Below are 57671 nucleotides of genomic sequence, written 5' to 3' on the forward strand. Positions count from 1 at the left end.
GATGGAAGCCGGCACTGAACGCCTTCGCCATCACCTTCGAAGGCAGAATCACATAACGCCAACACCCGAATCCACCGTTAAACGGACACTCCCCCCCGGCCAGCTAGGTGACCGGGCGTCCGGCCACAAGCCGTCATACCTGACCGGGCGTCCGGCCAAAAGCCGTCATACCTGACCGGGCGTCCGGCCAAAACCCGCACGATGTGACCGGGCGTCCGGCCAAAAGCCGACAAATGTGACCGGGCGTCCGGCCAAAAGCCGTCATACCTGCGCGAGGGTTCACTTCCGAAGACTCGGCGAATACGCTGAAGCAAGCTGTCCCATTCCCCGTCCCTAGCTATGGAGACCCTTGATGACAGGTTGGAATGCCGAGAACCTTGCAGGTTCGCCCGGCGCAGGTGCCGTGACGTTGTTGGCAGGAACATCGTTTTGCGTTTCTGCGGCCAACGGCGATATGGACCAATTGCGCCCACACGGGATGTTCTTCCGTGACACGCGGTTCATTTCGAACTGGGCGCTCGCGGTGAACGGCCAACCCATCGAGGCTTTGGGTTCTCCTGTCCCGGTGCCCTTCCGCGCTGATTTTGTCGGCCGCGCGGCACGCACCGATGGTTTGGCAGACAGCCACCTGCTGGTTGAACGCAGACGGAGCCTGTTCGGCGGGGTCCGCGAAGAGATCACTGTCAGGAATTTCTCCAACAAGCCCGCCCGCACCACGGTTTCACTCACCCTCAACGCGGACTTTGCCGACATCTTCGAAGTCAAGGAGGGTCGGGCACGCCACGAGAGTGTGCATTTGGCGCGGGATGGCGACGGTTCGTTGGTTCTTGAGTCCCGGAGGCAGGGGCGGCACGTCCTGGTCACCATTGATGCCCCGAATGGCGTGGTTGATGGAGATGTCATCAGCTATGACATCTCCATTGCGCCCCAAGGGCACTGGTCCACGGGTGTGACTGCCACGCCCCGCATCGACGGAGTCGGACCAGAGGCGGACGCCCGGGTTTGGGGAGACCAAGATCCCCATGACGTCCCGGAGGAAAGGCAGCAGGAATGGCAAGGCAAGGTGCCAACAACGGAACTTGCCAACAAGGCCTTCGAAAAGGCGCTGGCCCAGAGCAGGGCAGACCTCGGCTCCCTCAGGATCTTCGACCCCGCCCATCCCGGGCGGACGGTGGTGGCTGCGGGCTCGCCTTGGTTCATGGCTCTTTTCGGCCGGGACTCGCTCCTGACTTCCTTCATGACTCTTCCGCTGGATCCTTCGCTGGCCCTGGGAACGCTCAAAACCTTGGCAGACCACCAGGGCCGGACCGTTAACCCGCTCAGCGAGGAGGAGCCCGGCCGGATCCTGCACGAGGTGCGTCTCGGCGCCAGCACAGGCCTTGCGCTCGGGGGCGGCAGCGCCTACTACGGTTCAGTCGACGCAACGCCGCTGTTCGTCACCCTCGCCGGGGAGCTCACACGTTGGGGGTTCCATTCCGAAGTCGCGGAATCACTTCTGCCCGCCGTGGACCGGGCCTTGGACTGGATCCGCGACTATGGGGACGCCGACGGCGACGGCTTCGTCGAGTACGAACGGGCCACCGACCATGGCCTCCTCAATCAGGGTTGGAAGGATTCGGGGGACGGCATCAATTTCGCCGACGGCACGCTGGCAGAGGCGCCGATCGCCTTGTGCGAAGTCCAAGGCTATGTGTACACCGCGTATCTCAGCAGGGCCTTGATGGCCCAGGAAGAAGGCGATCTGAAGCGGGCCGCGGTGTGGGGCGCCCGGGCAGCCGAGCTCAAGCGAATTTTCAATGAGCAATTCTGGCTCCCTGACCGCGGGTATTTCGCGATCGCCCTCGATCGCGACAAGCGCCCGGTGGATGCATGCGCGTCCAATATGGGCCACTGCCTATGGAGCGGAATCATCGACGACGACAAGGCCCCGTTGGTCGCGGAGCGGCTGATGTCGGACAGCATGTTCACGGGCTGGGGCGTCCGGACCCTGGCTTCGGACATGGCGGCGTACAACCCGGCGAGCTACCACAACGGCTCGGTGTGGCCGCACGACAACGCCCTCATCGCCGCCGGATTGATGCGCTATGGCTTCATTGAGGAAGCCCAGCGCCTCGTCACGGGTGTCCTCGAAGCTGCCGACGCTTTTGGCGGACGGCTACCGGAGTTGTTTTGCGGTTTGGACAGGCAGACCTACGGGATGCCGGTTCCGTACCCCTCATCGTGCTCGCCGCAAGCGTGGGCTGCCGCCACACCGGTCCATCTGCTGCGGGTTCTCCTCCGTTTCGATCCGTGCCTCACCCACGGGGGCCTCTGGCTGGCACCCGTGGTCCCCCCGGGCTTCGGTGAGATCAAAATGCGGAACATCCCCCTCGCCGGCTCCAGGATCTCCGTGAAGGTAGTCGACGGCGAAACGCGGGTCAGGAACCTGCCCGAGGATGTGGTGCTGCACAGCGAAGCCCGCAAGCCGCTTGCCGATCTCTTGGACGTCCACCATGTCACCGCAGGACGGGGGCGCTAGGTGCGCATCGGCCTGGTTGCCCCGCCGTGGATTACGGTCCCGCCGCCCGCATACGGAGGCACTGAATCGATCATCGATATCCTTGCTCGCGGCTTGGCTGGCGCGGGCCACGACGTGCTTCTCGCGGCGGCATCGGGAAGCACATGTCCAGTGGCCAAAGTCCCCGGCACGCCGCCTGCCGACGGCTCGAGGATAGGGAACGGGACGGACGAGCTCCGGCACAGCGTCTACGCGTTCGCGGCCATGGAGGACGTGGACCTCATCCACGACAACACGCTGGCGGGGCCGCTATACCGGCATCGGCCGGAGGGAACGCCCCTCGTCGCAACGGCCCATCTCCCTTTTTCGGCCGAAAACCATGACATCTACCGGGCGATGGCCACCGACACCGCGATCATTGCCATCTCACAGCATCAAGCTGACTCAGCACCCGGGATCAGGGTGCGGCGCGTCATCCACCACGGGATAGATACGCAATCCGTCCCCTTCGGAGCCGGTGACGGCGGCTACGCCAGTTTCCTTGGCCGGATGCACCCGGGCAAGGGACTGCCGGAAGCGATAGAGACGGCCCGCCTGGCACAGGTACCGCTGCGAATCGCGGCCAAAATGTACAGCGCGGAAGAGCATGAGTATTACGCCTCGGTCATCGCACCGCTTTTGGGGCCCGACGTCGAATACCTCGGCGAACTGAACGCCACGGACAAGTTCGTCCTCCTGGGCGGCTCCATGGCGCTGTTGAATCCGCTTCAATGGGACGAGCCCTTCGGGATGGCCATGATCGAGGCCCTCGCCGCCGGGACGCCGGTGGTAGCCACGTTCCGCGGGTCCGCCCCGGAGATCGTCTCGGAGGGCGTCACCGGCCATCTCCGTTCCAGTCCACCGGAGCTGGCCGAAGCCCTCATCGCCGCCGCCACGTTGGACCGGAAAGAGTGCCGCGCGGCCGCGGAGAACTACTTCAGCGCCGAAAGGATGGTGGCCGAACACCTCGCGCTCTATGAGGAACTCATCGCCGAACAAAAGTGATCCTCCCAGCCAGATATGGCACCCTGAAAGTAATGAGTTTTCCTAAGACGAGCCGGCTGCCGGCCATACGTTGGGCCGCTACCAAGCGCTGGGCGGGCGCTGGAGCGGGTTTCCTTTTTGTGCTCGCAACCTTGGCGTGCGTGGTCGCATTCATTGCCACCTTCTATTTTTTCGTGCGCACCACAACGGGGCAGTACATCGACGAATCCGCCTTGGTGGAAGCCGCGACCATCAACGGTCCCACCGAGCGTGCAACCACCCAGTTCCTCGATTGGTTGCCGGTCACCTCGGTGGCGATCGCCGCCGTCGTCGTCCTTTTCGTCACGATCAAGCGCCGCCGCTGGAAGTCCGCCGGGATCGCGCTGGCCGCCTGTGTCGCGGCAAACCTGGCAACCCAGCTCCTGAAGGACTGGTTTCCGAACAGGCCGTTCCGAGGCGTCCAGACCATTGAACTGAACTCGCTGCCCTCCGGTCACACCACATTGGCGGCTTCGGCCGCTGCGGCGGTGTTCTTGGTGGTATCCCCGCGGTGGCGGCCCTTGGCCGGGTTCCTCGGTGGCACTTTCGCGGTTGCGGCCGGAGTTTCCACGCTGATCAACCAGTGGCACCGGCCCGCCGACGTCGTCGCCGGGTTCCTCGTGGTTGGAGCCGTAATGCTGCCGGCTGGCTGGTTGGTATTGCGCACGGGAAAGCGCTGGAACGTCGAGGACAGCCGCGGTGAGCACTGGGCGTCGTCGCGCTTATGGCTTTTACTGTCGGTGCTTGCAGGGGTTGCCGCTGCGGCGGTTGCGGTCTATTCGCTGATCAAGATCGCACCTGGTTTCGGCCAGGAAAGCAGCACCACGAACTACTTCTGGGCCGGTGTCTCCCTGATCGTCATCACCGGTTATCTTGCAACGGTCGCTGCCACTTGGCTTTTCGACGTGAGTGCCCGACGGCGGCAGTCACCTTAACGGCGTTCGTCGCCGACCGTCCTAGCGCACCGACCTAGCGCACCGTCGGAAGCACCTTCCTCAACCGCACCAGCTGGGGAGAAACCCGGGAACGCTTTTGAGGACGCTGCCTGATTTCATGTCCACCAGGTCGGTCCGGATGGGGGTCGGTTCGGCGCGGACGGGGTATTGGTCTCCCGTGTACTGCGGTGCTGCCGTCTCGACGGCGAGGTAGTCGTTGTCTGGGGAGAGGCACGTGTCCAGGATCCGGGACCAGGCGGCGGCCGGCTGGTAGAGCTGGCGCGAGCCGTTCTTGTCGGCGAGGTTGACCACGGACGCTTCCTTTCCGGCGTCGTACTTTCGCACTACCTGGACGTACTGGCCGGAAGCGGCGAGGACGATCGGTTGGCCAGCGGTGCTGGTGACCCCGTTGGCTGCATCGGGTACGAACGCGCCGGGGAGGGTGAGCGGCGTGGAGGTTCCGGTGGTGAGGTTGATGGTCGAATAGCGGGGCGGGTCTATGCCTTTTTTCAGCCCTTGGTCGGCGACGGCGAGTTCGTTGGTGCCGGGGACGAACCCCAGGAAGCCCGCATGCGCGCCCAAGGGCGATACCTTGCCGGTGTCCAGCGCATCGATGAGGAACATGGATTGGTCATCCGTCTGTGCCACCAAGGTTGCCGCCTCGGGGACAAAGCGCCAGTCCGCGGCCGAGACCGGTCCGTTGACCCCCTGGACGGCCCGGGGCGCGGAGGACGGGTTGTCGACGTCGTACACGAAGAGCGATTTCCAGTACTGGCCGGTGCCTGAAGAAGCGGTGAAGGTGAAGCCTATGAGGTGCTTGGATCCTGCCGCGTGAAGGTTGGCCACTGTCCCCAGGCTCGGCAATGGAACAAGTGTTGGCGGGCCGCCGGTGAGGGGGACGATCTCGAGCGAGCTGGTGTTGTCGTCGTTAAGCGTGACGACGGCGAGCGCGGAGGGAAGGGCCGCATACTCCTGGATGCGGGGGGCGCTGACGATGACGGTGCCCTGATCGTTGCCCGAGAGGCTTGTGCCGAGGATGGTGTCGGGCTTCTTCTGACCGCTGCTGTCCTTGCCGGTGTCCCTTTGCAGGCTGTACAGGGCGAACGCTGCAGGTGCGGCGGAGCGGGCCAGGGCCGAAGTGGAGTTGAGATGGGGCAGCTTCGAAAGGTTCGCGGCGGTCAGGGCGCCGGCAAGAAGGGCGAGGATCGCGATGGTGCCGTAGAGGCGCCGCGCGAAGCGGCGCCCGGCCAGAAGCTCGGCCGCGGCCGCAATGGCTGCAGCCCGTTTGGCCGAGACGGGACGGCGCTTAGTAGACATAGGGCTGCGCCGGCTGTGTGGTGGACTGGATGGTGTCCGGGATCAGGACGATCGCCTCGCGGCTGGCCGAGTTCGGGTTGGCGCGAAAGCCGCTGGTGACCGTGACCCAGCTATCGGTTTTGTATTCGTTTTGCCAGCCTGGGTGATATACGGGAACGCCAATCGGCTGGGCATCAACAGCGCAGCAGGTCACTACGAAACGGGTCACGAAGAATACGTTCGGATCTGTCTTGTCCGCACTAATGAACCCGGTGACGGTGGCAGTCTTGTCGGCAAAAAAGTCCTGCCCTGCGCCGGAGCGAAGCAACGATGCCCAGTCCCGCACTGTGAACGCGGAGTAGTCTCCCTTGCCGGACAGCGCGGGTGCTTTCAGCGTGAGGGCCGACGCCGAGCCGTTGAGGTCCCGCTGGGCAACGGTTGCGGTGGTAAGGGTCGACGGCGGCAGGACCAGGAGGCCGACGACGGCGGCGACCATGGTCAGTACGCTTCCGAGAGGCCACAGCCAGCCCCACCGCGAACGGTGGACGCCGCTGTGGTCGTGGGCGTCGCCGCGGGCGGCGCCGTGGGCGTCGCTGTGGTCGTGGGCGTCGTGCTCCGTGGGAGCAAAGGCAAAGGCCGCCAAGGCGAGCACTCCTGCGATCACGGCCATGACAACCGTGAACACGAAATACCGCGGGTGGATATACAAGGCAAGCTGGCCCGTGATGCCCAGCCAGATGGTCGCGACGAGGCCGATCAGGCTGAGAAGCACGCCCTGCCAGCGGCCCACGAGCCGTCTAATGACCATAGTTGACCGCCAATCCGAGGACCGCAGCGCAAAGTGCCACCAGCAGGCTTAACTGAAGGAGGGTCTTTGCGGTAAACGTAGTGCGCATCAGGGCAAGCATCTTCACGTCGATCATGGGCCCGAAAACGAGGAAAGCCACGATGCTTCCCGGCAGGAAGGTTGCGCCGAACGACAGGATGAAGAAGGCATCCACGTTTGAGCAGATCGCGACGACGAAAGCCAACAACATCAATGCCAGCACCGACCAGACGGGATTGCTGCCCAACGCAACCAGCACCTCGCGGGAAACGGCGACCTGGATCAGCCCCGCCATGCCCGCACCAATGAACAAAGCAGGCATCATTGCCCGCGTCTCCTGGGAGAACATCTGCACGCTGCGCCTGACCCTGCCGCCAGGGCCGCCGTCGTGGTCTGCTACGTTGCACGTTTCCTGGAACCGGGAGGTCAGCAGCTCCCCGGGCCGCGGATGCCGGCTGTAGATCCAGCCAACAAGGTTGGCGATGAAGAAACCGCCCAGGACGCGGGAGGCCAGGATGCCGTTGCTCCAGCCGAATGCCTGCGCGGTGGTGACGATGGTTACGGGGTTCAGGATGGGCGCCGCGAACAGGAAAGTCATGGATTCCGCAACCGTGAGGCCTTTGACCACCAGACCGCGCGCCAGGGGAACATTCCCGCACTCGCAGACCGGCAGCAGCATCCCCAGCAGCGAAAGGAGCAGCCTCCGCAGGATAGGGCTCCGTGGCAGGCGACGGAGCAGCATGCCCTCCGGCAGCCAGACCTGGACGGCGATCGAGAGCACAATCCCGAGGAAAACGAAGGGCAGGGACTCGACGACGACGCTGATCGACAACGTGGCAAAGTCGCGGGCGGCGTTGGGAAGTCCAAAAGCCTCCGTCGTGGAGGGTGCCAGCATTCGAACCGCCGCGAACAGTGCCATGAGTGCGAGTCCGATGGCCAGCCCGGCAGCAGACCTCGACGTGAAAGCGCGGACCGGGCTTCTGTGCTCGCGTTCCGGCTGTTTACGTTTGTCGACTGCAGGCAGCGTCACGGGCACTCCTTCCTCCACGGAGCCGGCCGGCCAAGCCTGGCCGGAAGGGGCTGGCGAAGTCGACTGTACACGCGGGGTACTTGCGCGGCTAGCCCTGGATAGAGCCCGGACACCGTTCCGAGTAGACGTTTGAGCAAGTACCTAGGCACATCAGAAGCTCCACCTAAGGAAGCGTAAGGACGAGCAGGAAGAACAGGTATTGACCACTCGTTTCAACGGTTGCTTGCGGTCGTAGCCTCGCAAGTACGTGAGTGTTAAATAGACAAGCGGCACCGAGTGCCACCGCTGGAAAACCAGATCGGACTCCTCTTTCGAGCGGCGCCTTCTTGGCCCACCAACGAGGGTCACCCGGCCGCCAGTGCACTACCCCGCTGGGGAGGAGTTGGCCATGAGAACCACGAATGAGCGGCACGAGGCGACCGAATCGCCATACGAGACGCGTCCGCGGCCCAATGTGAAAAGAAAATGGGCCGGTACGAACTTCCGTAAGAGCTGGACGGCTTTTGGCAGTACGGCACTTCTGTTTGCCGGCCTGCTGGCCGGGGTGGGATTCGCCGCCCCGGCGCATGCCGCCCCGAACACGGTGGTGTCGCTGACATTCGATGACGGCAATGCGGACCAGCTGACGGCCGAAGCCACGATGAAGAACTTGGGCTTGGTCGGCACGTTCTTCATCACCACCGGGTGGGTTGACCAGCCCAGCTACCTAACCAGTGCCAACCTGCAGCAGATCGCCGCCGACGGCAATGAGATCGGCGGCCACACCGTGACCCACCCGGATCTGGTGTCCCTAACCTCCGCTGAGTCGACGCGGCAGATCTGTAACGGGCGCGTGGCGTTGATGAACATGGGCTTCAAGGTCACCAGTTTCGCCTACCCGTTCGCTTCCGAGGACCCTGCCACCGAGGCATTGGTGAAAGGGTGTGGTTTCAACAGTGCCCGCGGCTTGGGCGACGCTGCCAGCAAGGATCCCGCCTCGGCGACCCTTCCCGCGGCTGACACCATTCCGCCGGCCAACGCCTATGACACCAAGGCGCCGGACGAGGTAGACAGCACCTGGACCTTGCAGGACCTGCAGAACCAGGTGACGCACGCCCAAACAACCGGCGGCGGCTGGGTCCAACTGACCTTCCACCACATCGCCACCAACACGGACCCGACGCTGACGATCACCCCGACCCTGTTCACTCAGTTCGCCACCTGGCTGGCACAGCAGAAGACGGCCGGTACGGTCGCTGTGAAGACCGTGGACCAGGTTGTCGGCGGCGCCCAGCAGCCCGCAGTGCCGGGCCCGGCCGTTCCTCCGCCACCCACTCCGGGGACCAACATGATCCAAAACCCCAGTTTGGAGACCCTGGTCAACACGGTCCCGCAGTGCTGGGCCGCCGGCGGGTACGGCACCAATACCCCGGCTTTCTCCATCGTCACACCCGGCCACACAGGAAACAACGCCGAACAGCTAACCATGACAGGCTGGGTCTCCGGGGACGCGAAACTCCTGCCCGCCTTGGACTTGGGCGGCTGCTCGCCGACAGGAATACCTGGACATACGTATCAGCTGAAAGCCTGGTATAAATCCACGGTCGATACCCAGTTCGAAGTCTATTACCGGACCGGCAGCGGATTCTGGCAGTACTGGACCGCAAGTCCCCTCGTCGTACCGGCAGCAAACTGGACTCAAATCACCTGGAACACCCCGCCCCTGCCGGCTGGCGCGTCAGGCATCAGTTGGGGCCTGAACATCCAGGCTAATGGCACCATCACTACCGACGATTATGAGATGTACGACAACGGCGTCTCCTTCGCGGACATCCCCCCAACGTATCCGTTCTACAACGAGATCACTTGGCTCGCTGCCAACGGAATCACCACCGGATTCCCGCAGTCCAACGGCACCACCCTGTTTGAACCGCTGCAGTCGGTGAGCCGGGAAGCGATGGCCGCGTTCATCTACCGGTACAAGGGCAGTCCGGCGTTCAACGCCCCGGCGGTGTCTCCGTTCACGGATGTTCCCACCTCCGACATCTTCTACAAGGAGATCACCTGGTTGGCGAACACTGGCATTACCACTGGATACCCGGGACCCAACAACACGAAATCCTTCCATCCGCTGGATGCAGTGAACCGGGATGCGATGGCCGCATTCATCTACCGCATGACCGGAAGCCCGGCTGTGACCGTGACGAAGACATTCCTCGATGTTCCTCCGAGCTACCCGTTCTACAAAGAGATCAGCTGGCTTGCCGCCGAGGGAATCACCACCGGCTGGGCGGTACCCGGAGGAGCGATATTCCAGCCCCTCCAGCCAGTACACCGCGACGCGACCGCCGCGTTCCTGTACCGCCTCAACGCTAAATTCCCACGGCCCTGACAGGCCTTTGGAGAACCCGGGGTTCCTTAAAGGGACCCCGGGTTCTCTTGCGTTTGATAAAGGTTCTCGATGATGGCGTCGGCCAGCGCCGGGCCCATCTTGGGGTACATCGTACGGAGTTCCTTCACGGCTGCCTCGTGTCCACGGCTAACGTGGATGACGCGCAGCCAATTGATCTGCAGCCCCGAAAGGCGCACTCCGACCTTGGAAAATTGCCGGTGCTCAATGATGAACCAAACGCTCACCGTCGCTTGGGCGAGTGCCAGCACGATGATTAGCGGCGCGAAGGCACCGGATCTGCGTAGATCGAAAAAGAACGTCGCGGTAAACAAAATCGAAAGCCACAGCGTGCCGGCTCCGAAATTCTGCCATCTGAGCCAATCAAGGAAGCGTCCCGGACGAAGTGGCGGGACCTCCGAGAGCGCCGCTTTCTCTGGAGAAGCCACTGAAATGGCCCCGGAACCCAACAACAGGCCGCCCATCCACAGGTATGGACGGGCGGGATCTGCGATCTCGGGCACGGAGAGAAACCCGGACACAAGCACCGCGATGGGCAAGATGAGGGGAAAGACATCGGCTGCCTGTGCCCGCACCAGCACCATAGGCTTGGGCCAGAGACGCCAGGTCAGCATCACCACACCCCAGATCATGGCACCGACGGCAGCGCCGAAGGAAAGAAGAACAATCCTGACGTTCCCTGGTCCAGGCGGCGCCGTGGTGGCCAGCCACAACCAGGCACAGCCCTCCAGCACCAAGGTGGCGCCAGCGACGGTGGATACAGCTTTGGCATGCCGGATGACCCGCATGTTCACTCCCCACGAGGCTGCTCCCCTGGGATCATCGAACGCCGATGCTTCGCAGGTGTCAACTGTTCGGCGTCGGCATCGCTGTCCCAGCACCCGCCCTCGGCACCATCGCGCGCAGCCGGAGCCGGGCCGGTTCCTCAACGTACTTGAACAGCAAGTGGGTGGCCAGGGCAGTCCCAAGCAGGCACGCCGCAGCGAGCAGGTTCTCCTCCAGTTGTCCGGCACCATGCGGCCAGTCCCTGATGATCCAGTAGAAAAGGTAGATGAAGAACATGTGGACCAGATACAGGCTGTAGGAGCTGTGCCCGCCGTACTGCAGCCACCTCGCGGACAACGCCGAGCGGAGCCAGCCGCGCGTCAGGCCAAGCAGGGCGATGAGCAATGGGAAGGCAAGCACAGCCAGCCGCCCCGGGCCAGGTTTTCCGGCCGTAGCCAGGAACACGACGACGGCGGTTCCGGTCAGCAGGGCGCCGGGCCCGGCCAGGGCAGTGTTGAACTTCATGCGGTCTGCATTGCGTGCGGCGATGCATGCGAAAGCGCCGGCGATGAAGCAGCAGGCGATCCGAAGCAGCCACTCATACGGCTGATGCTCAACCGTGGGGACTGGCAGGTCCGGACCCCAGACGGCTGTCGGCAGGAGGACCAGCACGGATGCCGCCAGCGCCGCCAACGGATGCAGCCGGCGCAGCCGGAACAGGACCAGCGCCAGCACCGGGAACGCCAAGTAGGCCAGCCACTCGGCACTGACCGTCCAGCCCGGGCCGAACCAGCTGGCGCCGTCCGTACCCGGCTGGAACCAGAGATGCATCATCAGCAGCTGCTTGGCCAGCCCCCAAGGCGAAAGGTCCGGAGCTTTGGTCTGGAGGGACCACTCCCGGACGGATTCCTGTGCGGTCCCGTACACGAACCAGAGGCCCAACACCCCTACAACCAGTGCGAACGCGGGCCACATCCGGGCGAACCGGGCCCAGACGAAGTCACCGGCGGCTCGCCAACGGAACCGTGGGCCCAGCCGGTCCAGGTACGTGTAGGTGATGATGAAGCCGCTGAGCACAAAGAACACGTCCACGCCGAGGTCCCCGTTGGCGATGACCGGACGGAACAGCTCATAGACAGGGGCGAGGAAGGTTTGCTGCATGGCTTGAAGATGGAAGAGCACTACCCACAAGGCGGCAACAAAACGCAGTGCGGTCAGAGTCGCGAGATCGGCCCGGGACTGCTTTGCTTCGCCCTTCGGCAGGCGATTCTCCGCCCCGGTACCAAGCGGCGGGGCGCTGTCCGTGGCGGGGTTCCCAGCGGTCGGATTCGCAGTGGGGGCACGATGCGGAGGCGAGATGACTGAGGACATCCAATTCACCATACCGGACGTACCTGACCGGAGTCTGGGAGCGAACGGCAGGCGGCCCGGCCATCCTCAGGCGCCTAGTAATTCCTGCGGTGCTTGAGTTTCGGGAGCGCGACGGCGAATACCGCCGCGGCTGCCACGCCGAGGACGCCCGTGGCCCAGACGCCCGCCGCGAGCGATATCGATGCAGCGAGGGCCGAGAGCAGCACGGGCCCGCCCGTGGCACCGGCGTCGGAGATGAACCGCCACAAGCCGAGGAATTGCCCGCGGCCCTTGTCCGGGGAAAAGTCTGCGCCGAGGGTCATGATGAGTCCCGAGCTGATGCCGTTGCCGAAACCGATCAGGAGCGAGGCCAGCAGCAGCCCCACGAACTCCGTGGACGACGGCATCAGGAACAATGCCGCGCCCATGATGAGGGTGGACGGCACTGCGACCCACATCCGTCCCTTGCGGTCCATGAGCTTGCCGGCCGGATAGAACACCAGCATGTCGATCGCTCCGGACAACCCATAGATCAGCGAGGCGTGTGTGGCGTCCAACCCCAAGTGGTCCGCCCACAATGGGATGACCACTTGCCGGGAGGCGCGGATCGCGCTGAGCAGCAGGATTCCGGTCCCGACCGCCAGGAACACGCCCGCGTGGGAAACCGCGACGCCCCGGAGCGTGGGTTCGGGACCCTTGCGTCCGCCGTCGACGTCCTCCGGCAACACAAGATCCGGGATGGTGAGGGACAGCACCGCGGCGGCTGCCATGCCCACCACGCCAACCCAGTACGCGCCGCTGATCCCGGCGAACTGCATCACGGCCGCGCCGACGAATGGACCAATGAACACACCGATCCGGGTGACTCCGCCCAGCGTCGAGAGTGCGCGTGCCCGGTAAATGACCGGCACGGCTTCCGTGAGGTACTTCTGGCGCGCGAGGTTGAAGACGCTCGTTGACATCCCGACGACGGTCATCGCCGCGGCGAGCAGCCAGATGCCGTTGTGCGCAAGGAGAGGCGCGAATCCCGCGGCCAGCAGGGCTAATGCTCCGGCGGCGCCTGCGGCGACGATGGCCCATCGTTCGCCGAACTTGATGGTGATGAGCGAAGCGGGCAGGTTGAAAAACCACGACCCGAGCCCGATCAAGGTGACCACCAGCGCGGACACGGCGACGGAGGCGCCAAGGTCGCGGGCGGACAATGCCACCACTGGAAGCACCGCGCCTTCGCCGATACAGAACAGCAGGGCGGGCCCAAAGGCAGGCACCGCGATGCTGCGGAGGTTGAACGGCTGAACGGTGCTGGTGGTGGTCATCCCTTTCATCCTAGGACGCTGCCATCTTTGCGACGCGCCAAATACCTGTCGCGCACGGAATTCCCTGGCGCACACGGAATTCCGCCTGCGTCAGGCATTCAGCGCCGCGCGAGGAATGTTGAGCCGCGTTAGACGGCACCCCGCGGACGACGCCGGGGCACGCCTGCCGCCGCCAGCTTCCGTTCCAATACGCCTGGTGCCATGAGTTCCGCCCACACCCACCGCACGACCCCGCTACCGGTGGCGCGGATCCGGTCCTCGCGCAGCTTTTCGTCGATGACGGCCTGGGCGGCGGTCCGTCCCTTGAGGAATTCCGGTTTCAGGTACTTGTCGATGCCGTCGAACTCCCCGGCCACCCGCGCACCCTTCCAATAGAAGTCCGAGTAGCCCACCAGGCCCGTTTCGTCGCGGAATTCGCGTTGCAGAACCGGGGGCTCGAATCCGGCGGCATGCATCAAGGCACGGCTGTAGGATTCCCCCGAGGATCCGGACAGGGGATCTGCGAAATCGACTGCCGCTTGGATTCTTCTGATGGCCGCCGCCGTGTAGATTCCATCCGCTTCTGCAAGGAGTGTTTCCTTGGTGATGGCTGGCAATCCCCGTCTCCGATCGGCTTTGAGCACGTGATCCAAAGGAGCAATCGCTTCGACGAACGGGGTGAAAGCGGCCAGATCCAATACCGTGCGAACCCTGCCAGTCACCAGGACTCCCTCGCACCGATATACCTTGAGGCTGGTGGGGTCCGCATAGTGGCGGGTAATCCCGGCCCGCGAGCGGCCGCCGTCGTTCTTCAGGGTGACGGCCTGCACTGGGTGATGCAGGCCGATGGTGGGGATCCCCCACACTGACGCCGCCGAGTGCCTGGCGAATATGGTCCGCGCACTGGACGTTTCGGCCGCGGCGCTGATCCGGACACGGTATTGTTCCCACGATTTCAGCGCGGCCCACGCCGGGCCGTCGACGTAGATTCCTTGGCGCACTCGGAACAGCGTTCCCGTCTTGGCGCGCCGGGCGAGTTCCTTGAGAGTCGTTCCCTGAACGAGGTGATCTCTGCTGAGGATCAGGCGGGGTAAGTGAGTCATGGCTAAGAACCTGCCACGTGCGTTCCGGCCCACGACAGCACCGAATTCCTCCATGTGGACAACTCCAGGGAAATGACGCGTCCCTTACCCACCGACGCAGTATTTTCCCTGCGCACCCGGAATTCCCTCTGCGTCAGGAATTTAGCGCCGCGCCTACTTCAGGAAGCTGGCGTTGAAGGAGTTCAGATCGACGTTGATGCCGTTCAGGGTATGCTCGAATTTCTGCTGGATACCCACGCGCATGGTGCCCGCGGTGTTCCAGCCTCCGTACTGCACCGGGGCAGGCGCCAGGTAGTTTGCGGTCCAGCGGGCGTAGTTGAGGTTGCTCGTGTCCGTATCCCAGAGCGGCACGTCCGAGAATGCGGTGCTGTTGCCCATCAACCCCGGCCACATGCCACTGCCGCTGTAGATCACTGGCCGCACGCCCAGGCTCCGCACGCCGTCCACCATGGCCCGCGTTACCAAAGATCCGCCTGGTTCGATGTCCAGGGCGAAGAACTGCAGCTGGGAGATGTACGGTCCAGCGGCTTTAATGCCGTTCTCCCAGCACGACGCGTCTCGCGTATAGACCGCGATCTTGAGGCCGGCATCGAGCGCCATCTTCAATTGGGCCTGTGTCTGCTGCCAGGGGGTGCACGTGCCCCAAGCCGTGGAGTGCATGACATAGAGCCGGAAGCCCTCGGCGTAGGCCTGGCGGAACCAGTTCGGGTCGGTGATGGCCGCGGTTGTGTCGAGCACCTTCACGGAGTTGCCGTGGGCTTGGGGTGCGGCGGCGGGCGCGGGTGCGGCTGCAGCTTGGGGCGCGGCGGCAGGCTGCGGAACGGCGGCAGGCGCTGGGGTTGGCGTGACGAGCGGGGCCACCTCAGCGGCGGGTGCGGCGTTCTCGATGGGTGAGGGGCCGGCGTCGGGCGCTGTGTTTGTGGAGGGGCGAGCGCCAGTGGCGCCCGTCAGGCCGAGGAGAAGCACGGCGGCGAACACGAAGGCTAGGTGTTTGGGAATCAAAGGAGGCTCCTGGGTGCTGGCCTCGCGTTCAGAAACGGGCGCAGCGGGGTGTCATGAAGGCACGGGATTCGGTGCACCATGCCCGGGCCCAGTTCCCGGTCATGGCGAGGACGCCCCGCAAGACGAATGACGTCCGAATCCAACTTTAGGGAAGTCCAGGCGGAACCGATAATTTGCAATCCAAGTAGTGGTCGAGTATGAACCCGCGCACTCCCTCGAAATCCAAGTAGTAACTAGAGTGCCGCCCGTGAAGGCGAGTCGCTACACGTACCCGTCCACGATCGCGGCCGCGATCTCCTTGTATGCGCGGCGGGTGTCGGGGCGCAGGACGTCAAGGGTGACCAGGTCTCCGTCGGCCACTCCCCTGTCATGCGGCACGGCGATCAACTGGCGGCAGATCCCGGAGAGGTGTTCCTCGATGGCGTTCTTGTCCACGCGGGAGGAGACCTCGTCCTTGTCCGTGATGACCACGATCGCGTTGCGGGCAAGTTCCTCGTAGCCGTGGCCCGCAAGCCACTGGAGGGTGCTGCGCGCGCGCTTGGCACCGCTCACTGCGTAGCCCGCGGCGATGATGAGGTTGTCGGCCGATTGCAGGATGCCGCTCATCGCATTGTGCGTAACGCCTGTGCCACAGTCGGTCAGCGCAATGGAGTAGTAGCCCGAGATCAACTCCCGGATGCGCAGGTATTCTTCGGCCGTCAGTGAGTCCGAAACTTCGGGGTCCTGTTCGCCGGCGATCAGGTGCAGCCGGCCGGCGTGGTGCATGTACCGGGCCAGCGCCGTGAGCGAATCGACATTGTCGACGTTCTTGAGCAGATCCGTAATGGTGCGCGGCGTGGCCTTCTGGTAGATGCCCTCGCCCAAGGCGCGCTCCACGAGGTCGCCGGAATCGGGGTTGGCGTCGATGGCGCAGGGCGGGTCGCCGCGGAATTCCGCCAAGGTGAGCCCCACGCCAACCGTGGTGGACGTCTTGCCGATTCCGCCCTTGAGGCTCAAAACGGCCGTGTTGTAGCTGCCTTGGAGCTGCCGGGAAATGCGCCGCGCCAGGTCGTCTTCTTCGCGCTGCTTGGCGCTCGGTCCGAGGTTCCAGGCTCCGCCCGTCAACTTGTAGAGCATGCCGCGGAAGCCACCGATGGGACGCGGCTTCTGTTCCCTCACGAAGGAACCCGGGGAAGAGATGAAGTCTGAAATCGGAGCATTGGCGGCTGCGGCGCGTCCGGCCCGTGAGGCAGCCGGGGTGACGTCGGCCGCGGCCGGTGCTGCCGCCGTCGGGATCCGGCGTGGTTCCTCGCGGCTCGCGTCACCGACGGCCGAGTCTCCGCGGGCCGAGTCTCCGCCGGCCGAATCTTCGCGGGCTGCGTCTTCGCTGCCCGCTACCATCGCGGCGGACGCGTCGGCGGCGGCTGCCGCTTCGGCCCAGGATCTGCTTTGGAGCGGGGCAGAAGTGGATGCGGGTGCGTCGGAGTCGTTCGGCGTAATGATCGGCATAGTTCCTGTCCAGGCGTCACCCTCTGAGCGGCGGCGATCGCGGCGTCGACGAAGCTCGGGCTGCCCTTCGTTAGATGCAGCGGCGCTGGCTTCGTTGTCCACAGAATCCGGCATGGTCTTGTCCCCTAGGACTCGCAGCGTTGTGCGCCGCGGCTCTCGTTTAGATTGCTTCAACCAGCAATTCTAGGTGGCGACGGCCTCAAACCTGACATATGGGTCATGCCGGGCAGTTTGGACGGCGGTTTTGGGCCCGTGTCCGAGCCTCGAACGGGGGTATGCGCACATTCTGCTGGATCATCCGTAACCGCTCACGGCACGCGCCCCGGAAACACGCGGATATTCCTCCCATACCCCGGCGATGATCCAGCAGAATGTACGCGCATCGGGGGCGTCAGGCCGCCCGCGCCGCATCCATGTGTTCCTAGTTCTCAGCTGCGGCGAGCTGGGACTCTCCGCTCGTGCAGCAGGTCAAAAGGACACTCTGCGTTGCATTCGCGGGTGCGTCGCAACTGTCGCCGGCGTCCGTGGAGCACACACCTGTTTCGGGCAGTTCCAGGTGGACGGTGTCGGCTGCGGCCTGATCCCCGGCCAGGGCTGCGGCCACCGAGCGGACTTGTTCGTACCCGGTGGCCAGGAGGAAGGTTGGCGCCCGGCCGTAGGATTTCATGCCGACAATGTAGAAGTCCTTCTCCGGGTGCGCCAGAACACGGGCCCCATGTGGGGGAACGGTGCCGCAGGAGTGGAATTCGGGATCGATCAGTGGGCCGATCCCGGCCGGTGCTTCGACCGCGGGGTCCAGGTTGAGGCGGAGTTCGCGGAGGATGTCCAAGTCCGGGCGGAAGCCGGTGCAGGGAACGACGACGTCGGACTCCAGGGTGCGTCCGTCGAGGGCTTCGACGCTCACATGGGAGTCCAGGGATTTCAAGGCGCTGATGCCGAATCCAATGTGCAGCTCGATCTTTCCCGTCTCGACCAGGCGGCGCAGCCGGCCACCGAGCTGGCCCCGGGCCGGCAGCCCATCGGCGTCCCCGCCGCCGTAGGCCTTCTCCGCAGAGGCACCGCGGACGGCCCACAGAATTGTGGTTCCCGGCTCGTCCTTGGCAAGTTCCGCCAGGGTGATAAGGGTGTTCGCTGCCGAGTGTCCGGCCCCGACCACAAGGACCCGGCGGCCCGCGAACGATGCCCGGTCCCGGCCCTTGACATCCGGCAGGGGCGAAGAGACCCGGTGGGCGGCCCTGCTCTCGCCGATGGCCGGCAAGCCCGAGGTGCCGAGCGGGTTGCGGATGGACCACGTCCCGGAGGCATCAATGACGGCGGCCACGGTGTGGTCGCGGATTTCGCCGTCCCAGTGTTCAACCCGAACAAGGAACGGCGTGATGTCGCGCTCCCGGACGTGGGTCTTGTCCAGGCCGGCACGGGTGACCGCTATGACGCGCGCATCGGTCTGCAGACGGGAGCCGATGGCCGGGAGTGCGGCCAAAGGTGCAAGGTATTGGTCAATCAGTTCCCCGCCATACGGGAGCGCCGTGGGGCGGGGTGATTCCCAACCGGATGGCTCGAGCCGGCGGACGGCTGCGGCGTCGAGGTTGAACCGCCACGGTGAGAACAGACGGATGTGCCGCCATTGTTCGATAGCGGCACCCGCCGTCGGCCCCGCTTCGAAGATGACAGGTTCCAAGCCGCGTTCAAGAAGGTGCGCGGCGGCGGCCAGGCCGACGGGTCCGGCACCGATAACGGCGATGGGAAGGGTGTGCTTTGTATCCATCCTGTCCTCCTCCAGCAGCGGGCGTGGCACTACTTGGCGGCGGGGGTGAGGGACTCGATCAGGCCCTCGATGCGGCTCTTGATCTCGTCCCGGATGGGACGCACGGCTTCGATCCCTTGGCCTGCCGGGTCGTCGAGGACCCAATCCTCGTAGCGCTTGCCCGGGAAGTAGGGGCATTCGTCGCCGCAGCCCATGGTGATGACGACGTCGGATTCCTTGACGGCTTCGGTGGTGAGGATCTTGGGGATTTCGGCGGACATGTCGATGCCAAGTTCGGCCATGGCTTCGACGGCGGCCGGGTTGACCTTGTCTGCGGGCTGGGAACCCGCGGAGCGGACCTCGATCCGGCCCTCGCCAAGCGTCGTGAGGAAGGCAGCCGCCATCTGGGATCGGCCGGCGTTGTGGACACAGACGAAAAGAACGGAGGGTTTCTTGGTGGTTTCGGTGCTCATGAGAGGACCTTTCGATCGGGCACGGGTGCGGGTGCGGGTGCCGGCAAAGGAGAGGGCAGTGCGGGAACAAGTGGGTACAGGGTCCGGACCAGGAAGAGCCCGACGGCGCCGCCCAGCAACTGCGCGAGGATGAAGCCCGGGGCGGATTCCGGGGCAATCCCGGCGAAGGTGTCGGTGATGGTCCGGGCCAAGGTCACGGCGGGGTTTGCGAAGCTGGTGGAGCTGGTGAACCAGTAGGCGGCCGCGATGTACCCGCCGACGGCAAACGCAACCTTGTCCGGCCGGCCGGAGCGGATGGTGCCGAAGATGACCAGGAGCAGCCCGATCGTGGCCATCACTTCGCCGAGCCACAGCCCTGTCCCCGCACGTTCATGCGTGGAGAGCGTCACTGCGTTGAGGCCGAACATCAGGTTGGCGAGCACGGTCCCGGCAAGGCCCCCGGCGAATTGGGCGGCGATCAGGGCCAGAGTCGTGGGCGTATCCAGGAGCCCCAGGGCGCGTTCCACTAAAGTGACCACAGGGTTGAAGGATGCCGAGACCGGCTGCAGTGCCAGGATCAACGCCACGAGCGCGGCGCCCGTGGCGAAGCTGTTCTGGAGGAGCTGCAGTCCGACGTCGTTCGGGGACAGGCGAGAGGCCATGACGCCGGACCCCACCACGGCCATGACCAGGAAGGCGGTTCCCACGAACTCCGCCATGGCCCGCCGAGTCAGCACGCTCACTGGCCCTGTCCCCCGATCAAGGCCGCCAGGCCGGACAATGCATCGGTGCGGGCGCGGTAGTAGACCCAGACGCCGCGCTTTTCGCGCTCCAGGAGGCCCGCTTCGTGCAGGACCTTCAGGTGGTGGCTGATGGTCGGCTGTGACAGCTCAAAGGCGTCGTTCAGATCGCAAACGCAGGCTTCGCCGCCTTCGTGGGATGCGACCAGTGACATCAGCCGCAGCCGTACCGGATCGGCCAGCGCTTTCAGCAGCGGAACGATCCCTTCGGCCTCGGATTCAGAAAGGGGCTCCCTGGACAGCGGCGAGCAACACGCCACCGTTTCGACGGGCGTTAACTCCAATGACATAGACACACATAAATATTTACACTCGTCGATGTTTAAGGCAAGGCCGGATCGTCGTCCGCCATCGACGCCGCGGCGGCCGTGATGCGGTTGGCCATCCCTTTGAAGATGGCGCCGTGGAAGGGCAGCACCGCGAGCCAATACAACCGTCCGCCCAGTCCCTTGGGGAAGAACACCGCCCTCTGCCGGTAAAGAGCCCCGCCTTCGGCTTCTTCAGCCCGCATTTCCAGCCATGCGCGCCCCGGTACCTTCATTTCCGCGCGGAGGCGCAACAAGGAGCCGCGGTCGATCTGTTCCACGCGCCAGAAGTCCAGCGCGTCGCCTGTGTTCAGCCGGGTCGGATTGAGCCGGCCGCGTCGGAGCCCGACTCCGCCGGCGATCTTGTCCAGCCAGCCGCGCACGGACCAGGCCAAAGGAAACGAGTACCAGCCGTTGTCGCCGCCAATGCCTTCTATGACTTGCCAGAGTTGTTGCGGCGTGGCCGTCGTAACCTGTTCCTGGTTGTCCTGGTACACCAAATGGCCCGCCCATTGCGGGTCGCTGGGAAGCGGATCACTCGGGGCACCACGAACGGAGGCATTCTGCCAGCTTGTTTCCACTTCGCCGGCGGCTTCCCGGGCCAGTGCCAGGCGAACAGATTCGCGGTAGCCAAGCAGCCCGGCTTCGGGCGGATCGATGTAGCGGTGGATGTCCTGCTCCCCGACCACGCAGTTCTGCTGCAGGGAGCCAATAAGCGGCACGGCCAAAGAACGGGGTATGGGGGTGACAAGGTTGACCCACTGGGATGCCAGCCATGGAGTCAGGACCGGCAGTGAAATCACGGGCCGGCGCCGCAGGCCCGCTTCCGCGGCGTAGCCATTCATCATCTCGTCGTAGCGGAGGACGTCCGGACCGCCCAGGTCGAAGGTGCGGTTGAGCGAAGCCGGGAGCCCGGCCGCGGCGACCAGGTAATACAGGACGTCGCGGATCGCGATCGGCTGGACTTTGTTCCGCACCCATCGCGGAGCCACCATCAGGGGCAGCACCTCGGTCAGTTGCCGGATCATCTCGAAGGAGGCCGAACCGGAACCGATCACGACGCCGGCCTGAAGCACTATCGCAGGCACCTGCGCTTCCGCGAGGAAAATGTCGCCCACTTCCTTGCGGGACCGGAGGTGCCGGCTGAGCTGTGTTCCTTCCGGGTGCAGTCCGCCCAGGTAAATGATCCGTCCAGCGCCGGCGTCGGCCGCCGCCCGTGCAACATTGCCTGCGCAGAGCCTTTCGGTCTGTTCAAATGACCGCTGGCCGGAGGGGCCCATCGAGTGGACCAGGTAGTAGATGACATCAGCCCCGGCAAAGGCCTTCCGCAGCGAGTCCACATCTTCGAGGTCGCCGACCATGACGTCGACGCGCGCCGCCCAAGGCACGTCGCTGAGCTTACTCGCGTGGCGTACCAGGACGCGGACGTCGTATCCGGCGTCGAGCAACCGCGGGACGAGCCGTCCCCCGATATAGCCGGTGGATCCCAATACCACTGCAAGCGGGTTCATCGTGGCCCTTTCCGATGCCTTGTGCAGCCCGAACACCGAGGTTCAGGGACAGCGTAGCCAGCCTAACGCCGATCCGGCCCGGTCCGGCATCAAGCTTGGTCTATCGGGTCATGGAGTCAGGTGGCAAGGGGAAGGGGTTACCGGTGTATTTGGGGGCCGCGGCGTCCATTAGGCGTCCCCACTGGCCTCCGGCGATGTCGGCTCCGTCAACGCCGGCATAGTATTTTCCGTTGATGGTGATGTCCTGGTTTACCCATTGGGGCCCGATGCCTTTGTAGCTGCCGAACCAGGAAGCCGTCGAGATCCCCGTGGTTGCACCGACGGTCCAGGTCATGGTGTTTCCGTCAGTGGTACCGGTCTTGGCGAAAATGTCGTGGTCCTTGTTGACGGGAATGTTGTAGCCGGACCCTTTCGTCAGGACGTTCTTGAGCGCATAGGTCACTCCCGCAGCCACATCCGGGTTGATGGCTTGTTTGCAGTCCGAGCTGGGGACCGGGTAGTTGTGGCCGTGGGCGTCGGTGACTGACTCCAGGGCCACCGGGTTGCAGTGGACACCGTGGGCCGCAAAGGTCGCGTAGGCATTGGCCATGTCCAACGGCGCGACGTCCTGGGTACCGATCAAGCTGGCGATGCTGGATAGATCGTAGGGCTGGTTTGTGTGGCCGTTGGCGATCCCGGCCGCCGTCGCCATCTTCTGGATATTGCAGAAATCCAGTTGGGTTGCGGACTGGAAGGTGATCGTGTTGATGGATTGATAGAGGCCTTGGAGCACGCTCATCCTGAAGTAATGGTTGGCGTCATCGTTGGGCAACGGCGTCTGCCCCAGGGCCGGATCGTAGGAACCTGTGGTCTTCCCGCACGAGTTCTTCCAGGGGTAGCCGGCCTTGTAGACGCGGACTGATCCGTCCAGTTTGGTGGCCATGGACCGGCCCGAATTCAGCCACTCGGCAAAGACGAACGGTTTCATGGTGGAGCCGATCTGGAACCCGCCGGCCCCGTCCAGCGGCAGGCCGTTGGCGTCTTTCTCGGGCAGCGCGAAGTTCCCGGTGTAGTTGCCCGGTGCTGTTGCTGGGTCATACACAGTGTTCTGTGCCATGGTCAGGATCTTGCCGGTGCCCGGCTGGACGCTGACAAGCGATGCCCCTCGCTGCAGCGGATCGGCCGCGGGCATTGAAGCGTTGACCTGGTCCTGTGCCACCTTCTCAAGCCCGGCGTCGAGGGTAGTGCGGATGGTCAGTCCTCCCAGGTACAGGAGGTTTTTCCGGGCTGTCTCGTCCGCACCGAACGCAGGGTCGTTGAGGATCAATCTCTGCACGTAGTCGCAGAAATACGGTGCGGAGGCCGCCGCCGCGCAGCCTTGGGCGCTCTGATGGACGTTGAGTCCAAGCGGGGCCTTCACCGCTGCATCGTGCTGCGCGGCCGTGATGTGCCCTTGTTGGAGCATCTTGTCCAGGACTTCGTTCCGGCGGGCCACCACGTGATCCGGTTCCGTGAGGGGATCATAGTAAACGGGGCTATTGACGACGCCGGCCAGGGCCGCGGCCTCCGGCAGGGTCAGCTCGCTGGCTGGAACATTGAAGTACTCCTTCGCGGCGGCTTGGATGCCGTAGGCGCCATTGCCGAAATAGACGATATTCAGGTAGCCGGCAAGGATCTGTTCCTTCGTGTATTTCTGTTCCAGTGCTATCGCGAGTTTCATTTCCCGGAGCTTGTCGCCCACAGTTTTGGCCGCTCCCAGCTTGACCTGGTCTCCCTTTCCCTCCGCCACGAGCGATTCGATGATCATGTTGTTCACGTACTGCTGCGTAATGGTCGAAGCACCTTGCCGCCCACCTTGGGCCGTCACCATCAGGGCCCGGAGGATGCCGGTGGCATCGACTCCGCCATGCTGGTAAAAACGTGCGTCTTCGATGGAAACGATTCCGTCCCGGATGAAGGGCGACATCTGTCCCAGCTCCACGGGTGTGCGGTTTTCCGAATAGAAGCTGGCGATCACCGACCCGTCACTGGCCAGCACCTTCGAGGCCTGGGCGGGTGCGTTGACATCCATGTTGGCGGGCAGCTGATTGAAGAGGTCGATGGAACCACCCGCTACGGTTGCACCCACCGCCGACGCCGGAATCCACAACCCTGCCACCAGGACACCACAGACTACGCTGGCCGCAACGAAGGCAAGGATCTTCCCCCAGAAAGTGTCTTTCATGAGCATCGCGGTATTCCTTCAGTGAACGCTGCCCGCACGTGGGGCACCTGGGCTGGGTGGGGTCTGGACCGGCTCCGCGGCGTCGTGCCGGCATGGCCGGTACGACGACGGGTTGCCTGCGGTCGGTCAGCCGCCGACGGGTTGCCTGCGGCCCGTCAGCCGTCGGCCGTCAGCTGTTCGGATGAGTGCGGGGCGGAGCCTCCGGGCACGGCAACCGAGCGTCCGCGCCGGAACAGCAAGACAAACGCGACGGCGCCCGCCAGGAAGATCAAGGCGGCAACCCAAGTGTTCACCCGGAGCCCCAGAATCAAGTTGGCATAGTCGGAGCGCATCAGTTCAAAGGCGAAGCGCCCCGCCGTGTAACCGGCGACGTACAAGGAGAACACGCTTCCCGCGCCGAGAGTGAAGCGCCGGTCCACGTACAAAAGGAGCAGCCCGACGACGACGCACCACAGCGATTCGTAGAGGAACGTGGGCTGGAAATAGCCCAGAACCACCGCGGCGCCCGAGGCATCGGTCACCGCTGACCCGGCGGCCGGGTCCATCTGATGGATCTGGAGTTTCCACGGCAGGTTCGTCGGATCCCCGTAGAGCTCGTTGTTGAACCAGTTGCCCCACCGGCCCAGGGCTTGGGCAAAAATCACCCCCGGCGCAACCGCGTCCAGGAACGCAACCAAAGATACCTTCGTCCGGCGGCAGCCAATCCATGCGCCCACGACCCCCAAAGCCACGGCACCCCAGATGCCCAGGCCGCCATCCCAGATGGCAAAGGCATTCCACGGATTCTTCCCCGGTAAGAAGTAAAGCTCAGGGTCGGTGATGACGTGGTAGATCCGGCCCCCGATGATTCCTGCGGGGACCGCCCAAAGGCAAATGTCCAGCACCTGCCCGGCCTCACCGCCCCGCGCGGTCCAACGCCGGGAAGTGAGCCAGACGGCCACCGCGATCCCGGCCAGGATGCACAGGGCATAGAAGTGGATGGTCAGAGGACCGACGTGAAACGCACTCACGGTTGGCGACGGAAGGAATGAATCAGTGGCGGTCATGGAGGCCATGGACTCTCATGCTCTCGAAGAAAGTTGTTCGGACACAGAACTATTCTATAAGGGGACTACCGGGATAGGCTAATGCCATGAAAACCGTCAACGCATCCGACCCCGCGGTCCGCGACTACACGGGTTCCGATGCTTGGTCACTGACCGGCGTGATCGCGCGCCTCCGACGGGTTTTGCGCTCCAGTGTGCGGCAGGAGTTCCCTTGGGAATCCCTTCCCATGGCCCAAGTAGAGGTACTGCAAAGCCTCGCCGAGGAGCCAGGCATGGGCGTCAGTGGCCTCGCTGACCGTCAACGGCTCGCCACCAACACGGTCAGCAACTTGGTCCAGCAAATGGTGACTGCAGGCTTGGTTGAACGGACCCCTCGGCCAGGGGACCGCAGGGCCGCGAACCTGAGCCTTACCCAGAGCGGCACGGAGATATTGGCAGCGTGGCAGGCCGCGAACGACAGGCGGCTTGGGCACGCCTTGGATCGGCTCCCGGAGGCCTACCAGAACGCAATAGAAAACGCAGTCCCTGCCTTGGCCGCCCTCGCGGCCCTGCTGGAAACCGACGACCAGACCCAGAACCGGGACCAGGCCAGGCAAAGCGGGACCCAGCCGTAACGGACCTCCGCCCGCTCTGCGGCTGCTTCTTGAAGTTAGCGGCGGTCCGGAGAGTGGGGCGTCCGATGCGCACGAACCACCGCCAAGACGATCCCTCCCGCCAAGGCAAATAGTGAGCCGACGACGGAGCACGAAATGACCGCAAATGGCCAAGCCGGCCCTTGGGCGGGGTCGAGCCGTGAAGTGTTGAGGCCAAACACCTGCGAACCGATCCAGATATAGCCACCAACCAGAATGGCAGTAGCTCCAAGCACGACGGCGACTATGAAGAATAGGCTCTCCGCTTTATACATGTCCCCACTCCCAACTATGAGGGCGATAAGGCCTCCAAACCTACAAGAAAAATAGTCGCCTCAGTGGCCAATGAGTGCCCAATGGTAGGAAATTGAGTGCTCGGTCAGCGAAATTAGGTGCTGGAACGCACATGCACGGAACTATACTGACATCTGAATAATTGTTCATATGTTGGAGGAATGCGTGGCTGCCCGTGAAGCCGTCGATGAATGCGGCGTAAAACTTGTCGACCCGGACAAGGTCGACGTCGTCCGTGCGGCGCTGCCCTCGGATCATGACATCGCCGAACTGGCGGATGTCTTCTCGCTGCTCGGGGACCCGGGGCGCTTGCGGCTGTTGACGTCCCTGCTGGAAGGCGGGGAGCTGTGCGTTTGCGACCTCGCGGCGACGACGGCGATGAGCGAGAGTGCGGTCAGCCATGCGTTGCGGCTGTTGCGCGCCCACCGGGTGGTTTCCGTCTCGAGGCGCGGCCGGATGGCTTACTACCGGCTGGACGATGCGCACGTGCGGATGCTGCTGGACCTGGGTTTGACCCACACCGGACACACCATCGCTGTGCACCCCGAACGCACCGCCCACGCCCAGAAGGACCAATGAGCACCCGCCACCATGCCCACGCGCCAGGGAACGCAGCCAATCACCATGGCCATAGCCACGCGATAGCAGCCAACGCGGACCGGCGCTATCTGGTTGTCGCGTTGGCCCTGATCGTGGGGTTCATGATCGTCGAAGTGATTGTCGCCGTCGTCTCCGGATCGCTGGCCCTGCTTTCCGACGCCGGCCACATGCTCACCGACGCCGGGGCGATCGCCGCCTCGCTTTGGGCGATCAGGCTGGCGGCCCGTCCGGCGACGGGAATCTGGACCTTCGGATTCAAGCGCGCGGAAATCCTCTCCGCGGCCGCCAACGGAATCACCTTGCTGGTCATCAGCGCCCTCGTGGCGGTGGAGGCCATCCACCGGCTCCTTGAGCCGCCGCCGGTTGAGGGCGGCCCCGTCCTGGTGGTCGCGATCCTCGGGGTCATCGTGAACCTCGTGGCGGTGTGGGTGCTGGCTAAGGCCAACCGGTCAAGCCTGAACGTGGAAGGATCCTTCCAACACCTCCTGACCGACCTCTACGGGTTCATTGCGACAGCGGTCGCCGGCCTCGTCGTCCTGACCACCGGTTTCAGCCGCGCGGACGCGATCGCTTCCCTCATCGTGGTGGGCCTTATGCTGCACGCCGCGTGGGGTCTGTTACGGGACTCGGGGCGGATCCTCCTCGAAGGCGCGCCGGAAGGTGTTGACCTGGACCAGGTCAGGGAACACCTCCTCGAAACCGCCCACGTGCACGACGTCCACGATCTGCACGTCTGGACCGTCACCTCGGACCTTCCGGCTCTCTCCGCACACATCGTCCTGGACGAGAGCTGCTTCCACGACGGGCACGCCCCGCTCATCCTTGACCAACTGCAGAACTGCTTGACCGGGCATTTCGACGTCGAACACTCCACCTTCCAGCTCGAACCCGCCGGCCACGCCGTCCACGAAACCGGGACCCACTGATGACCACTCCCCTGCCCCGGCCATGGACGAAGGACCGCGTGCTTTTGTTGCGCCGCGGGTTGCGGCTGGAATACGCGACACTGGGCTGGAACGTGGTGGGCCTTGGCGTCCTGGCAGCCGCCGCCATTCAAGCCGGTTCCCCGGCCCTTGCCGGTTTCGGTCTGGATTCCCTGATCGAAATCTTCGCTTCGATTGTGGTGGTGTGGCAGCTCAAAGGCGCCCACAAGGAACGCGAAGCCCCAGCGATGCGCCTGATAGGCACGGCCTTCGCCGTCCTCGGCGCTTACCTTCTCACCCAGGTTGCCGTTGTGTTTGCCACGGGGGTCCATCCCGCCACGTCAAGTCCGGGCATCGCTTGGACGGCCCTGACCTTCGGGGTCATGCTCGCGCTGGCGTGGGGCAAGATCCACACGGGACACCTCATGGGCAACCCGGTGCTCCGAGCGGAAGGAAAGGTGACCCTGGTGGACGCCTACCTGGCTGGCGCAGTGCTGGCCGGGCTCGCCCTCAACGCCTTGTTCAGCTGGTGGTGGGCCGATCCCCTGGCGGGCGCCGTGATCGTCTATTACGCAATCCGCGAAGCCCGCCACGCCTTCAATCACACCCCTTAGTGGTGCGCTTGCGTCTCCTGGAGCCGCTTGATGAACCAGCGTGATTGTTCGGGTCCGTAGGGAAGCACCGGGATCGCTTTTGTAGCGTCCGACGGCGTGTCCCGGATCGACTGCCTCGCTTGCCTTACCGCTGTGGACATGGTGTTGGCCATGGTCTTCACGAACTGGTCGCTGCAGGGCTTGCCGTGGCCGGGGATGAGGAACTCGTAGCGGTGGCGCAGGGCCGAGATGTGCCGAAGGACGTCTGCCCAGTCCTCGGGGTAGGAGTCCTCGAACGAGGGATGCGCGCCTTGTTCCACGAGGTCCCCCGCGAAAAGGGTGCTGGGGGTGCCGACCAAGAGGTCGCCGTCGGTGTGGCCGCGGCCCAAGTAGAACAGCGTGGCGGTGAGCCCGCCGAGGTCCACGAGCACGGGCTGGTCCTTGACGATCGCGTTGGGGATGACGATTTCGACGGCGTCGCCCTGGCCGGCGGCCATCTCCGGTTCGGTGGCGGCGACGAAGCGGCGCTGGTGGTCGCCGTCGTCGTCGATTGTCGCCGCACAGTTGACGTGCCCCCAGAACTCCGTGACGCCGTCGTCCGCAAAAACGGCGTTTCCGAAGTAGTGGTCGTAGTGGGCGTGGGTGTTCACGACGACGAGCGGGAGCTGGGTCTTTTCGCGGACTGCTGCGAGGATCTGCCTGCCTTGCCGGGGGCCGCAGCCGGTGTCAATCACCATGGCTCGTTCCGTTCCTACAACGAGGCCCGTGTTGAGCAGGCACCCTTCGGTCTCCAACACGTAGTTGTTAGGGCCGACCTCGAGCCATGCTGACATTGTTTCTCCGTTTTCAAATGCGTTCCGGCAGTGTTCAGGCCTCGATTCTACCCACGCGGACCTGGGAGGACCGGGAGCGCCTTCCATCCCATACCGATTTCATTTCTATGCGGGCGGGGCGCTTCGCTCGGTTATAGTATTCCCTTAGTTTGCAAGTCCCGGGCTCAGCCGGAGCTTTAGGCAAAGGAATAGTTTTTATGTCGACGCGGAAACCGCCTTTTCGTGCATTGACCAGCGCCGAGACACGGGCCAGCCCGGAGACTGCGGAGCCGCCCCTCGAGCAGTTGCGTGGGCTGCGCCGGCAGGTCCTGGAAATCATCGATGAGGTCCTGTCGGACTCTTCGCAGGCAACGGATGCGGTACGCGAGCAACTTCGCCAGCACCTGGCTGCCCACCCCGGGCGTCCGGAAGAGGCGCTGCTGGAACACTTGACCTCGCTCAGATCGGAACAGCAGGACCAGCAAGGCGACCGCGACTTGGATTCGCCACAGCCGGCCGGCCCGCAAGCTGACATCCCACAGCCGGCCGGCCCGCAGCCGGTTAGCTCACGGCTCGAGGAGGTACTCAGGGACCGGATGCTGATGACCGCCTTCCAGCCCGTTTTCGACCTCACCACGTCCAGCGTCGTCGGCGCCGAGGCTTTGACCCGCTTCGTCAGCGACAGCGGAGACCCTGCCGATTACTGGTTCGCGGAAGCCGAGGACACCGGGCTCCGAACGGATCTTGAATTCGCGGCATTGGAATCGGGGCTCGAGGCCGCACGCAAGCTGCCGCCACACCTTGTCGTGGCGCTGAAGCTTTCAGATGTGGTTGGCCTGGATCCGCGTCTTCCCGTGCTTTTCGAGGAAATTCCTATTGCGCCTGCCCGGGTGATCCTTGAGGTGTCCGGAAAGTTTTCCTCGAAGCGGGCGGCTTCACTCGCCGCTGCGCTGGCTCCGCTGCGGCGTGCAGGCGTCCGCTTGTCCATCGAAAACATGGGTTCTTTTTTCGCCGGGGCCAGCCCTGTCCTTCAGCTCAAGCCCGAGATGATCAAGCTGGAGCAGAGCCTGACTGCCGGTCTCAACCAGGACTCCCTCCGGCAGGAACTCGTCGAGGCTGAGGTCAAGTTCGCGCGGGAGATCGGGGCCGTGTTGATTGCCCAGCGCATCGAGACCAAGGACGAACTCGCAACCCTTAGGGACTTGGGCGTCACCTTTGGACAGGGGTACCACCTTGGGCGGCCGTCGGTCCAGCCCACCGAATGGGCCAAGTGGCGCGGCCGAGCCGGCCATCTCACCTTCCCTGGCGGTCGCGCTTTGCCTGGCACTCGCGGCAAGACCCTGCGAGGCTGACAGACCCTGCGGACCGGGAAGACTGGACCCCTCAGAAGACTGGGCGCTACGGCAGACGGAGCCTCGGGATGCTATGGGCAGATCCGGGCTCGATGGTGTTCTATCAGCCAGGCCGCCATCTGCTGGGCGCGCTTGGATGCCAGGACGTCACCTTCCGTGGCCGAGATGATGGATCCCTTCATCAGGATGTGCCAGGACCGCGCGAAGTCCTCCGTGCGCTCAAGGCCGGCTTCCTCTGCCAACTCCTGGATGTGCCCCCTGATTCTGGCGAGGTAGCCGATGCTGGCTTTCCCCAGCGGATGTTCGCGCCCCATTTCAAGCAGGACGTTGATGAACGAGCACGCCTCAAAATCCTCACGCTGGAACCAGTCCCCGAACACGTCGAAGATGGCGAGCAACTGCTCCTCGGCGGTGTTTCCCCGGCTCCGGGCGTCGGAGATAATCAAGTCCACGGTCCAGATCTGGTCGCGAAGAGCAAGGAAGGCAAGAACCAGATCGTCCTTGGACGGAAAATGGCGGTAGAAGGTGGACTTCGCCACTCCTGAATGCTCGATCAGCAGATCGACGCCCACAGCGCGGATCCCACGGCGGGAGAACAGTTCGTAGGCGGCGTCCAAGATGCGGTCCACCGCGTCATCACGGGTGGTCATTTGTCCGGTTGGCATGGAAGACGGACCGGTGAAATCCGAAGCATCTTGCGAACTCATGGTGCTAGTAATCCTACTCTCACCCGGGCAAGGCAGACCTGCCTGTCACGGCTCTTTGCGTGAACCCAACACCGGGTAAGGCGCGACGTCGGAGCTCCCCTCTTGCTTCTCCTGCTGCGTTCTGCTTCTCTGGCACTACCGGGCCGCCGCCGCGCTATTTCCGGTGTGGACCGCCCCCGGTTGAAGGGATGTGGGACCGCTATGACTTCTCTGTGGCTAGACGCGCGCGAGGCTTCCGCAGCTGTAAGCCCCGATGAATTTACGCCCGGGAACAGGTATGACGCCGTTGTTGTGGGCGCTGGTATCACGGGCTTGGCAACGGCCCTCATGCTGGCACAGACGGGGAGCAGCGTGCTGGTCCTCGAGGCCCGGCACATAGGCGCGGTCAACACCGGCAACACCACCGCCAAGCTGAGCCTTCTGCAGGGCACCACCTTGTCCAAGCTCCGGAACCAGTATTCGGTGAACGTGGTCCGTGCCTACGTTGACGCGAACAGGGCAGCCCAGAAGTGGCTGCTCGCCTACCTTGAGGGCAGGGGTGTGCCGTTCCAGTACCGGGATGCTTACACCTTCGCCACCACCCCGACCGGCGCGGAAAATCTGGTCGCCGAAGCCAACGTTTGCAGGGCTGCCGGGCTCAACGTCAAGTCCACCCGGGAGACGGGGTTGCCGTTCGACGTCGACGCCGCCTTGCGGCTTCCGAAACAGGCCCAATTCAACCCCATGGACGTCTTGGACGCACTGGCAGCGGATGTTCGGGCGGCAGGCGGCAGCATCGTGGAGGGTATCCGGGTCATGGACGTGCGGAACGGCGATCCCCTGTCGGTGGTCACCAGGAAAGGCGAGGTCCGGGCCCGCAACGTGGTGCTCGCTACCGGGACACCCATCCTTAACCGCGGGCTCTATTTCGCAAAGCTGCGGCCGAATCGCTCGTACGCTGCCGCGTTGCGGCTGCCGGAGGGCATGAGCCCACCGCCGGGAATGTATCTTTCCGCCGAGCCGCCCACCCGCTCGCTGAGGGACTATCCAATGCCCGACGGCGGGTCGCTGCTTCTGGTGGGCGGGTTCGGGCACGCGGGTGGCCGGGCGCCGTCGACCCAGTTCCACGTGGATGAGCTGCTCGGCTGGGCCCAACAGCACTATCCGGGCTCCGAGGTCACGCACACGTGGTCGGCCCAGGATTACCAGGCCGCTAATCTCATGCCGTTCTTTGGCCGGTTTCCCCGGGGCCGCGGGAAGATCTTCTTCGGCACCGGCTACAACAAGTGGGGCATGACAAACGGTGTTGCCGCGGCCCTGGATGCCACCGCCGATATCCGTGGCGAAAAGCTGGAGTGGGCCCGCACCATCCACCACCGGGTCACGGGTCCGCGCGGTGCAGCATCGACGATCTCGTTCAACGTGGAAACACAGCAGCAGAATTTCCGGGACAAGGCCGCCCTGAAAGAGAAGCCCGCCATCACTGAGGAAACCCGACCCGCCGAGGGCACGGGCGTCACCGGGCTTTTCCACGGGAAGCCGGCAGCTATTTGCACGGTGGATGGCGTGGTGTGCAGGGTGTCCGCAGAATGCGCCCACCTGGGTGGGATCCTGCACTGGAACGACGCCGAGAAGTCTTGGGACTGCCCCCTGCACGGCTCACGTTTCTCGGCCGCCGGAAAACTGCTGGAAGGGCCGGCAACGCACAATTTGTTCAAGCTGCAGTAGGGCTACGCGCCCGGACCCAGGGGTTCGCCTCTCGTCAACTCTGCGCTCAAACTTCGGTTAGCGTCGCGACAAACATCGCAGAGGCCTACAAATTGATGCGGGCAGTCGGGCTGGCCATCGCCCTCCCCGCGGAGCAATGTAACTTTCATTCCGGCATCATAGTTCCCCGAGGGAGCCCGGGAAAGCACACCCAAAAATTCAGGTAGTAGTTAGGCAACCTCACTTCCGCCCCTCTCGAAAGACAAGTAGCCGGCACTCGCATCCCGCGCAGGGGCGCCGTCGTAGGCTGACGCTGGTTGTTGGCCCCGCCTCTGGGTGCACGGGGCAACGCGCCTACCAGTTAGCGAATCAAGCACTCTACAGGGGGATAGACATGCATGCGACGGTCGCCGCGTTCAAATTTCTTAGACCTATCGTGCGGAATGCCTAGGCAATCCTCGACAACTCGACGATCCGGCATTTCTAAATTCCGGCTGCGCTCAGCATAACGGTTTCTGCCGACTCGACGATCGCAGTGCATGCCGCCTGAACTGCAGGCCAACCGGGGATGAATCACCCCATTTTTATGCGCCGCGGCCTGCACGCGCCGCCGCGCTTTTCTCTTTCGTCATCAATTTCCCAATGGCCTTGTGCCCAATTCAGGGAGGAAATACGCCCATGCTCATCAATTACGTCGCCAACGCGGAATCAGAGGCTGTTGGTCTGCTCGACTGGATTATTTTGACAGGTTTCTCTTTATCCGTAGGCGGCGCAGTGACCTACCGACTGCTGGCCGCATGGAAAGGCTGGTGGACGGACAAATGAGTAACATATTCGGCAGATCCGCAGTCTCGGCACTTGTAGTAGCCACACTTGGCGCCGTTTCCTGGGTGGTCCATCACCAGACTCACGACGTGGTTCTGCTCTCCTATTGGTACCTGGGCGCCGGCGTCATCGCGGCATGCCTCATCACGTTTGTCATCGGGCGACGCTACACGAAGAACCCGATTGCGCCCGGTCGGGTCCTGTGCATCGTACCCTCATACAACGAGGATCCGCAGGCCCTCAAAGAGACCGTCATGGCCATCCTCGCGCAGACCGTCCCTGTGGATATTGTCGTCATTGATGACGGCTCCCGGACGCCGGTGATTCCATCCGTTGATCATCCTCGCGTTACCTGGCTTCGACAGGAAAACAAAGGCAAGCGGGGCGCGCAGGTGACAGTGCTGCGGCGCTTCGATAGATCCGAGTACCAATTCATCATGACTGTGGATTCCGACTCCGCGCCTTACCCTGACGCTTGCGAGCACTTGCTCCGGGCCATGTCGAACCCCCGCATCCAAGCCGCGACGGGCATGATCTATATTCGCAACCACGGAGCCGGCTGGGTGACTCTGGCGGCGGACATTGACATCGGTACCTCATGCGTGATGATGCGGGCCTCCCGGTCCATGCTGGGTGCACTGGAAACAACATCCGGCGCCTTGGCCCTCTATCGCAGCGATCTGCTCTACGACCACCTGAATGCATATGAGGTGGAATGCGGCACTGGGGATGACCGCTGGCTGGCCCTCCGGGCGTTGCGGCGTGGCGAAGTCGTCGCCGTCGCCGAAGCCATAGTGGAGACTGACATGCCCACCACGCTCAATGGCACTTACCGGCAAAGGTTGCGCTGGGCAAGGTCCTGGTGGTGGATGCTGCCTTACGTATTCCGGCACATGACTCCCAAGAAGCTTCTGAGCCCTCTTTATGGGCTGATGCAGCTTCTCATCACCCCTGCGATTGCCCTGTACATATTGACTGAAACTGTGCTTTCGCTGGGTGGCCGTTATGCCGGTCACGGCTACGTTCTGGCAATTTACATTGGAGCGTATGTAATCGTTCGCTACGCCGGTTCTGCCCTCTACCTCATTGGACGGCCCAACTTGTCAATGCGCCAAAAGCTATTGTGCTGGTTCGTTGGAACACCGGGCGCGATAATCCTCAACGTATTTCTTCTGACTCCAATCCGCTACATTGCGCTGGCAAAACTCTTCGATAATCGCTGGCAGACACGCGAACTCGACGCTACCGCGCTCTCTCCGCAGCAGATCTAGAACGAGTCACTCCGCAGACTCAAGAGAGGGAGAACCTATGTGGAAGCAGCAATCGAGTCCGGCCGGCCGTTATTCGTTAGCCCGGACTTCGGGCAACGGACGCGCGAATCGAGCCGCCCGGATCCTGACGCGGGGCGTTCTATGCGCCGCGCTTGTGGTGGTGATGTCCCCGTTTCACGCAACGGCCGCACCTCCGGTCGCTCCCCTCGCGGAGACGATAGCGCCGAACAATACCGTGGTCTCGCTGACGTTCGACGACGGATTCGCCTCCGTCGAGGCCGCCGGCACCGCCTTGGCTCGACACAACATGCACGGCACTTTCTATATCCCGACCGGCCTCGTGGACCAGCCGGGCAGACTTACCTGGACACAAATAGACGCACTTCAGGCCGCCGGGAACGAAATCGGCGGCCACACGGTCAACCATTGGCACCTCGATAAGCTTGACCAGCCCGAACAGGCACGCCAGATCTGCGATGACCGCGTCGCCCTCGCCGCCCACGGACTTAGAGTGACATCGTTTGCATATCCTTTCGACGGTTTCAAGGCTGAAACTGAAACGATCGTCAAGAACTGTGGATATAACAGTGCCCGGTCCGAAGGCGGCTTCGTCGGCAGCTGCGAGTCCGTATGTCCTTACGCGGAGTCCTCTCCAGCAGATGATCCGTACAAGGTCCGCACTGCGTCTCCCGTGGTTACCACCACACGCCTTTCAGACATCGAGCAACAGATTACCGACGCTGCGACGCACGGGGGCGGATGGGTTCCGCTCGTCTTTCACGATGTCTGCGATGCCTGCTCGGATATGGCCATCTCCCCTGCTGACTTTGAAACCCTGCTCAACTGGATTCAGTCAAAGGCTGGCAGTGGAATGGCGGTCCAAACCGTCGCACAGGTAGTTGGAGGGAACGTACAGCCGGTGGTGTCCGGACCAGTGGATACGCGTCCTCCTGGCCAACTCGTCAACTCCTCGCTTGAGGTTCCGGCTGACGACGGTACCGGTTCCGCGTCGGCAGTCGACAGCCAGTGCTGGACAAGTAGTGGGTACGGCAACAACACTGCGTCCTGGGCCCGGGTAACTACGGCGCACTCTGGAGGCTGGGCAGAGCGAGTGACCATGCCGCAGTACACTTCGGGCGATCAGAAATTGATCATTCGGGAAGACAACGGTTCATGTGCGCCCGCGGTCACCCCGGGCCAGGCATACAAAATAAGTGCTTGGTACACGTCATCGGCGCCCACTCGGATTTTGGTCTTCTATCGGATAAGTTCCGGCGCGTGGAAGTATTGGGCTGAATCCCCTCAGTCTCCCCCGTCCTCAACGTGGCAGCAGGCGGAGTGGCAGACACCGCCCCTTCCGCCGGAAGCCACACGACTCAGCTTTGGACTACAGCTTGCGGCCGCCGGAACACTGACCACCGACGACTACGCTTTGACAGCCGTCAACGCCAACGGTGGGACGGCCGGGGAGCCCGCCGCCAGTATCCCGCTGCCATCCGATTCTGCATTCGGTAGCTTGGCTGGCGGGGCACTACTCGCCATGCTGGTGGTCCCGACGCTAGGTTTCTTATGCTGGCGTCGCACAACGCAGAAAAGGGTCCGCTCGCTTGCCGATTTGGCGCCCTGATGGCCCGTAGTGTCCGGCCTGTGACAAGGTCCGGTTCATTCCTGCAAGCGATTCTTACCCTCGTCCTAGGAGCGTTCCTCCTCTCGGGTTCCTCAGACCCGACCACCAATGCGGCGACTCCGAGCCGCCCGTTGGGCAGGAACCTGCGAGGGGGGTGGAATCTTGAGACCCCGGAACTTGTGGCCTCCGCGGCATCGGCCGGCGTTACAGTGGCCTTCCTCTACGGTGCAGCGCCCCAGCCAAGCAGCTCACTGGGAACGGCTTTATCGAACAGGCACATGCGGGTGGTCAGCGGTGAGGTTTCGGATCTGGTTTCCGCCTACGAGTGCACCCGGACCCATACCGTGGCGCCCAAACCGTCCGGGGCTCCCCCAGGCGACTATTGCGGCCCGGATCCCGGCTATACGCTTCCGAATTTACTGACCGATGTCCGGGCCCTCGTTCAACGGGATCGGAATAATCCGCTCGTGGCTGGATACTGGGTACTCGACGACACCCCCGACTGGGACTTCGGGAGCCTGCGCACGGTACTTTCTGACATCCGTGCCCTCATCCCAACGGAGTACCCGGCGATCTGCGGATTCAGCGCCAACCTCGAACCAAACGGTGACGATTTCTGGGAACCCGGTCTGGCAGAGAACTTCACCCCCGAGGGATGCAACATGGTGGCGCCGTATGTCTATGCGGATTCACGCACACGTACCGAGTCCGCGCCATCCGCCATCGATTGGTCAATGCAGCAACTGTTGCCAAAAATGGAGGCAAGCCTGACCCAGCATGGCTGGGACCCGTCCCGCCAACCATTGCTCGGCGTCGGGCAAGCATGGGCCGGACAAAAAGCGGATAAAGGCGCAGTCACTTACCCTCCGGGTACCGCCCAGATGGTGATCCAAGCGAAAGCATATTGCGCAGCAAGAGCCCAAGGGGTTGCTTGGTATGCGTGGACGATATCCAGCTTGAGTAACGTCGAAAGCCCCTATAACAATGACTCACTCCGGGAGGGCGTGCGGGAATCCGTCGGCGTTTGCCCGAACGAGGGGTGGTAGCAGTCCGCTGTCACCGGCCCCTCCCTGGGATGGGGAGGATAGTACTCTTGGAACCAGTGCAGCGCTGCCGCCCCGCATCCCGCTTTGGTTAGAGGACGGTATGACCCTTCTCCGCAATTCTGAAACAGAGTCCGCACCGCCCCGGCGGAAGAAGCGGCTGGTGCTTCGGGGATTCGTTGTAGTCGGTGCCATGGTGATCGCCTGGGCCGTTGCCGGGATCTTCCTGTACGTGGCACCACCTGCCGAGGAACCTGTTCACGCGGACGTTCTGTTCGTGCTCGGGCCTCCCGATCGACGCATGGGCTACGCCGAGCAACTGATGCAGCAGGGGTACGCGCCCACCCTTGCGGTCTCAAGCCCCACGGGAAAAGACGGCAGATTCACAGCGGATGTTTGCAACAGCGTCCGCCCGTACCGGGTCATCTGCTTCACGCCTGAGCCATTCACCACCCAGGGCGAAGCGCGGACGCTGAGGGATCTGTCGAACCAGTACGGCTGGAAGAGCGCGGACGTCCTGACCGCCCAGTTCCACGTGACCCGGGCGCGCGTGATCGTGGACCGCTGCTACAAAGGTGGGCTGCATATGGTCGCGGACCGGACCGGTTTACCCTTGGTCTCCTTGACCAATCCGACGTACTCATGGGCCTATCAGTACCTCTACCAAACCGCGGCTTTCGTCAAGGTTGCTATCCACCCGGAGTGCTGACTCGCTCGCGATTGATGGGTAGCCGAAAATGATGAGGCGGGGCAGCAATTGCTGCCCCGCCTCATTGGCACCGGTTCACCCTGCGCCCGGCTTTCGGGCTACCTGTTGCGATGGGTATGCAGGAAGGAGCACGGTGCGGCTTACGGAATCCCTCAGTGGAAAGACTCAGTGCACCAGCGCGGGCTCGCTGGAAATCTGGACTTTCTCCCCCTCGGCGGGCACAAAACCTGCTTTGAGCTCGGAACGAAGGGTTTCCATGTTGAGCGCCCGCTGCCATTTGGCGACCGCGATGCACGAGACGATGTTGCAGACGGTGCTGGTGAGGGCCCGCGCTTCACTCATGAAGCGATCGATGCCGACGATGAGGGCAACTCCGGCCACGGGAAGGGTTGGCATGACCGTCAAAGTGGCCACCAGGGCAACAAACCCGCTCCCGGTGACACCGGCTGCGCCCTTGGACGTCAAGAGCATCATGCCGAGCATCAGGAGGATCTGGTCCCAGCTCAGGTGGATGTCGCAGGCTTGGGCGATGAACATCGAGGCCAGGGTCAGGTAGATCGACGTTCCTGTGAGGTTGAAGGAGTAGCCGGTAGGGACAACCAGCCCCACCACTCCGCGTTCGCAGCCGATCCGCTCAAGCTTGGACAAGAGTCGCGGAAGCACGGGCTCGCTGGATGAGGTGGCCAGGACAATAAGGAATTCGTCTTTGAAGTAGCGGAGCGTGCGCCAAAGGCTGAAGCCGGCGATCCTGGCAACGAGGCCCAGGCCCACAACCACGAACACGATGCAGGCAGCGTAGAAGGCCAGGATGAGCATCCCGAGGTTCCCGATTGAGTGGGCACCGTACTTGCCAACTGTGAAGGCAATCGCGCCGAACGCCCCGATGGGCGCGACCTTCATGAGGAATCCGAACACCACGAACAGCACCTTGTTGAAGCTGTTGACGATATCGAGCGCGAGGCGCCCCGGAGCACCAAGCTTGCTGAAGGCGAAACCGCACAACAGTGCGATGACGAGTACGGGGAGGACGTCGCCGTCCGCGAATGCTCCAACGAAGGAGGTTGGGATGATGCTGAGAATGAAGTCCACTGGGTTGCTGCTGGGCAGTTGGCTGGTGTACTTCGACGCGACCGAGGAGTCGAGGTGGGCGGGGTTGATGTGCATCCCCGCACCCGGTTGAAACAGCATGACCGCGGCCAGGCCGAGCGCGAGGGCAACGGCCGTGAGGGCATAGAACAGGCCAAGCGACCGGAGGAGGGTCGGGCCGACCTTCTTCGTGTCGGTGAGCGAGGTGATCCCGCTGACGATGGTGCAGAAGACGATCGGGGCGATCATGAACTTCACGAGTTTGACGAAGCCATCGCCCAGCGGCTTGAGCGAAGCGCCGAGATCAGGCCAGAGCGCGCCGACGAGGATGCCGAGGCCGACGCCTATGAGGACCTGGACATACAGGTGTCCGAGAATGGATTTGATCTTCATTGAACAACTTCCTTGATGAGTCCCCGATCAATGATGACAGGGGCTGGGTTGAGGGGCTAGGCCACGGATCGCGCGACGTCGATGTCGGCGACCGCGAGGTGGCGGGCCGCCCGGTGGAGGGCGACTTCGGTGACGTGACCGGCGTCGTCGGTGACGACTTCGGTGCTCACGACGCCGGCTGGCGTGCCGATGCGAAGCAGCCGCGAACCGGCGGGCGCCGAGGCCGCCAGTACCTCCGCGGCCACCGATCCCGGCAAAGCTGCAGCCAGCGAGACCGCCACAGCAGAGGTGAGGCCGATCGCCGGGTGCGGCGCGAGCATCGAGAGCATGCGCACCCGCAGATCGTGGCTGTCCGCCGAAATCTTCGTTCCGTCGGCGGCGATGTAGTCACCGGCAGGGGCGACCACGCCGACCTTCGGCACCGCGTTCTGCGGCGGATCTTCCGGTGACCTCAAGCCCATCGCGACGGCGGCCGCGGCCCTCGTGGCGATAAGCAGCGGGAGATGCTCGCCGAGGTTGCCCGTCATCGTCGACAAGTCGATGCCCACCTCGTCCGCGGGGATGAGAACCGCGGGAGCCCCTGCGTCGACCATGGTTGCGGTGAGTGCGGTTTTGCCGACCGCGAGCCGATCAACCACGTTCCCTGTTGGCAGGGCCGCTCCCGTCGTCCCACACCAAGGGGCGTGGAAGGACAGGCTTACGGGCACGCCGCTCGCCGTGCTGCCGGGAACCCTGGCGGAGCCCGACGTCGGGACGCGGCCGCCCGGCGTCGCGATCCTTCCGGTGAGCACGGCTCCCGTGTTGAGGTTGCGCATGCGGACTTGCGTCACGCCGTCGTTCGTGGGGACGACGCGTGCCTGCACTGCGTGGAGGGCGATCGCCGTCGCGCAGTTCCCGCAATTGGAGCCCAGCTCCACGGTCGCGTCACCGATCCCGACTTGTGCGAAGAGGTAGTCCAAATCGGCCGGACCGTGAGGAGTCGCCGTAATGATCGCGGCTTTGGACGTTGTGGACGTTCCTCCCCCGACGCCGTCCAATTGGCGCGCATCCGCCGCACCGAATGCATCGGCCAGCAGCCCGAGGACCTCCTCGCGGCTCCCAGCATGCTGGGCCACGTCTTCCGCATCGAAGAGCCAGCACTTGCTCGTGCCGCCTCGGTACCAGTGACCGCGAAGTTGCACAGCCATCTCCTTACTCGTCGTGCCCTCACGCCGTGCGGCGTCTGTTCCTTCTACGATCCGACCTCCGAGCGTTCAGCACAATCACAGGAATATCGATGAGTGTCTAGTTTTGCTAAACTCGGAGCATGGCTGACTTCGATTTGCACCGCCTCCACCTGCTGCGTGAGGTGGGGCGCCACGGCTCACTGACGTCGGCCGCGACCGCCCTCTCTTTCACTACTTCGGCTGTCTCCCAGCAGATCGCCAAGCTCGAACACGAGGTGGGAGTCGCGCTGATCGACCGGCATCCCCGGGGAGTGGTGCTCACGGATGCCGGCCAAGCGCTCCTGCGGTACGCGGATGACATCGACAGGACGATCGAGGCTGCCCGGGCCGAGATGGGCGAGTTCGCTGGCCTCCGGCGGGGACAGCTGAGGATGGGGACGTTCCCCACCGTGGGCGCCTCGTTGATGCCGGACGTCGTACTCGCGTTCCGCGCACGCCACCCGGACGTCGCGGTCACCGTGGTCAGCGCGCGGCGAGCCGGTCTCCTTGAGGGCCTGAGGCGACGGGACATCGAGCTCACGCTCCTGTGGGACTACCCCTGGGAGCGCGTCGAGGACGAAGACCTTGCCTTGGTTCCGCTCATGAACGATCCAACGGTGCTTCTGGTACCCAGCGAGCACCCGCTTGCGGCGCGCCGTTCGGTGAAGATCGAGTCACTGCGGGACCAGGAATGGATCGTGCGCGATGAGCACCCCGTGGCCGATGTCCTGCGCCGCGTCTGCCGGGACGCGGGCTTCGAGCCGCGCATCGCCTTCGCCGCGAACGACTACCAGGAGACCCAGGGCATGGTGGCCGCGGGAATCGGGATCGCCCTCGCTCCCCAACTCGCGCTCAGCGCGCTCCGCCCTGACATCGTCGCCGTTCCGCTCGCCGGAGCGCCGGCGCGAAGGATCCTCCTCGCACACCTCGCCAACCGCAGGCTCAGTCCCGCCGGCCAGCAAGCCGCGGCGGTGTTCCGCTCCACCGCCAAGGGAACCCGCGCCGTAAAGGCCGGTTAGAGTACGACGGCGGCGGGCTGGCAAGTCTCGTGTTCAAGGCGGCCCCTTCCGGCGAAGTCCATGAGCCTGTAGGGTCTGGGGACGACGCGAGTCGCGCTCAGGGGAGCACAAATATGAATAGGAGCTTCAATTGCGAAGACTACATATTTCTGCCTCAGCCCTTGTCTGTCTTTCTCTTCTAACGAGCCTCTTTTCAGCCGCACCGGCACACGCCGGTGTTGGTCCAAAGAGTCGGGCTTGAGGGGGAAAGCATGGACCACGTAAGAAACCGGCTGCTCACTGTTGGCGTGCTGATCATCGCGGGAGGAGTGATCTTTGAAACGATGGCCACAAATTTGCTCGCGGAGACGTTCTCTCTTCAGCGAGGGAGCAGCGGGAATGTGGGTCCTCTGCTGATCGACTTCATCGTGTCGCTGGTTCGTTTCGGACTGGCACCGCTCGGCGCATCGCTCGTGGCCCTCGGTATTGCAGCTCACATTATTCGAGACCACTTTCCAACCCTTTTCCCGCCCCAGAAGGAAACCGAGTAAGAAGGCACAGTGGGGGCCTGCGGCGCCACCATGCTCTTTGGTGATCGTTTCCCGTTGTCGGAAGGTGTGGCCGGCCAATGCAAGTTGGCCGGCCACAGACTTTGCCAAGTAGGTCTTCAAGGCAAAGTCCTCCGCCCGGTGCTCAGGGGGGCTGACAATCGGGCGGACCATCCGGGGGACGGAGAGACCCCACAAAGAACGCTACGGCTCGCGGGGTTCCATTAGGTGGCGATTTTCCCGGATTGAGTGGTGTTTGGCACGAAATTGAGTGGTCGACGGGTCAACACTCATTGGCAGGCAATATGCCACTCAATTCGCGGTCATCTACCACTCAGTGCTTTAACGCGAACCTAGGCTCGTACTAGGACCGCGTCCGTCTAGGAAAGCCCTGGCCAAGGCCGCTAGAGAGAAGGCAATCGTGAAATGGTACCGTTGTGCCCATCCACCGATCTTCACTGCCTCCTTGGCGCCCCTCTTTATGACCAATTGGGATCTGTGGATCCGAATCCTGTTACCCGCGGTGGTCCTGGTTTCCTACGTGATCAACGAAGTGATTCTTCACCGGCGAACGAGGGCCGCGCAAGAACGCGAAGCCGCGCTTGATCGCACCGATCCGATGATGCACGCCTACCGGGAGTCAAGTACTCCGCCAACGGGCAATGAGTAAGAGGGATCTTCGTGATCGAAGGCCCGAGCTGTGAAGGCGATCATCGTGTTGGCAGCTGTGGTTCCTTGGTTGTTGGGTTTCTACGCGGTGTTCTTCGTTTCAGCCCAGTACACAGGACGGGGCCTTTTCGAGTCCTATCTGGCGTTCCAAGGCGGCTCCCATCTTGGCAACGTCATCTGGTTCAGTGTGTGGACCGGCATGACGTCCGGACCGGGCAAATGTTTCGAGTTCCCACCCAGCGGCCCGCTCAACTCTCTGAGACCAGGAAAGTGGCTCGAAGTTCTCTGAAACTGTTGCGCCACCGTGCGAGTGGTACTGTCTCGGACTGCTATGGCGTAATTCATAGCCGCTGGCTACCGGCAGCGCGGGAAGGCTGTCGACTGAGCGTCTGAACTAAGCGAGGGGGACGGCCCAATGAGAGCTCGCGTTGGTGGCCGGGCGGTTCGGGTCCAGTGGGTCCATGGTTCGCAGTCAGGAGAGTAACGATCAGCAGCATCATGGCCGTATTAAGCGACGCGCTAGAAAAGTAAAGCGGAGTTTCGACGGCAAATCTCGAGACATAGACCATCAGCATTGCCAATATCGGCCCTCTATAGCTTATGGGCTGGCGCCAAGCAGCACGGAACATCAACCAGAGCAAGACAGCGAGAATGACCAAGCCTAGGAATCCGCGCTCGATTAGCGTTTGGATGATTTGGTTGTGGGCATTTGAATGGCCTGCGTCAATATTTAGCCCAAGTGCGTCCCATCGGAAGCGAGTGTCGAAGACAAGAGCTCCTCTACCGATTAACGGGCTGCCCCAAAGGGGGACAAGAGATTGGGTCCAAATGTCTGTCCGTCCGTTTAATGTCGAAAAATCTCGTTGGTTAGTTGTCTCCTCGAGCGCTCCCAAGATGACATCTTGAAACGCTATCGACGCGATGATTGCAGCAACGACAAGGGGTGCGGCAAGCCTGACTGACGAGTTCTTCGCTCGACCGATAATCCAGAAGAATGCCCCAATGACGGCAGCAAGCCATGCCCCACGTGACTGGGTTAGCAGTAGGACGACGACCGTTGCGACCAGATTTAACGGAATGAATCGCCGGCGCCCAGTCGCACGCAGCAGTTCAACAAAGATTGCCACTGCGGCCACGGTGCCTAGGCCGTTTGGGTGTGTCGTTACCCCAGCCAGCTGTTTGAACCCGAACAGTTCCCTGCCTTGCACGTCCCAAAACGCGAGGGATGGGGAAATGATCATCAACGCAAGACTGGACCAAATATAGGCGCGAAGACACCTCCGAATAACTGGAAGCGCCTCGGCGAAGGTCCATGTCGCACCAATACCCACACCTGCCACCAGGAGGTACGTGTATGTCATACCAAGCTCCCACGGCTGAGCATTAGCGAGCGACGAGAAAAAACCGACGGCCCCATACGAGATCAAAGACCACGCGATCGGAGACATGGCCATCGGGATTTTCCGGACGATTGCCAGCATTACTGCGATCACGAAGATGGCTATTGCCCCGATCGTCGCTACTTTCGCGGCTGCATCTCCCGCAGGGTTCGCGAGGACATCTGTGGTTGATGTGCTTGTCAAGCGCGGGCTGACCACCGAGGAAGCAATTGACAACGCTGTCACGGAGTAAACAACAAGCGATGGGAAAAGATGCTTCGACGCGCCGGTCTTGCTCGTCAGCACGATTGCGACAACAACGAATGCAACCGAAGTCGCCAAAGCGCCCAAGAGCACAGAAGTTGCAGTCATGATTCCCCCAGTGTTGAGACCTGCAGCGATTCTACCGTCCCACACCAGAAGTAGGTTGCCACATCGCGTGTGCCCACGTACGGAGGAGCCGCCAGACCCCATGGAACCAAACAGCCGGTTCAAGGTCGCACACCCGCCGTGGAACGCAAAAAGGTAGCGTGACTACCTCATGGACAGCCGCCCGCCGTCGCCGCTACCGATTGTCCGGCGTTTTAAAATGCCGCTTCTCACAAGGCTTGCATAATTCCATCAATTTGCCTATTCATCTGATCTTGTACTTGTTTACTGATCCCGCATTTCTGGATGCACGCGTCAACCTCATGGATTTTTTGAACGAAAGTTGCTCCTTAGCCCGTCGTGGCGGGTCTTGAGTCGACATGCTACGCCTGCCGCGCCTTTCTTTGAGATCTCCAAACGGTTGAGCTCGCCCACCTCCGCGCAAGTATTCAAACGATTAGGACCGTACGAAAGAGCGTACCTGGGCCGCGGCGAGCAAGTGTTCCCGGCAAAAAAGACGGGTACCGCCTACTGTGGTTCGGGAACATTGCACCATTTAGCGTTCTGGTCATATTGATTAACCAGGTCTGCGAATTCGTCAGCTGAGTAACTGACCACAAGGATCACTTCGGTTAGTCAACCGGTATATGTCTTCTGGGGTTTGGTGATCAGAGTGCACGAAGAATATGGGGAAAGGGCGACGCCATTGGCTGGCGGGGGCACCGTCCAGCGCCGCGGGCTGTTTAGATTGGGGGCGCTTGCAACCGCAGTAACGGGCGCCGCCGCAGTATCAGGCTACGGCGCGGGCCCAGCCCAAGCCGCTACGCAAACGGGCCCGGTGCCGAGTGCACTAAGTGCCACCGACCCTGCCACCATTTGCGCACCGGCCGCAACCACTGTTCCGAAATGGGTCCCTGCGACAGCCTATACGGCTGGGCAGCAGGTTATATCCCCAGCTGGGGACATCGTCTCTGCGGTGGTTTCGCACGGGTCGGGCACGACGTTCGACCCAGTCAACTGGGCCTGGTCGCCCACCTTCGCACTTGCTTTGGTCGGCGGGAAGGCTCCGGTCCGAAAAGATGAGTTGATCATCAACGTGAGAGACTATGGCGCTCTCGGAGATGGCGTAGCTGATGACACGACAGCCATCCAGGCAGCAATCGCGGCGTCCGCTAAGCAGTTAACTTCGTCCGGCGCCGGCGCAGGACGGCCGGTATTCTTCCCCGCCGGCCGGTATAAGGTCACGAGCACAATAACAGTCCCAACTGGGACGGTTCTTGAGGGCGCCTCAGGCGGCGTTTGGAACACGAATAAGGGCGAGTCGCGCATCTTCATGTCGAACCTGAGATCAACTCTGATTGCCAACGCCGACCAGACCAATGGCGATAGCGACATTGAGATTCGCCACCTCAAGCTCATGGGCTCGGGCGGAAACGTTCTGGATTTCAAAGCCTCGGGGGCGGGCGGCACCGACGGCGTCACGTGCCGTCGCATCCTAATCGTCGATTGTTACATCACAAACACGGCAGGAAACGGTATCCGATTCTCAGATGTTCAGGTCTCCCAAATCCGCGGATGCTACGTATCCGGTAACACTGGCCACTCGATCTACTTTCAGTCGTCCTATGACAACGAAATCACCGGATGCCAAATCGACACATTTCAAGGTGCAACCGGGGCCTTTGGCGGCGACGGCATCCACATGGATAACACAGGGGGTTCAGCCGGATACTCTGATTACAACATCATTCACAACAACTTCATCTTCCTCTGCACGAACGGAATCGGCATCACAAGCGGCCGCGGAAACGTGATCACCGGAAACCGCATCAACACTTGCAATTACGGCATAATGATGCAGACATTCGGCGGAGCAACCAACATCGAACGAAACCTCGTCACCGGTAACGCCTTTTATGATCATGGCTACAAGACAGGCGGCGTCGGCGTCCTCATCGACGGAACATCGCAGTACAACACCGTCTCAGTAAACCAATTCAGCCGCGAAACGGGATCTGGATTCAACTATGCTGTGCAAACTGGTGCGACAGCGTCAAACAACGTCGTCAATGGCAACGCCGCAAGAAATATGGTTCAAGGCAAGTCGTTCAACGACAGCTCATCGAATACAAACACTTACATCAACAATTCTGTTGCCGAGCGGGGAATGAGAGTGTCTACCGTTCTCACATCAGCCGGTGTTGTGGCGTTCGATGCGTCATTGACGAATTCTTTCCAGGTCACGTTACAGGCGAATGCAACTAGCAGCACCCTGACCAACGGGCATCAGGGCCAACAGATCACCATTTGCTGGTTGCAAGACGCAACGGGTGGGCGCACCTATTCTTGGCCGACGAACTGCCGCTTCGCCGGCGGGTCCGCGCCAAGCAACACCACCGCGAATCGTCAGACGAGCGCGACGTTCATGCTCAGCGGCTCTCTATGGATGGAGATAGGTAGAGCCGTTCAAGTCGGTTAAACCAGGCGGCTGGCCCCACACTGAGCGGCCGGCGTCAGCTTGGCCATGACTTCCCCCTACAAATCCACCAGCGCCGTCCCCGGGTTCTCAATTGCGTCCGCGACATACCTGAGGAACCCGGCAGCAGTTTCGCCATCGCACACACGGTGGTCGAAGGCCAACGTCAGCTCGGCAACCTTGCGGACGGCGAGCTCCCCATCCGCTACCCAGGGTTTGTCGATGATGCGGCCTACGCCGAGCATCGCAACCTCAGGGTAGTTGATGATCGCGGCGGAGCCGTCGACGCCAAACACCCCGTAGTTATTCAACGTAAACGTGCCGCTGGCCAGCTCGGTCGGCGTCGCCTTGCCGTCCCGTGCGACGGCGGTGAGCCGGCGGATCTCCGTGTCCAGCTCGCGAGCGTTCATCAGGTGGGCGTTGCGGACAGAAGGAACCACCAGACCGCGGTCCGTCTGCGCAGCGAAGCCCAAGTTGATCCCGTCGAACGCGATGATCTCCTGCATCTCGCCGCCTGCCGCATCTTCGGCGGTGACGATTCGAGTGTTCAGTTCGGGGTACTTTTTTAGCCCAGCCGTGACAAAACGGGCGATGAACGCGAGCAACCCAGGAGTCCCGTGCGGATGGCGCTTCTTGAGTTCTGCACGCATCTCAAGGAGCGCAGTGGCATCAACATCTACCCAGACAGTCGCCTCGGGGATCTCGGACCGGCTGCGGGTCATGTTCGCCGCAACAGCCTTGCGCACCCCACGAACCGGAGTACGGGAAGCAACAGACAGGCCGGTTCGCGCGTCCTGCACACCGGTGGTCTGCTCAACCACGGCCGGCGCCTCGACAGGAGCAGCTTCACGAGGACCACCCTCGCGGGGAGCTGAACCGATCGCAGCTTCAACATCGCGCCGGAGGATGAGCCCGCTCTCCCCCGAACCTGGCACTTCGTCCAGCGAGACCCCATGGTCCCGAGCCATCTTCCGCACCAAAGGGGAAATCACTGCGGAGAGCTTCCCTGGAATCCGCGTACGAGACAACGCGAGTTCGGCAATGTCGGGCTCCGCGGCCAGAGCAGTCGCTGATGCAGGAGCCTTACGTGGCCTGGTACGCCGAGCCTCGCCGCCACCGGACGTGCCGTAGCCGATGAGGACGTTCCCCGATCCGGCCTTCTCCTCGGTCCTGTAGGCCTCCGCCGCTGCGGAAACAGCGGGCGCCTCGGCAACTTTTTCGTCCGTGGCCCGGGACTCCTCAGGAACCGAAGCCCCAACAGGGGCCACCGAAATCAGCGGCTTCCCGACGTCGAGCGTCTGGCCGGCCTCGCCGTGCAGCACGGCGACAATGCCCGCATACGGTGAAGGCACTTCCACCATGGACTTCGCGGTCTCAACTTCGGCGATCGGCTGGTCCACACGAATCTCATCGCCCACGGCAACCAGCCAGTTGACGAGTTCGGCCTCGGTAAGGCCTTCGCCGAGGTCCGGAAGCAGGAACACCTGCATATCTGAGCTCATGGTCAGTTCTCCCATTGAAGATCGTCAACGGCGTCGAGGATGCGGTCGACGCTTGGCAAATAGTAGTGCTCCAGTTTCGGAGCCGGATACGGGACGTCGAAGCCAGTCACGCGCCGGATGGGCGCGGCCAAGTAGTGGAAGCAGCGTTCCTGTACGCGAGCAACGATCTCGGAGGACACTGAGGCAAAGCCGTGTGCTTCGGCGATCACCACGGCGCGGCCGGTCTTGCGCACGGAGGCGCTGACGGTCTCGTCGTCGAAGGGAACGATCGAGCGGACATCGATCACCTCAAGCGAGCGGCCCTCCTCTGCGGCGGCAGCGGCCGCGGCGAGCGCGGTCGGGACTGAGGGTCCGTAGGCGATAAGGGTCGCGTCAGTACCAGGGCGTGCGACGGCGGCCCGACCCTCGCTGCTGGAACCCGCGGAAACGTTCGCGGCGTGTTCTTCGCGCAGCGCGTTCAAGTCCACCTGGTCTTTGGACCAGTAGAGCTTCTTGGGTTCCATGAACATCACGGGATCGTCGGAGTCAATCGCTTCGCGAAGCATCCGGTAGCCGTCCGCCACGGTGGCCGGGGTGTAAACCTTCAGGCCCGCGGTGTGGGCGTAGTAGGACTCGGAGGAGTCGCAGTGGTGTTCCACGCCGCCAATTCCGCCGGCGTACGGCACACGGATAACCATGGGTAGCTTGACGGCGCCCTTGGTGCGATTGTGCATCTTGGCCACGTGGCTGACGATCTGTTCGAAGGCCGGGTAAGCGAAGGCGTCGAACTGCATCTCGATGACGGGGCGCATTCCGTTCATGGCCATACCCACGGCCATACCGACGATGCCGGATTCAGCCAAGGGAGTATCAAAGCACCGCGTCTCTCCGAAGGTGGCCATGAGACCATCGGTGATGCGGAAGACCCCGCCCAAGCGGCCAACGTCTTCGCCGAACACCAGAACCGATGAGTCGGCTTCCATTGCATCGGCCATCGCGGTGTTGAGCGCCTTGGCCATGGTGATGGTCTGTGGACCGGAGGCTTCGGCGACCGCTGCTGCGCTGGCGGCCGCGCTTGCGGTGGCAGAGCTGACGTCGCCTGTTGCTACGCGCGCGGTGGCTTCAGAGGATGTGGTGACGGCGGGGCTCATTTGCCTGCCTCCTTCTGGCTGGATGCCTCACGGGCGAGTTCATCGGCGAGCAGGGCGGACTGCTCCTTGAGTTGCGGAGTGGGTATGGAGAAGACATAGCGGAAGAGGTTCTGCGGATCGACCGGGACGTCCTCCCCCAGGCCTTCACGAAGCTGTGTGGCAACCGCCTCGGCTTTTGCCGCAATGCGGGCGGCACCGTCGTCGTCGAGCAGTCCACGATCGGTGAGATAGGAAGTCATCCGGCTGATGGGATCCTTGGCGGTCCATTCGGCCACTTCACTGTCCGCCCGGTAGCGGGTTGCATCGTCGGCGTTGGTGTGGGCCTGCATGCGGTAGGTGTGGGCCTCGATCAGGAGCGGGCCGGAGCCTTCCCGGGCGAGCTTCACTGCCCTGTCGAGTACGGCGAGCAGCGCGACGAGGTCGTTGCCGTCGACGCGTTCACCGGCCATGCCGTAGCCCACGGCTTTGTGTGCCAGCGACGGGGCTACGGACTGCTGGCTCAGTGGCACCGAGATGGCGTACTTGTTGTTCTGGACAAAGAAGATCACCGGGAGGTGGAAGACTGCCGCGAAGTTGAGGGCTTCGTGGAAGTCCCCTTCGCTGGTGGCACCGTCGCCGCACATTGCCAGCACCACGGTGTCCTCGCCGCGCAGCTTGGCTGCGTGGGCAACGCCGACGGCGTGCAGCAGCTGGGTGGTCAACGGAGTGCACTGGATGCCCACCTTGTGCTTGGTGGGGTCGTAGCCGCCGTGCCAATCGCCGCGGAAGATGGTCATCGCCTCCACCGGGTCTACACCCTTGGCCATGACGGCGACGGCGTCACGGTAGGTGGGGAACAGCCAGTCGCCTTCCCGAAGGCACAGGGCCGCGGCCACTTGGCACGCCTCCTGACCATGGCTGGACGGGTACACGGCCATGCGGCCTTGCCGGACGAGGGCGGAGTTCTGATCATTGACGCGGCGCCCGACGACGAGCTGTTCGTAGGCCGTCATGAGCTCGGCATCGCCGGGAATGGGGTATTCGTGGCCGGGTTCGGTGCCTTGTTCATCTTCGGGCTTGAGCACGCCGGTGGGATCGACCATCTGGATCTGGTGGCGGGCAGGCAGCATGTAGTCTTCCACGCTGATGCCGAACTTGCGCCGCACTTCGGAAGCCTGGTCGTTTGAGTCGGTGCCGTCGGGCCGGGCGTCAGCCAGACCCTGGGCCTCGTGGTCCGCGGAGATCGTCATTGGTCCGTCCTTCTTTATCCACTATTTGCCACAAGTATGTTCCATGGAGAAGTTTCGTATCCAGCGTCCGGCAGAATCATGGAAAAGCTTGCCGAAAACCTCTAGTCTGGAAGACAGATTGTCATTGTGAGCTGGGTAACGGGCCCGCACCGTGGACGAATTGGAGGTGCGGTGGTGGACGCAGAAATTGATCAGGCGGAGGTTCCCCTTGACCAAGTGGACAGGGACATCATTGCCGAGCTGACGCGCGACGGCCGGATGTCCGTCACTCAGGTTGCGGAGAACGTCCACATCAGCAGGGCGCACGCGTACTCGAGAATTTCCCGCCTGACTGGCGAAGGCGTGCTGACCAAGTTCACCGCGCTGGTGGATCCCATCAAGGCGGGCCTGAAGTCATCGGCTTATGTCACCCTCAAGGTGCAGCAGCATTCATGGCGCGAGCTCCGCGAAGAGCTTCGGCTCATTCCGGAGGTACAGCACATTGCGCTGGTGGGTGGCGACTTCGACGTCATCCTGCTGGTCCGCGCCACCGACAATATTCATCTTCGCAGGGTCATCTTTGACCAGCTGCAGTCAATGCCGGGCGTGCAGGATACGCAGACGTTCCTGGTGTTTGAGGATCTGGATACGCGGTAGGCGCTATCGGGATAGGGCCAGGTAGACGACAGCTGCGGTTATACACAGCAAAACAAATAACCCCGCATACTTGAACCGTTTCCGCGTTGGATTGCGGTAAGGGTTGATGTCTATATACGGCAAAGCGTGCTCCATTTTTGGATGTTCCTGAGAGTTCCCTGAATTAAGTATCGGCCATGTTGACACAGATGTAAGACCAGCACGGGCTGCCACCTTCGAAACCGCGCAAATCAGCGCTCGGGAGCACCAGTGACGAAACAAAACTCGATGCGAGAACTGCCGGGTATGATGAGCAGGACCGCACGAAATATGCTGCTCTGGGGGCATGACTTCCGGCAGTTCCATCAACCGACTCAGGGGGATCCGGTTTGGACCTACGTGACTACTTGCGAATCTTGCGCAGGCATTGGGTTTTGATAGCGGCCGCCGCTCTCGCAGGCTTGCTTGTTGGCGGAGGCGCTTCTGTGCTGACGCCCCCCACATACACGGCCGAGACTCAGCTGTTTGTTGCCATCCAAGGTTCCGGAACAATCCAAGAGCTTCAGCAGGGCAACACCTTCAGCCAGGCACGCGTTCAGTCCTATGTAAAGACCGTGGACTCGCCAGTAGTACTTCAACCTGTTATCGACAGCCTCGGGTTGTCCAGCACGGCGGAAGAACTAGCCAAGCAAGTGACGGCCACGACAGACGCCAACACGGTTCTCATTAATGTGGCGGTCACTGACCACTCCCCGGTTCAGGCGGCTGCGATCGCAGGTGCCGTCGCGAAGAGCCTAGTGACTGCCGTTGATTCCTTGGAAAAGCCTAAGACCGGCGGAGCTTCCCCGGTCAGCTTGTCAGTTATCAAACCCGCAATCGCACCGGCCAATCCCTCATCGCCCAATACGCGCCTCAATTTGCTTCTGGGTCTACTGGTTGGACTGGCTCTGGGGGTCGGGGCTGCCGTGCTGAGGACCACCCTCGATAATCGAATCCGCGGTGAGGCAGACTTGCGGCATGTAACGGACGCTCCGCTCTTAGGCGGAATTGCGTTCGACCTAGACGCCGAAAAGAAGCCACTTCTGACACAGACCGCCCAAAGGAGTCCCCGGGCCGAATCGTTTCGGCAGCTTCGGACAAATCTTCAGTTCGCAAACGTATCCCAGCACGCTAAGACTGTCCTAGTCACGTCATCCGTACCTGGCGAGGGAAAGAGCACCACATCAACGAATCTAGCTATTGCACTCGCTCAAGCAGGGCAGACAGTGTGCCTGCTCGACGCCGACCTGCGTCGGCCCGCAGTAAATGACTACTTGGGTCTGGACAGAGGTGCAGGCCTCACCACCGCTTTGGTGGGACTAGCCGATGTAAATGATCTCCTTCAGCCTTGGGGTGAAGACAATCTGTTCGTGCTTACGTCCGGCCAGATTCCGCCGAATCCGAGCGAACTCCTTGGCTCCGAAGAGATGAAGGACCTTATTGCGCGCCTTGAACGCGCGTTTGATGCCGTCATCATCGATGCACCACCGCTCCTTCCAGTTACAGATGCAGCGGTTCTGTCCCAACATGTCGGCGGAGTAGTAGTGGTCGTCGGATCTCAAAAACTCACTCGGCAGGACCTCCAGAGGTCGCTTGCTGCCCTTGACATGGTGGGCTCGAAAGTACTCGGTATCGTTCTTAACCGACTTCCGGTCAAGGGCCCGGACGCCTACGCCTACAGCTACTACGCACACGACGAGACGCCCAAGGCTAAGTCCAAGGAGGGAAAGGCGCGACCTCCAGCACCAAACGCGTCCAGACGGCCCGATCCCTTATTCGATCAGGGTCAAGAGGCAACTCCTCCAGAGGCTCGCCCGGCACGTAGTTTTCCGATGTCCCGCAGATAAAACCCGCTCAGTGCTCTGACTGTACTCGGAGTACTTGCCGTTGAGGTCGGTCTTAATCTCGCGTTTGTAAAGGGTTATCACCAATGCGTTCTCAAGCCTTTCAACTCCCCGCGCAGGAACTTGCAGGGGTCCCTCTGGTTCAAGCCTCCCTACGTGATGCCACCGAGGAACTCTGTCGTCTAGCAAAGGTCCAAGGCCGGCCGCGTGGATTCAGCTTCCATTTGGTCAACGCGTACACCGTTGCTCTTGCGCATCGAGATGATCGATATGCGAAGCTGTTAGCTACCTCAACGGCCAACTTTCCCGACGGCAAGCCGCTGACCTGGTGGAAACCTCGAAGCGGAAAGCGACTTCAACAAGTTCGCGGACCACGGCTCTTCGAAGAAGTCATGAACGTCGGTCGAGAATCAGACGTCAGGCATTTCTTGCTCGGCGCGACTGAGGAAACACTCTCCCAGCTGGAGGCCAGCCTTCAAGCTAGGCACCCCGGGGTCAACATCGTCGGAAGCTTCAGTCCCCCCTTTCGAACGATGACCCAGGACGAGATCCGCCATCAGGACAAAGCAATAGCAGATTCATCGGCGGAAATTGTCTGGGTGGGCCTGGGAACTCCTAAACAGGATTGGGAAGTTGAGAGGATTGCGTCGGAATTACCAGTCCTGGCCGTTGCGGTCGGTGCTGCCTTCGACTTCTCTGCCGGAACCAAACGTAGAGCCCCTGAGTGGATTTCGAAATTGGGATTCGAATGGTTGTTCAGGCTTTTATCAGAACCTCGTCGGCTGTGGAGGCGGTATCTCATCGGAAACCTCGTGTTCCTTTGGGCGGTTGCCAGGCACCGTTCAAGAACCGATGACTCCCCTGAAGGAGTCCGCGTTGATTAGGGCGTTATCTCGGTTCGTCCTACGGAAACTGGCAGTCCGAAAAAATGTCGTGGTCGGTGACAACTTCCATGTCGGCGTTGGAACGATTATTTGGGCGCCGCAACGCCTATCGATAGGCAACGACGTCTATGTCGGCAAGAACGCCACCATACAGGTCGACGGGATGATCGGCGACGGGGTTCTTGTCGCCAACGCTGTTGGCATCATAGGAAGAACAGACCACGAAACTCGAACCGTTGGAGTGCCAATTCGCCGTGCCGAATGGGTAGGCGACAACCCAAAAGCCCTAAGCAAACAAACGTTAGTCGGCTCTGATGTCTGGATTGGCTATGGCGCGGTCATCCTGTCCGGGGTGACGATCGGCGACAGCGCCATCATCGCGGCCGGGTCTGTCGTCACACGTGATGTCGCGCCGAACACGGTCGTTGCAGGTTCACCCGCTACTTTCAGAAAATATCGGTTTAGCGAACCGGATTTCATGACTCATTGGGCGGAACTGAACCGACGCGGCATCCATCGTTTACTGGAAGAAGGCTGACATGCGCGTTGCGATCATCCACCCCTGGTTCCCTCAGTATCGCAAGCCATTTTTCGATAAGCTGCTTGAATTGGCGTCGGAGCAAGGCATCCGGATCGATATTTTCCACGGGAACCCGCCGCCGGAGTGGCAGGAACGTGGCGACTCTGTTAGTGAGCCTTACGCAACGCGAATGAATACCAAATTCTTCAACATACGCGGTAGAAGTCTTGTCTACAAGTCACCGGTTTCGATTTGGCAAAAAGGCCCATACGACGTGGTCGTATTGGAACAGGCTGTCAGGAACCTCGAGACCTACCAGCTTCTGTTACGCCGCCAAGGAGCTCACGTGGCCTTCTGGGGCCATGGAAAGACGTACACAAAAAGCACTGGACGAGCCCAGGAATGGTTCAAACAGTTCCTGACTAGAAGAGGCGAATGGTTCTTCTCCTACACCAAAGGGGGAGAAGCTGCGGTCAGGGCCGCTGGTTTCCCCGCCAACAGAATCACAATTGTTCAGAACTCCGTAGATTCAACCGAACTACGGAACCTGATCTCTAAAATCACTGATGTATCGAAACAAACTTTCGCAGACAAGCACGACCTTCGAGGTAAGACTGGGATCTTCATCGGCGGGCTTGACGACTCCAAGCGTCTCGAATTTCTACTTGAAGCCGCACAGCAGGTCCACTCAAGCGATCCGGAATTCCGACTAATTATTGCAGGCAACGGTTCAAGGCGAGACTTGGTGCAAAGTGCCGCAGATAGCAACCCATGGATTGCGTACTTGGGTTCTCTGTTCGGCGAAGAAAAAGCCCTCGCCCTGGCATCCGCGGAAGTGCTTCTCATGCCAGGCAGAGTCGGCCTCGTGGCAGTGGACAGCTTCGCCAGCACTACCCCGATAGTAACCACAGATTGGCCGCTGCACGCCCCAGAATTCGAATATCTCCAGCCGGGTCACAATGCCGTCGTGACTAGGGATGACATGAAGGAATACTCTACTTCGATTGTAGAGTTGCTGAATGATACTGAAGCTTTGGACGGGCTAAAGAGGGGCACCGAGGAATCTGCCGAAGTGTACTCAGTTCACAACATGGCTTCCAACTTTCTGCAGGGCTTGACGTCCCTGCGAAAACAAGTCCACGTGAAGTAGTCAGCTCTCCATTAGCCGGCTGCTCCGATTTTCCGGGAAAGATACCCTCGGATTTCGAGTACATACCCAGCAGCGGTCGCCAAATGCGCGTTGGCCCGTACAGCATCTGAGGGGCTTCGATGTATAGCTGCGCGAACTCGCAACAATAGTGCACGTGCCACCAAACCTACGAAGGAGACGGCCAAGCTCGCAGACCCCGAATGGCCGTCCAGGACCAATCTAGCCCAGACGCGACCAGCGGCTTTTCGCCTGTCCATTACCCAGCGAATTTCAAGACGGTCGGCGGTGACTGCTTCCCACGCCCATGCGCCCAGGACGTGAACGATCTTATAGCCCTCCGCAGTCAAGGCCGATGTCACCGCAGTGTCCTCACCCGGACCGTTCAGGAAGGGCCGGGGAACCTTGCATACCGAGTTTTGGAGGGCAGATGGAGAAATAAGGATATTTCCAAAACCGGCGTGACGCCGTACTGCCCCGTCAGCATACTCTGGCCTGGACCACGCCCAAGCTCCTTCGGCCCAATTAGGATATTCATCAGGAAGACGTGGACGCACCGGGCCAACGAAAACATCACCTTGCCAAAGGTCTGGCGCCGCCAGAAATTCTTGAAGCCATGCAGGGCCGGGCATCTGATCATCGTCGAAAAAGATGAGCCATTCGCCCTCAGTCACCGACGAAAATGCGAGATTCCTCGCATGGCCTACGCCAGGGTTAGGTTCATGACAATAAGTGAATAGATCTTTATCGACAGCGCTTCTACGGAGGTCTAGACAGGAGCTTGCCGAGCCTTCTGGATCATTGTCAATAACAAGAATTCTAACGACAAATCCAGGCGAAAGTTCTTTGACCTGTCGGTATATCTCATCGAGCAACCTTGGAAGTAAGCCCTCGCGCTTATATGTGCAAATGGCTATAACTGCGGCCCGTCGCACACCTTCCGGAAATCGCGAACGGATCACATTGACGCCCAGGTGTCCGGGACCAGCCGAGATGAGTCCAGTGTGGGCTCCGCAAACCACGCGGATGGCGCTATCACGTCGCCACCGGACATCGACACCAGAAATGCGGCCCACCAACTAAATGAGCTATTGGCGGTAATCAGAGCGGCAGACGTGGACATGCGTACGAAATCCTCCGAATCGCGCGTATGGGCAATTCGAATATTCGCCCCTAGTGGCAAAACGTTCTCTGTCGCCCAGCGTCTATCATCAGAGTAGACGACGAAATTTGTGTATCCATTTTGTTCCATACGCTTTATCGCGCGTTTATAGTAGCTTAACGGTAGGGCTCCCATCACTGCCGCCGCTTTCGGATCTGAGACGTAGTCACCTCGCCTCACATGGATTGCACAAGTTTCACCCGGCGGCTCATCGGCTCGTCCAACCCACTGCTCGATATCTCGGAAAACACTGTCTTTTGCTTCAAAAAAATAGTCCATTGATTGCCAGTATCCCCAATGCAA

51 protein-coding genes (1 of these 51 running past the window's edge) are annotated in these 57671 nt (G+C 62.3%); 25 read left to right on the forward strand and 26 right to left on the reverse strand.

Translation table 11 applies throughout. The features are described from left to right. The first annotated feature begins 352 nt into the window (after window positions 1-352). Genes J2S96_RS16365 through J2S96_RS16375 form a run of 3 tightly spaced genes read left to right on the forward strand, consistent with a single transcriptional unit; the run spans window position 353 to window position 4494 of the window. The gene (locus J2S96_RS16365) at window positions 353-2518 is read left to right on the forward strand and encodes an amylo-alpha-1,6-glucosidase (protein WP_306865755.1); all 2166 of its coding nucleotides are present in this window, start codon (window positions 353-355) and stop codon (window positions 2516-2518) included. Beyond that, a complete protein-coding gene (locus J2S96_RS16370; RefSeq protein WP_306865758.1) occupies window positions 2519-3541 on the forward strand; it encodes a glycosyltransferase family 4 protein in 1023 nt (340 codons plus the stop codon). It begins immediately after the preceding gene. Window positions 3542-3573: 32 nt separating this feature from the next. Continuing rightward, window positions 3574-4494 (forward strand): phosphatase PAP2 family protein, encoded by a 921-nt coding sequence (locus tag J2S96_RS16375; RefSeq protein WP_306865760.1) that lies wholly within the window; start codon window positions 3574-3576, stop codon window positions 4492-4494. Between the two features lie 60 nt (window positions 4495-4554). Here J2S96_RS16375 and J2S96_RS16380 read toward each other — a convergent pair whose 3' ends face one another. From J2S96_RS16380 to J2S96_RS16390, 3 genes are read right to left on the reverse strand one after another with little or no spacing between them, the layout of a single operon-like run. Next, the gene (locus tag J2S96_RS16380) at window positions 4555-5811 is read right to left on the reverse strand and encodes a hypothetical protein (protein WP_306865762.1); all 1257 of its coding nucleotides are present in this window, start codon (window positions 5809-5811) and stop codon (window positions 4555-4557) included. Then, complete coding sequence (locus tag J2S96_RS16385; protein ID WP_306865764.1) at window positions 5801-6598, reverse strand: TIGR03943 family putative permease subunit; 798 nt, start codon at window positions 6596-6598, stop codon at window positions 5801-5803. The genes J2S96_RS16380 and J2S96_RS16385 overlap by 11 nt, the downstream gene beginning before the upstream one ends. Continuing rightward, window positions 6588-7640, reverse strand: coding sequence for a permease (locus J2S96_RS16390; RefSeq protein ID WP_370873149.1), 1053 nt, complete (start codon window positions 7638-7640; stop codon window positions 6588-6590). The genes J2S96_RS16385 and J2S96_RS16390 overlap by 11 nt, the downstream gene beginning before the upstream one ends. Window positions 7641-8034: 394 nt before the next feature. Between J2S96_RS16390 and J2S96_RS16395 the strand changes: the two genes are divergently transcribed. After that, window positions 8035-10017 carry an S-layer homology domain-containing protein gene (locus J2S96_RS16395; RefSeq protein WP_306865766.1) on the forward strand — a complete coding sequence of 661 codons (1983 nt, stop codon included), beginning with the start codon at window positions 8035-8037 and terminating at the stop codon, window positions 10015-10017. Window positions 10018-10043: 26 nt separating this feature from the next. On the opposite strand, the gene J2S96_RS16400 is transcribed toward J2S96_RS16395, so the two are convergent. From J2S96_RS16400 to lgt, 13 genes are all read right to left on the reverse strand, one after another. Continuing rightward, window positions 10044-10823 (reverse strand): hypothetical protein, encoded by a 780-nt coding sequence (locus J2S96_RS16400; protein WP_306865767.1) that lies wholly within the window; start codon window positions 10821-10823, stop codon window positions 10044-10046. Between the two features lie 58 nt (window positions 10824-10881). After that, window positions 10882-12171: an acyltransferase family protein gene (locus J2S96_RS16405; RefSeq protein ID WP_306865769.1), complete on the reverse strand. Its 1290-nt coding sequence runs from the start codon at window positions 12169-12171 to the stop codon at window positions 10882-10884. A 74-nt stretch (window positions 12172-12245) separates the two neighbouring features. Then, window positions 12246-13466 carry an MFS transporter gene (locus tag J2S96_RS16410; protein ID WP_306865771.1) on the reverse strand — a complete coding sequence of 407 codons (1221 nt, stop codon included), beginning with the start codon at window positions 13464-13466 and terminating at the stop codon, window positions 12246-12248. Window positions 13467-13594: 128 nt separating this feature from the next. Further along, window positions 13595-14548 carry a hypothetical protein gene (locus J2S96_RS16415; protein ID WP_306865773.1) on the reverse strand — a complete coding sequence of 318 codons (954 nt, stop codon included), beginning with the start codon at window positions 14546-14548 and terminating at the stop codon, window positions 13595-13597. Window positions 14549-14701: 153 nt separating this feature from the next. Next, the gene (locus tag J2S96_RS16420; RefSeq protein WP_306865775.1) at window positions 14702-15550 is read right to left on the reverse strand and encodes a hypothetical protein; all 849 of its coding nucleotides are present in this window, start codon (window positions 15548-15550) and stop codon (window positions 14702-14704) included. A gap of 261 nt (window positions 15551-15811) precedes the next feature. Continuing rightward, window positions 15812-17152 carry a MinD/ParA family ATP-binding protein gene (locus J2S96_RS16425; protein WP_306865777.1) on the reverse strand — a complete coding sequence of 447 codons (1341 nt, stop codon included), beginning with the start codon at window positions 17150-17152 and terminating at the stop codon, window positions 15812-15814. Window positions 17153-17459: 307 nt separating this feature from the next. After that, complete coding sequence (locus J2S96_RS16430) at window positions 17460-18803, reverse strand: FAD-dependent oxidoreductase (protein ID WP_306865779.1); 1344 nt, start codon at window positions 18801-18803, stop codon at window positions 17460-17462. 29 nt (window positions 18804-18832) lie between these two features. After that, window positions 18833-19255: an arsenate reductase ArsC gene (locus J2S96_RS16435; protein ID WP_306865781.1), complete on the reverse strand. Its 423-nt coding sequence runs from the start codon at window positions 19253-19255 to the stop codon at window positions 18833-18835. Next, window positions 19252-19977 (reverse strand): aquaporin, encoded by a 726-nt coding sequence (locus tag J2S96_RS16440; RefSeq protein WP_306865782.1) that lies wholly within the window; start codon window positions 19975-19977, stop codon window positions 19252-19254. The genes J2S96_RS16435 and J2S96_RS16440 overlap by 4 nt, the downstream gene beginning before the upstream one ends. Beyond that, window positions 19974-20324, reverse strand: a complete 351-nt coding sequence (locus J2S96_RS16445) for an ArsR/SmtB family transcription factor (protein ID WP_306865941.1) — start codon at window positions 20322-20324, stop codon at window positions 19974-19976. The genes J2S96_RS16440 and J2S96_RS16445 overlap by 4 nt, the downstream gene beginning before the upstream one ends. A gap of 32 nt (window positions 20325-20356) precedes the next feature. After that, window positions 20357-21850: an SDR family oxidoreductase gene (locus J2S96_RS16450; RefSeq protein WP_306865784.1), complete on the reverse strand. Its 1494-nt coding sequence runs from the start codon at window positions 21848-21850 to the stop codon at window positions 20357-20359. Between the two features lie 100 nt (window positions 21851-21950). Further along, the gene (locus tag J2S96_RS16455; RefSeq protein ID WP_306865786.1) at window positions 21951-24053 is read right to left on the reverse strand and encodes a transglycosylase domain-containing protein; all 2103 of its coding nucleotides are present in this window, start codon (window positions 24051-24053) and stop codon (window positions 21951-21953) included. Between the two features lie 155 nt (window positions 24054-24208). Continuing rightward, on the reverse strand, window positions 24209-25108 hold the full coding sequence (lgt, locus tag J2S96_RS16460; RefSeq protein ID WP_306865788.1) for a prolipoprotein diacylglyceryl transferase: 900 nt from the start codon (window positions 25106-25108) through the stop codon (window positions 24209-24211). Between the two features lie 77 nt (window positions 25109-25185). On the opposite strand from lgt, the gene J2S96_RS16465 reads away from it, so the two are divergent. The 4 genes from J2S96_RS16465 to J2S96_RS16480 all read left to right on the forward strand — a co-directional run bounded on the left by J2S96_RS16465 (window position 25186) and on the right by J2S96_RS16480 (window position 28162). Next, on the forward strand, window positions 25186-25713 hold the full coding sequence (locus J2S96_RS16465; RefSeq protein WP_306865790.1) for a MarR family winged helix-turn-helix transcriptional regulator: 528 nt from the start codon (window positions 25186-25188) through the stop codon (window positions 25711-25713). A gap of 462 nt (window positions 25714-26175) precedes the next feature. Beyond that, window positions 26176-26604, forward strand: a complete 429-nt coding sequence (locus tag J2S96_RS16470; protein WP_306865792.1) for an ArsR/SmtB family transcription factor — start codon at window positions 26176-26178, stop codon at window positions 26602-26604. Beyond that, window positions 26601-27551, forward strand: coding sequence for a cation diffusion facilitator family transporter (locus tag J2S96_RS16475; RefSeq protein ID WP_306865794.1), 951 nt, complete (start codon window positions 26601-26603; stop codon window positions 27549-27551). Before J2S96_RS16470 ends, J2S96_RS16475 begins: the two co-directional genes overlap by 4 nt. After that, window positions 27551-28162, forward strand: a complete 612-nt coding sequence (locus tag J2S96_RS16480; protein WP_306865796.1) for a cation transporter — start codon at window positions 27551-27553, stop codon at window positions 28160-28162. The genes J2S96_RS16475 and J2S96_RS16480 overlap by 1 nt, the downstream gene beginning before the upstream one ends. On the opposite strand, the gene J2S96_RS16485 is transcribed toward J2S96_RS16480, so the two are convergent. Beyond that, a complete protein-coding gene (locus J2S96_RS16485) occupies window positions 28159-28974 on the reverse strand; it encodes an MBL fold metallo-hydrolase (RefSeq protein WP_306865798.1) in 816 nt (271 codons plus the stop codon). The genes J2S96_RS16480 and J2S96_RS16485 overlap by 4 nt on opposite strands. A gap of 197 nt (window positions 28975-29171) precedes the next feature. Here J2S96_RS16485 and J2S96_RS16490 point away from each other — a divergent pair, with 197 nt between their 5' ends. Then, the gene (locus J2S96_RS16490) at window positions 29172-30305 is read left to right on the forward strand and encodes an EAL domain-containing protein (protein WP_306865800.1); all 1134 of its coding nucleotides are present in this window, start codon (window positions 29172-29174) and stop codon (window positions 30303-30305) included. A 71-nt stretch (window positions 30306-30376) separates the two neighbouring features. Here J2S96_RS16490 and J2S96_RS16495 read toward each other — a convergent pair whose 3' ends face one another. Beyond that, window positions 30377-30970 carry a TetR/AcrR family transcriptional regulator gene (locus J2S96_RS16495; RefSeq protein ID WP_306865943.1) on the reverse strand — a complete coding sequence of 198 codons (594 nt, stop codon included), beginning with the start codon at window positions 30968-30970 and terminating at the stop codon, window positions 30377-30379. 243 nt (window positions 30971-31213) lie between these two features. Between J2S96_RS16495 and J2S96_RS16500 the strand changes: the two genes are divergently transcribed. From J2S96_RS16500 to J2S96_RS16525, 6 genes are all read left to right on the forward strand, one after another. Beyond that, complete coding sequence (locus J2S96_RS16500) at window positions 31214-32719, forward strand: FAD-dependent oxidoreductase (protein WP_306865802.1); 1506 nt, start codon at window positions 31214-31216, stop codon at window positions 32717-32719. 657 nt (window positions 32720-33376) lie between these two features. Next, entirely contained in the window at window positions 33377-33523 is a 147-nt protein-coding gene (locus J2S96_RS16505) for a hypothetical protein (protein WP_306865805.1), read from the forward strand. Beyond that, window positions 33520-34794: a glycosyltransferase family 2 protein gene (locus J2S96_RS16510; RefSeq protein WP_306865807.1), complete on the forward strand. Its 1275-nt coding sequence runs from the start codon at window positions 33520-33522 to the stop codon at window positions 34792-34794. Before J2S96_RS16505 ends, J2S96_RS16510 begins: the two co-directional genes overlap by 4 nt. A 37-nt stretch (window positions 34795-34831) precedes the next feature. After that, window positions 34832-36421 (forward strand): polysaccharide deacetylase family protein, encoded by a 1590-nt coding sequence (locus tag J2S96_RS16515; RefSeq protein ID WP_306865809.1) that lies wholly within the window; start codon window positions 34832-34834, stop codon window positions 36419-36421. A gap of 20 nt (window positions 36422-36441) precedes the next feature. After that, entirely contained in the window at window positions 36442-37467 is a 1026-nt protein-coding gene (locus tag J2S96_RS16520; protein ID WP_306865811.1) for a hypothetical protein, read from the forward strand. Window positions 37468-37627: 160 nt separating this feature from the next. Continuing rightward, window positions 37628-38173, forward strand: coding sequence for a YdcF family protein (locus tag J2S96_RS16525; RefSeq protein ID WP_306865814.1), 546 nt, complete (start codon window positions 37628-37630; stop codon window positions 38171-38173). Between the two features lie 165 nt (window positions 38174-38338). Here the strand turns inward: J2S96_RS16525 and dctA are convergent, their stop codons facing one another. Together dctA and J2S96_RS16535 are read right to left on the reverse strand one after the other, a co-directional pair. Beyond that, a complete protein-coding gene (gene dctA, locus J2S96_RS16530; protein WP_306865815.1) occupies window positions 38339-39652 on the reverse strand; it encodes a C4-dicarboxylate transporter DctA in 1314 nt (437 codons plus the stop codon). Window positions 39653-39708: 56 nt separating this feature from the next. Then, window positions 39709-40839, reverse strand: coding sequence for a PrpF domain-containing protein (locus J2S96_RS16535; RefSeq protein ID WP_442319938.1), 1131 nt, complete (start codon window positions 40837-40839; stop codon window positions 39709-39711). Window positions 40840-40958: 119 nt separating this feature from the next. Between J2S96_RS16535 and J2S96_RS16540 the strand changes: the two genes are divergently transcribed. From J2S96_RS16540 to J2S96_RS16555, 4 genes are all read left to right on the forward strand, one after another. After that, complete coding sequence (locus tag J2S96_RS16540) at window positions 40959-41876, forward strand: LysR family transcriptional regulator (RefSeq protein WP_306865819.1); 918 nt, start codon at window positions 40959-40961, stop codon at window positions 41874-41876. A 251-nt stretch (window positions 41877-42127) separates the two neighbouring features. Further along, on the forward strand, window positions 42128-42406 hold the full coding sequence (locus J2S96_RS16545; RefSeq protein WP_306865821.1) for a hypothetical protein: 279 nt from the start codon (window positions 42128-42130) through the stop codon (window positions 42404-42406). 478 nt (window positions 42407-42884) lie between these two features. Continuing rightward, window positions 42885-43073, forward strand: coding sequence for a hypothetical protein (locus J2S96_RS16550; protein WP_306865823.1), 189 nt, complete (start codon window positions 42885-42887; stop codon window positions 43071-43073). Between the two features lie 30 nt (window positions 43074-43103). Next, a complete protein-coding gene (locus J2S96_RS16555; RefSeq protein WP_306865825.1) occupies window positions 43104-43361 on the forward strand; it encodes a hypothetical protein in 258 nt (85 codons plus the stop codon). Window positions 43362-43413: 52 nt separating this feature from the next. Here the strand turns inward: J2S96_RS16555 and J2S96_RS16560 are convergent, their stop codons facing one another. Then, the gene (locus J2S96_RS16560; RefSeq protein WP_306865827.1) at window positions 43414-44823 is read right to left on the reverse strand and encodes an O-antigen ligase family protein; all 1410 of its coding nucleotides are present in this window, start codon (window positions 44821-44823) and stop codon (window positions 43414-43416) included. A gap of 973 nt (window positions 44824-45796) precedes the next feature. On the opposite strand from J2S96_RS16560, the gene J2S96_RS16565 reads away from it, so the two are divergent. Beyond that, on the forward strand, window positions 45797-47299 hold the full coding sequence (locus tag J2S96_RS16565) for a right-handed parallel beta-helix repeat-containing protein (protein WP_306865829.1): 1503 nt from the start codon (window positions 45797-45799) through the stop codon (window positions 47297-47299). Window positions 47300-47355: 56 nt separating this feature from the next. Here J2S96_RS16565 and J2S96_RS16570 read toward each other — a convergent pair whose 3' ends face one another. Genes J2S96_RS16570 through pdhA form a run of 3 tightly spaced genes read right to left on the reverse strand, consistent with a single transcriptional unit; the run spans window position 47356 to window position 51157 of the window. After that, a complete protein-coding gene (locus tag J2S96_RS16570; protein WP_306865831.1) occupies window positions 47356-48798 on the reverse strand; it encodes a dihydrolipoamide acetyltransferase family protein in 1443 nt (480 codons plus the stop codon). Window positions 48799-48800: 2 nt separating this feature from the next. After that, the gene (locus J2S96_RS16575; protein WP_306865833.1) at window positions 48801-49928 is read right to left on the reverse strand and encodes an alpha-ketoacid dehydrogenase subunit beta; all 1128 of its coding nucleotides are present in this window, start codon (window positions 49926-49928) and stop codon (window positions 48801-48803) included. Continuing rightward, window positions 49925-51157, reverse strand: a complete 1233-nt coding sequence (gene pdhA, locus J2S96_RS16580) for a pyruvate dehydrogenase (acetyl-transferring) E1 component subunit alpha (protein WP_306865835.1) — start codon at window positions 51155-51157, stop codon at window positions 49925-49927. The genes J2S96_RS16575 and pdhA overlap by 4 nt, the downstream gene beginning before the upstream one ends. Before the next feature lie 258 nt (window positions 51158-51415). Between pdhA and J2S96_RS16585 the strand changes: the two genes are divergently transcribed. The 5 genes from J2S96_RS16585 to J2S96_RS16605 all read left to right on the forward strand — a co-directional run bounded on the left by J2S96_RS16585 (window position 51416) and on the right by J2S96_RS16605 (window position 56209). Beyond that, window positions 51416-51793 (forward strand): Lrp/AsnC family transcriptional regulator, encoded by a 378-nt coding sequence (locus J2S96_RS16585; RefSeq protein ID WP_370873150.1) that lies wholly within the window; start codon window positions 51416-51418, stop codon window positions 51791-51793. 368 nt (window positions 51794-52161) lie between these two features. Then, window positions 52162-53658: a polysaccharide biosynthesis tyrosine autokinase gene (locus J2S96_RS16590; RefSeq protein ID WP_306865839.1), complete on the forward strand. Its 1497-nt coding sequence runs from the start codon at window positions 52162-52164 to the stop codon at window positions 53656-53658. A gap of 83 nt (window positions 53659-53741) precedes the next feature. Next, complete coding sequence (locus tag J2S96_RS16595) at window positions 53742-54539, forward strand: WecB/TagA/CpsF family glycosyltransferase (RefSeq protein ID WP_306865841.1); 798 nt, start codon at window positions 53742-53744, stop codon at window positions 54537-54539. Window positions 54540-54588: 49 nt separating this feature from the next. After that, entirely contained in the window at window positions 54589-55077 is a 489-nt protein-coding gene (locus J2S96_RS16600) for an acyltransferase (protein WP_306865844.1), read from the forward strand. Window position 55078: 1 nt separating this feature from the next. After that, entirely contained in the window at window positions 55079-56209 is a 1131-nt protein-coding gene (locus J2S96_RS16605; protein WP_306865846.1) for a glycosyltransferase family 4 protein, read from the forward strand. 11 nt (window positions 56210-56220) lie between these two features. On the opposite strand, the gene J2S96_RS20255 is transcribed toward J2S96_RS16605, so the two are convergent. Together J2S96_RS20255 and J2S96_RS16610 are read right to left on the reverse strand one after the other, a co-directional pair. Beyond that, window positions 56221-57282, reverse strand: a complete 1062-nt coding sequence (locus tag J2S96_RS20255) for a glycosyltransferase family 2 protein (protein WP_370873145.1) — start codon at window positions 57280-57282, stop codon at window positions 56221-56223. Continuing rightward, a protein-coding gene (locus tag J2S96_RS16610; RefSeq protein WP_306865848.1) for an alpha-1,2-fucosyltransferase crosses the window boundary here: on the reverse strand, window positions 57165-57671 show its 3' portion. 315 nt of this gene lie beyond the right edge of the window; only the last 507 of its 822 coding nucleotides appear in the window; its start codon lies beyond the right edge, outside the window — the gene reads right to left on this strand; the stop codon is at window positions 57165-57167. The genes J2S96_RS20255 and J2S96_RS16610 overlap by 118 nt, the downstream gene beginning before the upstream one ends.

Origin of the sequence: Arthrobacter bambusae (assembly GCF_030812595.1) — a bacterium.
GTDB lineage: Bacteria > Actinomycetota > Actinomycetes > Actinomycetales > Micrococcaceae > Arthrobacter > Arthrobacter bambusae_B.

Coding starts and splice junctions, on each gene's coding strand:
- dctA (WP_306865815.1), bottom strand. CDS start 39,652: ATGAAGATCAAATCCATTCTCGGACACCTGTATGTCCAGGTCCTCATA.
- J2S96_RS16550 (WP_306865823.1), top strand. CDS start 42,885: ATGACCAATTGGGATCTGTGGATCCGAATCCTGTTACCCGCGGTGGTC.
- lgt (WP_306865788.1), bottom strand. CDS start 25,108: ATGGCCTCCATGACCGCCACTGATTCATTCCTTCCGTCGCCAACCGTG.
- J2S96_RS16490 (WP_306865800.1), top strand. CDS start 29,172: ATGTCGACGCGGAAACCGCCTTTTCGTGCATTGACCAGCGCCGAGACA.
- pdhA (WP_306865835.1), bottom strand. CDS start 51,157: ATGACGATCTCCGCGGACCACGAGGCCCAGGGTCTGGCTGACGCCCGG.
- J2S96_RS16605 (WP_306865846.1), top strand. CDS start 55,079: ATGCGCGTTGCGATCATCCACCCCTGGTTCCCTCAGTATCGCAAGCCA.
- J2S96_RS16430 (WP_306865779.1), bottom strand. CDS start 18,803: ATGGATACAAAGCACACCCTTCCCATCGCCGTTATCGGTGCCGGACCC.
- J2S96_RS16495 (WP_306865943.1), bottom strand. CDS start 30,970: ATGCCAACCGGACAAATGACCACCCGTGATGACGCGGTGGACCGCATC.
- J2S96_RS16500 (WP_306865802.1), top strand. CDS start 31,214: ATGACTTCTCTGTGGCTAGACGCGCGCGAGGCTTCCGCAGCTGTAAGC.
- J2S96_RS16485 (WP_306865798.1), bottom strand. CDS start 28,974: ATGTCAGCATGGCTCGAGGTCGGCCCTAACAACTACGTGTTGGAGACC.
- J2S96_RS16380 (WP_306865762.1), bottom strand. CDS start 5,811: ATGTCTACTAAGCGCCGTCCCGTCTCGGCCAAACGGGCTGCAGCCATT.
- J2S96_RS16410 (WP_306865771.1), bottom strand. CDS start 13,466: ATGACCACCACCAGCACCGTTCAGCCGTTCAACCTCCGCAGCATCGCG.
- J2S96_RS16535 (WP_442319938.1), bottom strand. CDS start 40,839: ATGGCTGTGCAACTTCGCGGTCACTGGTACCGAGGCGGCACGAGCAAG.
- J2S96_RS16465 (WP_306865790.1), top strand. CDS start 25,186: ATGAAAACCGTCAACGCATCCGACCCCGCGGTCCGCGACTACACGGGT.
- J2S96_RS16415 (WP_306865773.1), bottom strand. CDS start 14,548: ATGACTCACTTACCCCGCCTGATCCTCAGCAGAGATCACCTCGTTCAG.
- J2S96_RS16475 (WP_306865794.1), top strand. CDS start 26,601: ATGAGCACCCGCCACCATGCCCACGCGCCAGGGAACGCAGCCAATCAC.
- J2S96_RS16585 (WP_370873150.1), top strand. CDS start 51,416: ATGTCCGTCACTCAGGTTGCGGAGAACGTCCACATCAGCAGGGCGCAC.
- J2S96_RS16375 (WP_306865760.1), top strand. CDS start 3,574: ATGAGTTTTCCTAAGACGAGCCGGCTGCCGGCCATACGTTGGGCCGCT.
- J2S96_RS16515 (WP_306865809.1), top strand. CDS start 34,832: ATGTGGAAGCAGCAATCGAGTCCGGCCGGCCGTTATTCGTTAGCCCGG.
- J2S96_RS16480 (WP_306865796.1), top strand. CDS start 27,551: ATGACCACTCCCCTGCCCCGGCCATGGACGAAGGACCGCGTGCTTTTG.
- J2S96_RS16510 (WP_306865807.1), top strand. CDS start 33,520: ATGAGTAACATATTCGGCAGATCCGCAGTCTCGGCACTTGTAGTAGCC.
- J2S96_RS16425 (WP_306865777.1), bottom strand. CDS start 17,152: ATGCCGGATTCTGTGGACAACGAAGCCAGCGCCGCTGCATCTAACGAA.
- J2S96_RS16540 (WP_306865819.1), top strand. CDS start 40,959: ATGGCTGACTTCGATTTGCACCGCCTCCACCTGCTGCGTGAGGTGGGG.
- J2S96_RS16595 (WP_306865841.1), top strand. CDS start 53,742: ATGCGTTCTCAAGCCTTTCAACTCCCCGCGCAGGAACTTGCAGGGGTC.
- J2S96_RS16505 (WP_306865805.1), top strand. CDS start 33,377: ATGCTCATCAATTACGTCGCCAACGCGGAATCAGAGGCTGTTGGTCTG.
- J2S96_RS16575 (WP_306865833.1), bottom strand. CDS start 49,928: ATGAGCCCCGCCGTCACCACATCCTCTGAAGCCACCGCGCGCGTAGCA.
- J2S96_RS16400 (WP_306865767.1), bottom strand. CDS start 10,823: ATGCGGGTCATCCGGCATGCCAAAGCTGTATCCACCGTCGCTGGCGCC.
- J2S96_RS16365 (WP_306865755.1), top strand. CDS start 353: ATGACAGGTTGGAATGCCGAGAACCTTGCAGGTTCGCCCGGCGCAGGT.
- J2S96_RS16560 (WP_306865827.1), bottom strand. CDS start 44,823: ATGACTGCAACTTCTGTGCTCTTGGGCGCTTTGGCGACTTCGGTTGCA.
- J2S96_RS16470 (WP_306865792.1), top strand. CDS start 26,176: ATGTTGGAGGAATGCGTGGCTGCCCGTGAAGCCGTCGATGAATGCGGC.
- J2S96_RS16450 (WP_306865784.1), bottom strand. CDS start 21,850: ATGAACCCGCTTGCAGTGGTATTGGGATCCACCGGCTATATCGGGGGA.
- J2S96_RS16435 (WP_306865781.1), bottom strand. CDS start 19,255: ATGAGCACCGAAACCACCAAGAAACCCTCCGTTCTTTTCGTCTGTGTC.
- J2S96_RS16385 (WP_306865764.1), bottom strand. CDS start 6,598: ATGGTCATTAGACGGCTCGTGGGCCGCTGGCAGGGCGTGCTTCTCAGC.
- J2S96_RS16445 (WP_306865941.1), bottom strand. CDS start 20,324: ATGTCATTGGAGTTAACGCCCGTCGAAACGGTGGCGTGTTGCTCGCCG.
- J2S96_RS16455 (WP_306865786.1), bottom strand. CDS start 24,053: ATGAAAGACACTTTCTGGGGGAAGATCCTTGCCTTCGTTGCGGCCAGC.
- J2S96_RS16570 (WP_306865831.1), bottom strand. CDS start 48,798: ATGAGCTCAGATATGCAGGTGTTCCTGCTTCCGGACCTCGGCGAAGGC.
- J2S96_RS16545 (WP_306865821.1), top strand. CDS start 42,128: ATGGACCACGTAAGAAACCGGCTGCTCACTGTTGGCGTGCTGATCATC.
- J2S96_RS16405 (WP_306865769.1), bottom strand. CDS start 12,171: ATGTCCTCAGTCATCTCGCCTCCGCATCGTGCCCCCACTGCGAATCCG.
- J2S96_RS16395 (WP_306865766.1), top strand. CDS start 8,035: ATGAGAACCACGAATGAGCGGCACGAGGCGACCGAATCGCCATACGAG.